Origin of the sequence: Streptomyces sp. NPDC012637 (assembly GCF_042954805.1) — a bacterium.
In the GTDB taxonomy this organism is placed as follows: Bacteria; Actinomycetota; Actinomycetes; order Streptomycetales; family Streptomycetaceae; genus Streptomyces.
The window spans coordinates 111,458-167,347 of the sequence record NZ_JBIBDS010000002.1; the positions used below are offsets into that span (position 1 = coordinate 111,458).

Below are 55,890 nucleotides of genomic sequence, written 5' to 3' on the forward strand. Positions count from 1 at the left end.
GCCTCCCGTACGAGGTCATCGGCACCCTCGGCGACGCGGGGCTGATCGGCCCCGCCGAACTGCGCTACGTCGCCGGCACGGACATCCTCGCGACCGGCGACCGCGACGGGCGCGGGGAGCGCTACGGCTGGTCGGTGCCCGGGGAGCCGATGAACGCGTTCCTCCTCCTGCTCGTCGTCATCGCCTGCGTCGTCCTGCTGCTGCCGGTCCTGGTCTTCGTCGCGACCGCCGTCCGCTTCGGCGGCGAGCAGCGTGACCGGCGGCTCGCCGCGCTCCGGCTCGTCGGCGCCGACACCGCCATGACACGGCGGATCGCGGCCGGCGAGTCCCTGGCCGGCGCGCTGCTCGGACTCGCCGTCGGCGCCGGGTTCTTCGCCGCGGCCCGGCAGTTGGCCGGCACCGTGCAGATCTGGGACGTCAACGCGTTCCCGTCCGACGTGTCCCCGGTGCCCTGGCTCGCCGCCGTGATCGTCGCGGCCGTGCCGGTCTCGGCCGTCCTGGTCAGCCTCTTCGCGCTGCGCGGGGTGGCCATCGAACCGCTCGGCGTGGTCCGCACCGCCACCCCGGGGCCACGCCGGCTGATCTGGCGGCTGCTCCTCGTGACCGCCGGTGCCGCCGTGCTCGTCCCGGCCGTCGGCGGCGTCGAGGTCAGTGGCACCGAGATCGACACCGTGGGCATCGCCTCCGGTGCCACGCTCGCCCTGATCGGACTCACCACCCTGCTGCCCTGGCTGGTGGAGGCCCTGGTGAAGCCGCTGCGCGGCGGCCCGGTGGCCTGGCAGCTCGCCACCCGCAGGCTCCAGCTGAGCAGCGGCACCGCCGCCCGTACCGTCAGCGGCATCGTCGTCGCCGCGGCGGGCGCGATCGCCCTGCAGATGCTGTTCCAGGCGATGCAGAACGACTTCATGCGGCCCACGAACATGGACACCGCCCGCGCCCAGCTGGAGACCAGGGTCGGCGCCAGGAGCGCCGACGACGCCCGCCGGGCCATCGACGCGCTGTCGCGGACGAAGGGCGTCACGTCGGTGGTCGGCACCATCGAGTCGAACGTGTGGCGCCCCGGCCCGCCGGAGAAGGGCGAGGACTTCGCCCCGATCACCTCGATCGCCGTCGGCGACTGCTCCTCCCTGAAGGAGTTCGCCCGGCTGCCCTCGTGCACGGACGGCGACGTCTTCGTCGTCCTCGCCCACGGCGAGGACGCCGCCCCGGACGACGCCTGGGTGGCCCGGACCGCCAAGCCCGGCGCGCGGGTGGCCCTGCGCGACCCGCAGACCCACCAGGGCGGGGCGCTGCCGACCTGGCGCATCCCGGAGTCGGCCCGCACGGTCGACGCGCGCCTCGACCCCATGGGCCAGGTCCGGTTCGGCGTCATGGCCACCCCGAAGGCCATCGACGCAGCCCGGCTCGACTCTCCCGAGGCCGGGGCCATGATCCGCGTCGACCCGGCGGTGCCCGACGCCGCCGAGCACGTACGGAACACGGTCGCCGCCCTCGACCCGCTGACCCGGGTACAGACCCTGCAGGACTTCGAGCGCGACGCCCAGTTCTCCAGCGTCCGCACCGGGATCATGGTCGGCGCCACCCTCACCATGCTGCTCGTGTCGGTGTCGCTGCTGGTCACGACCCTGGAACAACTGCGGGAGCGCAAGCGCCTGCTGTCCTCGCTGGTCGCCTTCGGCACCCGCCGCTCCACCCTCGGCTGGTCGGTGCTCTGGCAGACGGCCGTGCCGATCGTCCTGGGCCTGGCCCTGGCGGTGGCCGGCGGACTCGCCCTGGGGCTGGTCCTGCTGCGGATGATCGGCAAGCGGGTCGAGGACTGGTGGGTCTTCCTGCCGGTCGCCGGGGTCGGCGCGGCGCTGATCGCCCTGGTGACCCTTCTGAGCCTGCCGCTGCTGTGGCGGCTCATGCGGGCCGACGGACTCAGGACGGAATAGCGCCCGCCGGGACGATCCGTACCGGAAGACGCCTCATCGCTTCCCGGAGGGAGCCCGCCAGTTCCTCGAACTCGGACTGGCGGGCCGCTCCCGTCCGCATCGCGAGCGCGATCCGCCGGGTCGGCGCCGGATCGGCGAAGTCCCCGGTGAACAGGGCGGAGTCGCGGGCGGTCTCGACCTTCACCGCGGTGCGCGGCAGCAGGGTCACGCCGAGGCCTCCGGCGACCAGCTGCACCAGCGTCGACAGGCCCGCCGCGGTGGTGGTGACCGGCGCGCCCTCGGTGCGCCCGGCCTCCCGGCAGATGTCGAGGGCCTGGTCGCGCAGGCAGTGGCCCTCGTCGAGCAGCAGCAGCTTGAGCTCCCTGAGCGCCTCGCGCGGGATGTCGGCCCGCCCCGCCAGCGCATGCCCCTCGGGCGCGACGAGGACGAAGTCCTCGTCGAACAGGGGAAGTTCGGTGACACCCGGGACGCCGAGCGGCACCGCGAGCAGCAGCAGGTCGAGCCGGCCCGCCGCCAGCCCCTCCAGCAGCGAGGAGGTCTGCTCCTCGTGCACCTGGAGGTCGAGCTCCGGATAGCGGGTGTGCACGAGGCGCAGCACCGTCGGCAGCAGATAGGGCGCGACCGTGGGGATCACCCCGAGCCGCAGCACTCCCGTGAACGGCGCCTGCGCCGCCTCCGCCTCCTCCATCAGCTCGCCCACGGCGTCGAGCACGGCGTGCGCGCGCACCGCGAGCCGCTCCCCCGCGGGCGAGAGCAGTACCTTGCGCGTCGTACGCTCGAGGAGCTGGACACCGAGTGCCTCTTCGAGAGCCGAAACCGCGCCCGAGAGCGCGGGCTGGCTCATCCCGATGGCCGCCGCCGCGTCACGGAAGTGCAGATGCTCCGCGACCGCCGCAAATGCTCTGAGCTGGGAAAGGCTGGGCTGCTTCACCCGCCGCACTGGAACCACTGATAACCACCTTCGATCAACCCGACCGAGTCTAGCTATTTCACTGATCAATGCACCCCGTGCCAGGATGTGAGACGTCCAACCCCTCACGGAAGACCCCAAAAGGGATCCTTCCGACCCTGCAAGGAGAGCGCGTGCTCACTGTCGGTGACCAGTTCCCCACCTACGACCTGACCGCCTGCGTGTCGCTGGAGAGCGGCAAGGAGTTCGAGCAGATCAACCACAAGTCCTACGAGGGCAAGTGGCGCGTGGTGTTCTTCTGGCCGAAGGACTTCACCTTCGTCTGCCCGACCGAGATCGCGGCGTTCGGCAAGCTGAACGACGATTTCGCCGACCGCGACGCCCAGATCCTCGGTGTCTCGGGTGACTCCGAGTTCGTCCACCACGCCTGGCGCAAGGACCACGCCGACCTGCGTGACCTGCCCTTCCCGATGCTCGCCGACTCGAAGCACGAGCTCATGCGCGACTGCGGCGTCGAGGGCGAGGACGGTTTCGCCCAGCGTGCCGTGTTCGTGGTCGACCCGAACAACGAGATCCAGTTCGTCATGGTGACCGCCGGCTCCGTCGGCCGTAACCCCAAGGAGGTCCTGCGGGTCCTCGACGCCCTGCAGACCGACGAGCTGTGCCCCTGCAACTGGAACAAGGGCGAGGACACCCTCGACGCCGCCGCGCTCCTGGCCGGTGAGTGAGCATGGCTCTCGATGAGCTGAAGGCCGCCGTACCGGACTTCGCCAAGGACCTGAAGCTGAACCTCGGTTCGGTGATCGGCAACAGCGAGCTCCCGCAGCAGCAGCTGTGGGGCACGGTGCTCGCCTGCGCCATCGCCTCCCGTTCGCCCAAGGTCCTCAGGGAGCTGGAGCCCGAGGCCCAGGCGAACCTGAAGCCGGAGGCGTACCAGGCCGCCAAGTCGGCCGCCGCGATCATGGCGATGAACAACGTCTTCTACCGGACCCGGCACCTGCTGTCGGACCCGGAGTACGGGACGATGCGCGCCGGTCTGCGGATGAACGTCATCGGCAACCCGGGTGTCGAGAAGGTCGACTTCGAGCTGTGGTCGCTGGCCGTGTCCGCGATCAACGGCTGCGGCCAGTGCCTGGACTCGCACGAGCAGGTCCTGCGCAAGGCCGGTGTCGACCGCGAGACGATCCAGGAGGCCGTGAAGATCGCCGCGGTCATCCAGGCCGTCGCCGTGACGCTGGACGCCGAGGCGGTCCTGGCCGAGTAGTTCCGGCCCGTACCGCGACACGTACGACGAAGGGCCCCGGGGTTCACGGAACCCCGGGGCCCTTCGGCACGCGCGGGCGGCGGCTCAGCCCTTGAGCGCCGTCATCAGCTGCCGCATGTCCTCGACGAGATACGTCCGCATGGCGGCCGGGTCCAGCTGCGGCGGCTCGACGGGACTGTTCGTGTCCTCGTCGAAGTCGTCCGTCGGCCGGAGGGACATGGACAGGACGGCCTGCCCGTCCAGGACGGTCAGCGAGTTCTCCTCGTACGCGCCGCCGAAGTAGGCGACCTCCCCGACGCCGGAGATCCGCTCACCGCCGCCCAGCAGCTGCGGGTCCTCCCGGACGGCCTCGAACTCCGGTCCCGGGTCGGTCACCCGGTGCAGGTCGTAGGAGATGTGCAGCGTGTACATGATCGGCTTGGACGCCAGGGTGACGCTGCAGCTCCACTCGAACAGGGCGGGGTGGTCCACCTTCAGCGGCTCGTCCGCCGACACTCCCTTGGGCCCGAACGCCGCGGCCAGACCGTCGAGACGCGCCGCCTGGCAGGGGTCACGGTCGGTGCGGTAGCCGCCGAGGTCGGGAGCGCCGTCCGGCCCGTACGCGTAGAGCCCGCCCGCCCACACCGCCGAGGCGACCACCGCGCCGCCCAGCGCCCACGGCCAGGGACGCCGGGCGCGGGGAGCGCCCGGGCCCTCCCCCGCGGCGGGCGGTGGCGGGTGCGGGAGCGGCGGGCCGACGGGGTCGGGGAAGCCTCCGCCGCCGACGAGTTCGGGCTCGGAGATCACGCCTCTCCTCCCGGGAGCCGCCCGAGCGCGCCGGGCGCCGGGGTGGGCGCCACCTCGTACGCGGTCGCGCCGCGCGGCTCGGGTGCGGCGCGCAGGGCCTGTTCGCCGCTGTAGGCGCGGAGGTAGCCGACGACCGTGTTGGCGACGGCGACGAGCGGGACGGCGACGACGGCGCCGCCGATGCCGGCGGTCAGTCCGCCGGCCGCGACCGCGAGGACGACGGCGAGCGGGTGGACCCGCACGGCCCGGCCGAGGATGAACGGCTGGAGGACGTGGCCCTCGATCTGCTGCACGGCGAGCACGACCACGAGCACCATCAGGGCGGTGAACACGCCGTTGGTGACGAGAGCGACGACGCACGCGAGGGCGCCGGAGACGACGGCGCCGACGAGCGGGATGAACGCGAAGAGGAAGATGAACACGGCGAGCGGCACGGCCATCGGCACGTCGAGGAACCACAGGCCGAGGCCGATGAACACGGCGTCGATCAGGGCGACGAGCACCGTGCCGCGGACGTACGCGGTGAGGGTGCGCCAGGCGCGCGGGCCGGCGCCGGCGACGCCGGGCCTGGCTTGGGCGGGCACCAGCTTGAGGGTCCACTCCCAGACCTTCTTCCCGTCGTAGAGCAGGAAGAGGGTGGAGAACATGGCGAGCAGGATGCCGGTGAGCGCCTCGACGACCACGGTCACGCCCTGGAGCCCGGCGGAGGTGATCTGCTCGGCGTTGGCGCCGATGGTGTCGCTGAGGTTCTTGGCGATGTCGTTGATCTGCTGCTCGGTGACGTGGAAGGGGCTGTCGAGGAGCCAGCGCTTGAGCTCCTCGATGCCGTCCTTGACGCGGTCGGACAGGCTGTCGATGTTGTCCATCACCTGCCAGACCACGAACCAGCCGACCAGACCCATGATCACGAAGCCGGAGACGGCGGTGACGGCGGTGGCGAGCCCGCGCGGCAGGCCCTTGCGGCGCAGCAGGGCGACGGTGGGCTGGAGCAGCGCGGTGATGAGCAGGGCGGCGACGAAGGCGAGGACGACCAGCTGGACGGAGCTGATCACCTTCATCAGCACCCAGACGGTGCCGGCGAGGACGAGCAGCCGCCAGCCGGCCTCGGCGGCGACCCGCATGCCCCACGGGATCGCGGCGACGGGGTCGGGCCGGGCGGCGACGGCCGGCGCGTAGGCGGGCGGCGCGGGTACGGACGCGGGCTCGACCGACGCCGGTTCGACGAACGTCGGCTCGACGGACGCCGTCGCGGAGGCCGGAGCGGGCGCGGGTTCCGGGGCCGGCGCGGGTGCCGGGGCGGGCGCGGGGGTGGTCTTCGGCGCGGTGTGCGCCTCCGGTTCGGGGGCCGCGGACGGCGGTCCGAGGAGCACGGAGTCGCGCTCGGCCTCCGCCCGGCGTTCGTCAAGGCGTTCGCCCATACGGCTCAGACCGTCACCGAGCCGGTGCAGCCATCCTGGCAGTCTCGACATGCTCTTCCCTCTCCCCCCTCGGGCCCTCGAACCTACACCCCGCGCACGCGTGAGCCCCCCACCGAAGGACGGCGAGGGGCTTCACGGGGTTGAGCGGGGCCGGTACGGATACCGGGCGCGGCTCCTAGTACCAGCGGTTGGCCTGCCAGAACGACCAGGCGCCACAGGGGCTGCCGTAGCGGCCGTCCATGTAGCTGAGGCCCCACTTGATCTGGGTGGCCGGGTTGGTCTGCCAGTCGGCGCCGGCGGACGACATCTTCGAGCCGGGCAGGGCCTGGACGAGACCGTACGCACCCGAGGAGGGGTTGGTCGCGCGGTAGTTCCAGCCGGACTCGTGGTCCACGATGTTGCTGAAGCACTGGAACTGGTCCGCCGGGATCATCTGCCGGGCGATGGCCTTGACCTCGGCGATGGTGTACGAACCCTGGGCGGAGAAGGTCGAGGCGTCACGCAGGGCGGACCGGTTGGCGCGCTCCTCGGCCTCCTTGCGCTCCTTCTCGGCCTTGTCGGCCGCTTCCTTCTTGGCCTCGGCGTCCTTGGCGGCCTGGATGCGGGCGGCTTCCTCGGCGGACTTGCGCGCGAGGGAGTCGGCGGCGGCGGCCTGGACGTCGGCCTGCTCCGCGAGGGAGGAGACCTGTACCTGGGCCTGCTCGCCCGCGGGAATGTCCGCGAGCAGCGTCGTGTCGGCCGCGGTGGCCTCGAAGTTGTCGTCCGAGGCCTGCGCCGCGTTGCCCGAGGCAACACCGACGACGGCGCCGACAGTGGTGACCGCAGTGGCCGAAGCCACCGCGAATCCCCGGACCGAGATCCGGCTCACACGGTTTCCTTCCAGCATCGCCCGCACAGGTGACCACGCGGGCGAAATCTTGCCCCTGGCGCTGGTCTCCGAACTGCTGGGTCACAGAAGACACGGGCCCGTGGTGCTGTGGGCGGCATACGGCGAACGGCTGTTGAGTTGTGTGGTGCAGCACCTCTGGAGGTGCACGTGTGCCGTATGCGGGGCCTGACGGAAGCAAGACTTTGCCGGACGGCAACGCCGCAAGGCAATTCCGCGTTGCGTGTGAAAGCTCACACCTGGGTGGGCGCACGGGATTTGGCCGATACAGCGGACAGCGCGGCGCCGCCCGGCTAAGCTCTCGCGCTTTGCCGGGCGGCGCCAACTCCTTTGCCCCACAAGGGGGCAGATCAGGTCAGATGTGACCATCCTCCAGCATTTCGGTCACGAGCGCGGCGATCTGCGAACGCTCGGAACGGGTCAGCGTGACGTGGGCGAACAGCGGATGACCCTTCAGCTTCTCCACCACGGCGACTACCCCGTCGTACCGGCCGACCCTCAGGTTGTCGCGCTGGGCGACGTCATGGGTCAGCACCACCCGGGAATTCGCCCCGATCCGGGACAGAACGGTCAACAGCACGTTCCGCTCGAGGGACTGGGCCTCGTCGACGATGACGAACGCGTCGTGCAGCGAGCGGCCCCGGATGTGGGTGAGCGGCAGCACCTCCAGCATCCCGCGGCTCAGCACCTCCTCGATCACCTCACGGCCCGCCACGGCCGAGAGGGTGTCGAACACCGCCTGCGCCCACGGGCTCATCTTCTCGGCCTCGGTGCCCGGCAGATAGCCGAGCTCCTGCCCGCCCACCGCGTACAGCGGACGGAAGACCATCACCTTCTGGTGCTGACGGCGCTCCAGGACCGCCTCCAGGCCCGCGCACAGCGCGAGCGCCGACTTTCCGGTGCCGGCCCTGCCGCCCATCGACACGATGCCGATGTCCGGGTCGAGCAGCAGGTCGAGCGCGATCCGCTGCTCGGCGCTGCGGCCGCGGATGCCGAAGGCCTCCCGGTCGCCGCGGACCAGCCGCACCGAGCCGTCGGAGGCGACCCGGCCGAGCGCCTTGCCGCGCTCGGACTGCAGCACGAGACCGGTGTGCACGGGCAGCTCGGCCGCCTCCGGCACGTACAGCGTCTCCTGGTCGTAGAGGAGGTCGATCTGGTCGGCGGACAGGCCGACTTCGGACATTCCGGTCCAGCCGGAGTCCGTGATCGCGAGCTCCGCCCGGTACTCCTCGGCGAGCAGGCCGACCGAGGACGCCTTGATCCGCAGCGGCAGGTCCTTGGAGACGACCGTGACGTCGTACCCCTCGGCCTGGAGGTTGCGCGCGACCGCGAGGATCCGCGAGTCGTTGTCCCCGAGCCGGTATCCGGCCGGAAGGACACCGGGGTCCGAGTGGTTGAGCTCGACGCGCAGGGTGCCGCCCAGGTCCCCGATGGGGAGCGGGGCGTCCAGCCGCCCGTAGCGCACCCGGAAGTCGTCGAGGAGGCGCAGCGCCTGCCGCGCGAAGTAGCCGAGCTCGGGGTGGTGGCGCTTGGCCTCCAGCTCGGTCACGACGACGATCGGGAGCACCACTTCGTGCTCCTCGAACCGGGACATCGCCTTGGGGTCGGCCAGCAGGACGCTGGTGTCGAGAACATAGGTGCGCCTGTCGGACAAGCGGCGCTTAGTGCTGGTCACCACGGAAGGACAGACCCCCTTCGAGGACCCCTGAGAGGTCGGGGTTGCGACAGGTCCGCCCCGGCGGAAGAGCGATGGGCGGAACCGCTGTCACGGCGGAATGGGACCGGGCTCTGGCCACGATGCGCGGGCCGAGCACCGGCCCTCCGCTTCGTCCGTGCATGTCCTGCACGGTCGTCCTGGTGCAAAGGGCCTCCCGGGTGGCGGTCTCCGTGCCGCTCACTTCACCTGGGATATGCCCTCGAACACGTGCCGTCATGCCATGGCATATGACGGCGGGTTCGTGAACGGAGGGTGACGTACGTTCCGGAGGGGGCGTCAGGCCCCGTCAGTTGCCGAAACGGCGGTGCCGGGCCGCGTAGTCGCGCAGCGCACGCAGGAAGTCGACCTTGCGGAAGGCCGGCCAGTGCACCTCGCAGAAGTAGTACTCGGAGTGCGCGCTCTGCCACAGCATGAACCCGGAGAGGCGCTGCTCGCCGCTGGTGCGGATCACCAGGTCCGGGTCGGGCTGGCCGCGCGTGTAGAGGTGCTCGGAGATGTGCTCGACGTCGACGATCTCCGCCAGCTCCTCGAAGCTGGTGCCGCGCTCGGCGTGCTCCAGGAGCAGCGAGCGGACCGCGTCCGCGATCTCCTGGCGGCCGCCGTAGCCCACGGCGACGTTCACGAGTATCCCGGTGTTGTCCAGGGTGGCCTGCTCGGCCTCCTTCAGGACGGACTGGGTGCGGGCGGGCAGCAGGTCGAGGGTGCCGACGTGGTGCACCCGCCAGCGGCCGTCGGCGGCGAGCGCCCGGACCGCGTCCTCGATGATGGCGAGCAGCGGGACCAGCTGCTCCTCGGGGCGGTTCAGGTTGTCGGTGGAGAGCATCCAGAGCGTCACGACCTCGACGTCGGTCTCGGCGCACCAGCCGAGCAGCTCCTGGATCTTGTCCGCGCCGGCCTTGTGACCCTGCTCGGGGGTACCGCCGGAGGCCTTGGCCCAGCGCCGGTTGCCGTCGAGGATGACGCCGATGTGCTTGGGCACCTGGGCGTGGTCGAGGCGGCCTTCCACCCGGCGTGCGTAGAGCCCGTACACCAGGTCGCGCAGGTTCACTGTTCTTTACCCCTCCATGCAGTGTCGGCCCCCGAAGCCGCCACATTACTGCGGAGGGGTGACCGGCTCCCAGCCCGGGACTGTCACAAGTCCGTGATAAGCAGAGATACGTGACTGATTCCCCCCTCTACCACGCCGCCGCGGAGCGGTACGACGCCATGGAGTACCGGCGTACGGGCCGCAGCGGGCTCAAGCTCCCCGCGATCTCGCTGGGCCTCTGGCACAACTTCGGCGACGACCGCACCCTCGACTCGCAGCGCGCGATCCTGCGCCGCGCCTTCGACCTGGGCGTCACCCACTTCGACCTGGCCAACAACTACGGACCGCCGCCCGGCTCGGCCGAGCTGAACTTCGGCAAGATCTTCGCGCAGGACTTCGCGCCGTACCGGGACGAGCTGATCGTCTCGACGAAGGCCGGCTACCTGATGCACCCCGGGCCGTACGGCGAGTGGGGCTCCCGCAAGTACCTGATGTCGTCGCTCGACGCCTCCCTGAAGCGGATGGGCCTCGACTACGTCGACATCTTCTACTCGCACCGCTTCGACCCGGAGACCCCGCTCGAGGAGACGATGGGCGCCCTGGCCTCCGCGGTGCAGCAGGGCAAGGCGCTCTACGTGGGCGTCTCCTCGTACACCAGCGAGCAGACCGCCGAGGCCGCGCGGATCCTCAAGGAGATGGGCGTCCCGGCCCTGATCCACCAGCCGTCCTACTCGATGATCAACCGGTGGACGGAGGAGGACGGCCTCCTCGACACGCTGGAGGCGGCCGGCATGGGCTGCATCTCCTTCGTGCCGCTCGCGCAGGGGCTGCTCACCGACAAGTACCTGACGGGCATCCCGGAGGGCTCCCGGGCCACCCAGGGCAAGTCCCTCGACCCGAACCTGCTGTCCGACGAGGTGCTGCGGCGGCTGCACGGCCTCGCCGACATCGCGCAGCGGCGCGGGCAGTCGCTGGCCCAGCTGGCACTGTCGTGGGTGCTGCGCGACCCGCGGATGACCTCGGCGCTCATCGGCGCGTCCAGCGTGGCGCAGCTGGAGGAGAACGTGGCCGCGCTGGCCGGGGCGCCGCTGTCGGAGGAGGAGCTGAAGGAGATCGACTCCTTCGCCGTCGACACCGCGGGCACCAACATCTGGGCCGGCCGGGGCTGAGTCCCCCGCCCGCCCGTCGGCGGGCAAGAAAACGGGCCGGTCCGTGGGGGGGATACGGACCGGCCCGAGGGGGGGTTTCCACCATAACCCTTCATTAGTCGTGCTGTGTGCCCGCTGCGCCGACCGATCGCCGCCGGATTCGCCGGAGGCCAAGCGGCACAAGGGCTGTGAGGGCCCGTGGCGGGTTTGCGCCCGGGCGTGGCGGCGGAATCGGTACCTCCCACGGGGGACCCCTCCGCCGGGTCGCCCGGTTGACGCCTCGCGACGGACGGCCGGCCGCGGCGCCGCAGGTCAGAGAGGGCCGCCGGTCGGAGAAACGGGGCGGCGAGGCGGAGACACGGGGCGCGGGGCGAAGAGACGGGGCGGCGAGGCGGGCGGGGCGGCGAGGCGGACAGTCCCTGACCTAGATGGCTCCTACGGTCGGGGCATGACGACCTCCACACCGCCGTACGTCACCTGGGCGCGGGCCGACGCACGCCGGATCCGCCGCCAGTTCCTCGACCGGCCCGCGGACGCCCCGCCGGCGGCGGTGGCCGCCGCGATGCTCGGCGCGCACGCCCAGGTCCTGTCGGCTGCCGAGCTGTCGGTGGCGCTGCGCAGGGCCGAGGGGACGCGGGCGGACGTGCGGGCCGCGCTGTGGCAGGACCGCACGCTGGTCAAGACGTACGGGCCGCGCGGCACCGTGCACCTGCTGCCGGCCGACGACCTGCCGATGTGGACGGGCGCGCTGTCCGCGCTGCCGGCCGGGAAGAGCGGGCAGCCGCCGCACGTACGGATGACGGCGGCGCAGACGGACGAGGTCGTGGCGGCGGTCGCGGACGCGCTGACGGACGCGGAGCTCACCGTGGACGAGCTGACCGACGCGATCGTCGCGCGCACCGGCCCCTGGGCGGGCGAGCGGGTGATGGACGCCTTCCAGGACAAGTGGCCCCGCTGGCGGCAGGTGACCCACCTGGCCGCGCACCGCGGGGTGCTGTGCTTCGGCCGCGACCGGGGCCGGAAGGCCACGTACACCAATCCGGGCGTCCGCCCCGCGACGGGCGGCCGGGCGACGGGCGAGCTCGTGGAGCGCTACCTGCGCGCGTACGGCCCGGCGACGCCGGGGAACCTCGCGAAGTGGCTGGCGGCGCCGGCCGGCTGGGCGACGGAGCTGTTCGGCTCGCTGGCGGCCGCCGGGCGGATCGAGGAGGTGTCCTTCGACGGGGCGACGGCGTGGGTCGCCGCCGGTGACACGGACTTCCCGGACGAGCGGCCGCCGGCCGGGGTGCGGCTGCTGCCCTACTTCGACGCCTTCGCCGTGGCCTCCCAGCCGCGCGAGCGCCTCTTCCCGGGCAAGGCCCACGACCGGGCGCTGGCGGGCGGCCAGGCCGGAAACCATCCGGTGCTCCTCGTCGACGGCACGGTGGCGGGCGTGTGGCACCAGCGCCGCTCGGGCAAGCGGATCGCCGTGACGGTCGAGCCGCTGCGGAAGCTCCCAACGGCCCGGCTGCGGGACCTGGAGGCGGAGGCGGAGCGCGTTGCGGAGCTCCTAGAGGGCCGGGCCGAACTGACGGTGGGGCCGGTGACGGTGGGCCCGCACGCCTGACGGGTCCCTCACGGCCTGACGGATCCCTCACGGCCAGACGGATCGCCTCCCGGCCTGACGGGCCCCTCACGGCCTGACGGATCCCTCACGGGCAGACGGATCGCCTCCCGGCCTAACGGATCCCTCCCGGCCAGACGGATCCCTCCCGGCCAGACGGTTCGCCTCACGGTCTGACGGGCTGCCTCAGCGGGCGCTCCGGTGCAGGAGGGTGATCCCGTCGCGTACCGCCACCACCTCGTACCCGTACTTCTGGCGGGCGGCCGCCAGCTCCGTCCGCTGCTGCTCCAGCGGATAGGGCCAGTGGCCCTCCTTGTACGGCCAGGCCTCCGGGGTCTGCGGGTCGTGGACGATCCATTCGGCGGTGGGCCGCGGCAGGTTCTCGCGCCGGTACTCGTAGAGCCGCCCGTCGACCGGGAAGGTGGGGAAGAGGACCACCGTGCAGCGCGAAGTGAGCTGCGGGGCGAGCCGGTTGGAGGCGGCGACGGTCGCGCCGTCGGGAATCCGCGCGAGCAGCGCGCGGGCGGCCTCCAGGTGCGGGGTGGTGTGCCAGGTGGCCCGCTGGGCGAGCTGCGCCAGCGGGAAGGAGGGGATGAGGACGGCGGTCACGGCGAGGACGGTGGCGAGGGCGGCGCGGACGTTGCGGCGGGCGGTCTCGCGATCTCCGGCGCCGCCGGTCACGCGACCGGTCACGCCGACGGTCTCGCGCCCGGTCTCGCGGCCGAGGACGTCGAGGAGGCCGGCGAACACGACCGGCATGAGGACCGCGCTGTAGTGGAAGGCCGTGCCCCAGTGGAAACCGTTCTCGGAGGCCATGCGCCAGCCCAGGGTGGGCAGCGCGACCAGCGCGAGCGGTGAACGCAGCGCGAGCAGCGCGGACGGAGCGAAGACCAGGATCAGGGTGGTCGCCTTGACGTCGGGGCGCAGCAGGTCGAGCGGGCCGTGGGCGAGCGCGGAGAGGAGCGAGCCGTGGGCGGCGGCGAGCTGGCCGCCGTGGGCGTAGCCGCCGGTGGGCCCGAGGGCGGGCAGCAGGACCTTGATCTCCAGGAGCGAGCCGGCGAGCCCTGCGGCGACGGTGGCGAGGCCGAGCTTCCTCGCGCGCCCGTCCGTACGGCCCTTGAGGGCGATGCACGCGCCGACGGCGGCGAGCGTGAGCCCCAGGTCCTCCTTGACGAGGAGCAGCGGCGCGGCCCAGGCGACGGCGGCCCGCCACCGCCGCCGGCCGAGCGCCTCCAGGCTGAACGCGAGCAGCGGTACGGCCAGGGCGACCTCGTGGAAGTCGAAGGCGGCGGCGGAGGCGACGCCCCAGCTCAGTCCGTAGCCGGCGGCGACGGCGTGGGCGCCGCGCGGGCCGACCGCGCGCACGGCCCAGCGGACCAGCGGGACGGCGGCGAGCGCGAGAAGGGCGGACTGGGCGACGAGGAGGGTGAGCGGTGAGGGGAACAGCCGGTAGAGCGGGGCGAGGACGGCGAGCAGCGGGTGGAAGTGGTCGCCGAGGAGGTTGAAGTCCTCGCCGCGCAGCGGGACGACGGGCGCGCGGAACTCCGCGTAGGCGCGGACGGCCTGTTCGAAGATGCCCAGGTCGTAGCCGGTGGTGCGCATGAGGAGGTGGCGGCGCACGGCGACGGTCGCGTACAGCAGGCACAGTGCCGCGGCCCAGGCCCAGGGCAGCAGGGCGGTCCGCCGGTACCAGGGCGGGGGCGGGCCTGACGGGTCGACTTGGCGGGCCGGGTCGGCCGGACCTGGAGGGTCGGCCTGGTCGGCCTGGTCGGCCTGGTCGGCCGGCGCGGGCTCCGGCCGTTCCAGGGGCACGTTCTCGTCGGCGGTCCTCGCGTGCGACATATGGGGCATATGGGGTGATGTTAGGGAGTGCCCTCAGGGGAGGGCGGTGAACGCGCCGAGCAGCAGCCCCAGGAGAGCGCCCACGATCATGAACGGGCCGAACGGGATCGCCGCGCCACGCCCCGCCCGGCCGGCCAGGACGAGCCCCAGCCCGTACAGCGCGCCCAGCAGGAAACCGGCGAACGCCCCCACGAACAGCACGCCCCAGCCGTACCAGCCGAGGGCCGCGCCCAGCGGCACCGCCAGCTTCACGTCACCGAAGCCCATCCCGTCGGGGTGCACGAGGAACAGGACGAGGTAGCCGCCGCCGAGCACCAGCGCCCCCAGCAGGGCGTTGGGCCAGGAGCCCGCCGCGTACGGCGAGAGCGCCGCGAGCGCGAGCAGCAGGGGCAGCACCACGGCGAGCGGCAGCGTCAGCCGGTCGGGCAGCCGGTGCACCCGTACGTCCACGAACGCGAGCAGCGTGCCGAAGGGCGCCACCAGGAGCCACACCACGAGCTCCGGCCGGGGCACGCCGCTCGCCGCGGCGAGCGCGGCGCAGGCCGCCGCCGTCAGGAGCGGCGCGGTGAGCGGCGCCGGTGTGGTCGCGCAGCCGGCTCGCCCCGGACCGCCCAGCCAGCCCGCCGCCGGCCCCGCGAACGGGTGGCCCGCCGGACACGCGTGCCGCCAGGGCTCCTCCGGCGCGACCGCCAGGCGGTACGCGGCACGCGGCACGAGCAGCCCGGCCGCCCCGCCCCACAGGGCGGCGGCCACGACGAGGGCGAGCGACAGGGCGTCCACGGGCCGACCCTAGGGCTAGGGTCGGCCCCATGGGGAGGACTTGGCGGGACGGACGGGGAACGCTGCACACACCGGCCGGGGCGGTGCCGCTGGAGATCGCGGCCTCCTACCGGGCCCGGCGGCGCGGCCTGCTGGGCCGCGACGGCATCGAGGGCGCCCTGCTGATCACGCCCACCAACAGCATCCACACCTTCGGGATGCGCCTCACGATCGACGTGGCCTACCTGGACCGCTCGTGGACCGTTCTCGACGTCGTCACCATGCGCCCGGGCCGGCTCGGCATGATCCGCCCGCGCGGCCGGCACGTACTGGAGGCGGAGGGCGGCGCGATGGCGAAGTGGGGGCTACGGCGCGGCGTGACCGTCACGGCGCAGGCGGGAGCGGAGCCAGGAGGCGACGGGTGACCGTCATGGAGGAGCTACGAGGAGACGCGTGACCGTCAAGGCGGAGCCGGGAAGCGGAGCTACGAGGAGACGGGTGACGTCACGGCGGAGCCACCAGGAGACGCGGGACGGTCATGGCGGGCCGGGAACGGATCGGCCGGCAGGCGCGTGACCGTCACGGCGGGCCGGAGCCGAGCAAGGTGAAGGCTCCGTAGACCGCGGAGGCGAGCGCCAGGGCGCCGAGCACCGGGCCCGCCGTACGCGTACGGAGCCGGGCCAGTGCCACGGCGGGCGGCAGCAGCAGCCCGAAGGCGGGCATCATGAGCCGCGGCCGGGAGCCGAAGTACGCGGCGCCGACCAGCGAGATCACCACGACGGCGACCGTGTACACCAGCAGCGGCAGCGGCTGCCGCTGCCGCACGCACAGCACGACCAGCCAGCCGAGCAGCCCGAGCGCGGCACACAGGCCGAGCGCCGCGGGCCACGGCAGCCCCGCGATGAAGCGGGCGAGCGCGACGCCGCCGTCGATGGAGTTGCCCCACGCCGCCTGGACGTCGAAGTAGGCGGTGGCGCTGCCCTGGCGGACACCGACGTACACGATGTACGCGAGCCAGCCCAGCGGTGCCAGCAGCGCCCCGGCCACCACCGGCGCCCGCAACCGCCGCTCGCGCACGACGGTGACGAGCGCGGTGACACCGATCGCCGCGATCAGCGCGGCCGCGGTCGGACGGGTCAGCCCCGCGAACACCGACAGGGCCCCGGCCAGGATCCAGCGCCCCCGCAGCACCGCCAGGACCGACCAGGCGGCGAGGGCCGTGAACAGCGTCTCCGTGTACGCCATCGACTGCACGAACGCCGTCGGGTACGCACCCCACAGGACCGCGAGCACCACGCCGGCCCGCCGCCCCGCCACCTGGGCGCCCACCGCGTAGATGCCCCAGGCCGCGGCGAGCGAGGCGGCCCAGGACACGAGCAGTCCGGCGGTGGCCACGTCGACCGGGAGGACGGCGGAGACGGCCCGCTCCAGGGCCGGGAAGAGCGGGAAGAAGGCCAGGTCGGAGTGGACGTCGCCGTTCGGCAGGGTCACCTCGTGGCCGTAGCCGTGCTCGGCGATCCGGGAGTACCAGACCGCGTCCCAGCGCCCCTTGAGCCGGTGCAGCCCGTCCTTGTCCATGACCGCCGCGGCGACCGCGAGCGCGACGAGCCCGAGGAGACGGGTGGCCGCGTAGCCGCCCAGGGCGGCCCAGGGCGGGCCTGGGCGCGTACGGGTCGGAGCGGAAGCCGGAGTGGGAGCCGGTGCGGAGGTCGGGCCGAGGGTGGTGCGGGGCATGCGGTCGATTATGCGGGCGCCCGTCAGCCGCCCGGTCGGAGCCGCAGGAACCTGGCCGCCATGACCGGTCCCAGCTGCCGCACGATCGCGTACCCCGGCTCGTGGGGGTGAGGCAGATCACCGAGGAAGGACGTCACGATCACCTCGTCGACACCCACCTCGCCGCGGTTGCACTGCTCCTCGAGGAAGTCGAGCGTCCGCCGCCAGTCCACGGCGCAGCCCTCCTCCCCGAGGAACGCGCGCACCGTGCCCTGCACGACGTCCCAGAAGAAGACGTGCGGCAGGACGTCGCCCTGCCGGAAGACGTGTGCGTCGAACGCCGGCCGGAACTCGGGGACCCGGGCGACGAGGTCACTGACCAGCTGCACGCTGGGAGTGGGGCGGGTCGAGACGGGGGTGGCCGAGAGGGGTCCGGTCGAGAGGGGAGCGCTGGGGAGAGAGGTGCTGGGGAGGGGAGTGCCGGAGAGGGGGGTGCTGGGGAGGGATGTGCTGGGGAGGGAGGTGCTGGGGAGGGAGGTGCTGGGGAGGGGAGTAGGGGTCGTCATCGGCTGCCCATTCCGGAAAACGGTGCGGAGCCGGCCAAGGGAACCGGCGAAGGAGAGCTCCACGCACCAGGATGCTCCCGGCGAAGTGTCCTGGCGCGGCGCTTTTGCGCTTTCCTGACGCGGTCTTTCGACGGGTTTTCCACAGGGGGTGCGAAGTGTCGCTCTTCCGTGGATCGTTGCTCGTATGTACGAGTTGATGAACCTCGCCAGGGGCGGGGTGCTGCTCACGGTGTGGGCGCTCGCCGCGGGCTGGCCGCGGGGGCGACTCGACCGAAGGCTGCGCGGGGAGGGTTGGCAGCGGATCTGGCGGGGCGCGTGGGCGCTCCCGGGAAAGGAGGTGGACTGGCGGACGCGGGCCCGGGCGGCCCAACTGCTCAGGCCCGAGCTGGTGTGCAGCCACCGCACGGCCGCGGCGGCGCACCGGATCGAACTCCTCACGGGCGCGCGGGCGGGTGCCGACGACGCCGACGTCCTCGAGTTCAGCGCCCGTCATGGCAGAGTCGCTCATGGCCGGATACGTGTGCACGGCACGTCCCGGCTCACCGAACAGGACTGCGCGGTCCGACGCGGGTTGCGGGTGACGACCGCGGCGCGCACGGTCGGCGACCTGATACGGGCGGCCGGCAGCCGGGAGGCGGCCGTGGTCGTCGCGGACTCGGCGCTGTCCCACCGCTTCGTCGCCGGGCTCCACCGCGCGCCCCTCGTCCGCGCCGAGGAGCTGGCCGTCGAACTCGCCGCGCCCCACTGCGCGGGCGGCCCCTCGGCCCGCCGTTGGCTGCCGCTCGCGGTGGCCGGCTCCGGCTCGCCCGCGGAGACGGTCGCCCGGCTCCGGATGCGCGACGCGGGGCTGAGCCCCGAGACCCAGCCGACCCTGCACACCGTCACCGGCCGTCCCCTGCATCCCGACTTCTACTTCCGCGCCGCCGGGCTCGTCGTCGAGATCGAGGGCTTCGCGTACCACGGCACCCGCGAGGCCCACGAACGCGATGTCCGCCGCTTCAACGAGCTGCAGAACTGTCCGGGCGTCCGCCGCGTCCTGCGCTTCACGGCCCGCGAGGTCTTCGGCCACCCGGAACGCATGACGGCCACGATCCGGGCGGCGCTGGCGGCTTTGGGCGAACAGGGCGACGGCGAGGGCGGATTGATCGTTTCTTCCTGCACCGCCCGGGTTGACTCCCGTGTCCGTGACGTCCCCTATGGGTAGAGGGCGTCGTGACGACAACGGGTCTCGGAAGAAGGGCTCCACACGATGGCGACCGTCGAGAACAAGACCTCTGGTGAATCGGCCTTTCACGGCGTGTCCGAGGGGGACAGCATCGCCGTGCTCGGTCAGGGCGGCTCCGTGGGCGTCCGCGGGGACGGCGGCACCTGGCACGGCGTCGCCGGTCTGAGTTCGAGCACGACCGGCGGGGCCGGAATCTACGGGAGCAACACCAACGGCGGCCCCGGCGTCATCGGGGAGAGCCGCAACTGGATGGGGGTCTACGGCAAGACGGACAGCACCACCGGCGGGGCCGGCGTGATGGGCGAGGGCGTCGAGGGCGGTCCCGGTGTGATCGGCAAGAGCCGGCACTGGCACGGCGTGTACGGGGAGACCGGTTCCCCGGCCGCGACGGGCGCCGCCGGGGTCTGGGGCGAGAACAAGGCCGACGGGTCGGGAGTCGTCGGGCAGAGCGTCAACGGCGCGGGCGTGTTCGGCACGAGCAAGCACGGTCCCGCGGGAGTGTTCCAGGGCAAGGTCGTGGTCAACGGCGACGTCGAGGTCACCGGGGACATCCGGCTCGTCGGCGGCGACCTCGCCGAACTCTTCGAGACTCGGCCCGCCGCGCCGGCGTGCGCGCCGGGGACCCTCATGAGTCTCGACGACGACGGCCGGATCGCCCCGGCCGACCGCGCGTACGACAAGAGGGTCGTCGGGATCGTCGCCGGTGCCGGCAGCTACCGGCCGGGACTGATCCTCGACTCCGGGCGCGCGGACGACGGCAGTGCCCAGCCCATCGCCATGGTCGGCAAGGCCTACTGCCACGTCGACGCCTCCTACGGAGCGATCGAGGTGGGCGACCTCCTCACCTCGTCGCCCACTCCCGGCCACGCGATGAAGGCCACGGACGCGTCCCGGACGCTCGGTGCCGTCGTCGGAAAGGCACTGGCCCCGATGGCGGACGGCACCGGGCTGCTGCCCGTCGTCGTCACCCTCCAGTAGCCCGGGAAGGACACAGGACATGGCGTCGCGCAAACCCCCGGTGGTCACCGTCGTCCAACTCACGGACGAAGGGGCGCTGCACCTGGAATGGGACCTCGACCGGTTCTTCCCCGACCCCGAGGAACCGGACGAGGTCTGGGTCGAGCTGCCCCACGGCCTCGCCACGGAGCCCATGGACGGTGCCGTCCGGGAGACCGACGTACCCGCGGCCCAGATCCAGCCGTACGCGGGACGGGTGCTCGCCGGTTCCGTCGTCTTCAAGTGGGCCGGCCCGCCGGACGACGTGCAGGGCAGTGCCTTCCCTCCCGTCCAGGTGCCGGGCGGCGGGACACCGGGGCACACCGGTCAGGTGCCGTCCGTGCCCGTCCTGGCGATCGTGGCCCGTGAGCCCAAGACGCTCCAGCACGAGAACCGGATCACGATCAGCTGGTCCTCGTACTCCTACAACAGCGGGGACATCTTCTGGGGCCCGCACGACCAGCCCCGGCTCCACACCCACAACATCAACCCGCACGGCGCCCACTACAGCGGCACGTTCACGACGGACCACCCGCTGCGGCCCCGCACGGCGTACCGCTTCACCGTGCGGGTCACCAACGGCTTCGAGCACAGGACCGTCGAGTCCGAGATCACGGTGACCAGCGCGGCGAACCACTCGTCGGTGCGCCGGTTCCTCGCCGAGAGCGGGGTCCGCACCCCGACCGGCCTGCGCGGGCCCCTCCACGGCGTGCCCAGCCTGCGCGCCGCGATGAACTGACCGAGCCGGCCGGACGGCGGACCGGGCGTCACGCCCCGCGGGCGTGACGCCCGCGGGGACGGGAGCGGGGCCGGGGGCGACGGGAGGGGAGGAGGGGCCAGGCGGCGAGGGAGGCGACGAGGGCGGTGCCGGTGGAGACGCCGGCGATGCCCACGGCGCGCAGGACCGGATCCGAGCCGGGGTCGGGACCGGATGCGGAGGCCCGGCCGGAGTTCGGGCCGGAAGCCAGACCGGAATCCGCGTCGGAGGCGGGGCCGGCGGCCCGGCCCGGTGCCGGGGCGGCGTGTGCCGCGGACGGGGTCGCGAGTGCCAGGTCGAGGGCCAGGGGGACGGGCGCGGGGACCCGGCGGTCCAGGGTGACCTGGAGGTAGTAGTCGCCGGCGAAACGCATCGCGCCGACGGCCTCGGTGGCGCCCTCGGTTCGGTTGGCGTAGGCGGCGGGCGCGCTGCCGAGGAGGAGGGTGGCGGGCTCGCCGGTGTACAGGCCCTTGCGCTCGTCCACGGCTCCGCGCGCCGGGTTGTACAGCGCGAGCCGCAGTCCGTCCGGCAGGGCCGAGCCACCGGGCGGCGGCTCGGCGTTGCCGAACCGTGCCCGCGCGAAGAGCTGCTGCCGCCAGCGGACCGGCACCCGGTAGAACCGGCTCTCCCCCGGCCTCAGTTCGTCCCGCCAGCTCCCGGACCCGGCGAGCGGCGCGGCGTCGTTGAACCCGGTGCCGCCGCGCACCCGGCGCGTCCCCCCGTCGCGGAGCGCTCCGGCGGGCGGCTCGGTGGACCACGCCGTGGGCGGGAACGGGGGCGGCACCTCGCTCCCGGGCGCCGCCTCCTCGACGTAGCCGATCTCCATCGGCCAGCGCCACGGCTTCTCCTGGGACCCGGTGTCCCTCCCGACGCCCTCCACGTCGAGGACGTACTCCCCCGGCTCCTGGCAGTCCCGTCCCGGTTCGACGCGACGGCTGACGTAGTCGGCCACGGGGCGCGCGGTGTCGCCGTAGAAGCGGACGTCGGTGCGGAGGCCGCAGGCGGGCCCCGAAGCGGCGCGCAGGGACAACGAGATGCCGTCCACGACGTCGACGGCTGTGCCGGGACCGGGCGCGAGGACGACGGAGAGGTAGACGTTCGTGGTGCCGTCGAGCCGGACGCGGTACGAGCGGGTCTCGCCCTTGGCGATGTCGTCGGCGTACGTGCCGGGCCCGGGAAGCAGCGCGCCCGTACGGGTGCGCTGGGTGTCGGAGGCGGCCTGGTACCCGGACGGAGGAGAGGAGGAGAGAGAAGAAGAAGGAGAAGGGGAGGGAGGAGAGGAGGAAGGAGCGGGAGTGGCGAGCACCCCCAGGACGAGCGCGGCGGCCGCGACCCTGCGCATCGCCCCGCTACCCGCCGGAGGTGCGCGGGAAGGACACCTCGACCCGTCGGTTCTTCTTCCGCCCTTCCTCGGTGGAGTTGTCGGCGATGGGATAGTCCTCGCTGTATCCGCGGATGTCGAAGGTCGTGCCCGGGTCGAGGTTCTTGGCGAGCTCCTGCTGGACGGCGTCGGCGCGTTCCTTGGAGAGCTTCAGTCCGTGCTCGTACGTGCCGAGGTCGTCGGTGAACCCGAAGACCCGCACGCGCCGCGAGGTCTGCTTGTTGATCTCCGCGGCGATGGCGGCGATGCGGGCGGTGGCGGCGGAGCTGAGCTTGGCGCTGTCCTTGGGGAAGAGGACCTCGGCCTGGAGGGCGAAGGTCACGTCGACGTTGGTGTCCTCGCGCCGCTGCTCGCCGCCTTCCTCCTCGACGATCTGCTTGATGTCCAGGACCTTCGCGGGCGCGAGGGTGGCGCCGTCGGGCAGCATCAGCGCGGGCGAGTGCGCGTCGATGACGGGCGGCGGCCCCCCGTTGGACGTGGACCCGGGCGGATCGTCGGCGCGGGCGGTACCGCCGACGCCGCCGGCGAGGAGGAGCACGGTGACGGAGAGGGCGGCGAGGCGGCGCGGTGTGGTCGTCGTCATGACTGCGCCTCAGGAGAGTTTGATGGTGGCGGGGGTGAAGGTGGGAAGCTGGAGCGAGACTTCGGTGGTGGTGGCGGGCGGGGCGGGGAACTGCATGAAGACGTTCGTCGTCGCTCCCGGCTCGAGGCTGGAGAGCCTCGTGGTCGTGAGCGGTCGCCCTTCGGTGTCGCGGAGGACGTAATAGCGCTTCTTGCCGACGGAGTCGAGGAGGGTGGCGCCACCGAGCGAGTTGCCGTGCTTGATGATCTCCGTCTCGTCACCGCTGAGGTGAGAGGAGATCAGGGCGGCGGCGTCCGAGGTGTTCTTGAGCTGGCCGCTGACCGTGAGGAAGCCTCCGGCATCGCGCGCGGCCGCGTTCACCGTGAGTTCCAGGCCCTCCTGGCCCTTCAGCACGGCGAGGACTTCGGTGAGGTCGGCCGGGGGGGACGGCTTGGCATCCTTGCCGGCCGCGCCCGGAGCCGCGGAGGTCGCCGCCACCGGCCCCTTCTTCGGCTCCTCCTCGCTTCCGCACCCGGTCACGACGAGCGCCAGTCCAGCCGCCAGGGCTACGGCCGCCCCCCTGCGGGCCTTCCTCGCGTGCTGAACATTCATGGTCCAAGGTCCTTCGCTCGTCGTTCAGTCAGTCAGTCGAACGGTGAAGAGATCCGCCGCGTCGGGCAGTCGCGGGTCTTCGGGATCGATCGTCCACTCCTCGCCGCCGCAGACGAGACCGGTGATCGGCTCCGGTTCGGGGCTCGGCGTGGGAGTCGGTTCCGGTGTGGGCGAGCCCGTCGGCGTCGGTTCGGTCGGCGTGGGCGGGGGCGGTGTCGGCTCGGGCGCCTCGAAGTGGCAGCGGGGCTCCAGGACGGCTGTCGCCGTCGCCTCGGCGTGCTGGTCCTCCGTGCCGGGTACGAGTGAGCTGCCCACGGTTCCGAGGGTGCTGACCCGGACCCGGAATTCCACGCCCCCGCCCGACGGCCGGTCCGTGCAGTCGCCTTCGGCCAGCGCGGCTCCGTTGTCCCGCGCGAACCCCGCGGCCCGATCGCATGCGGAATCGAGGACGTACAGCCGACCTCGCAGGTAGTCGTCCCACGCTTCCGGGTCGAGGATCACCTGGCGCCAGCCGTCGCGCAGCTGGTCGCGTGCGTCCTGTGCCGCGGCGAGTGCGGCGGCGTCGGCCGCCGTCTGCCCTCCGCTGCGGGTGACGGCTGCCTGGGCGACCGCGAAGTAGACGAACGCGAGGAAGAGCAGCCCTGCCATCACCGTGATGTAGACGGGAAGCGCCTGTCCTGCGTCGGTGCGCCGTCGGCACGTCAGTGCGCCGAGCCGCCGCCCCCACCGCCGGTCAGGCTGGTGATCTTGCGCGAGATGGCGTCCTTGATGTCCTGGCCGATGCTCGTCCCCGAGATCGCGACCACGATCGCCACCACCACCACGATGATTCCCAGGTACTCGACCGCCGTCTGGCCCCGGTCGCCGCGCCGTGCGGCGCGGGCCCGGGCGCGGGCGGCGCCCTTGGCGGACCAAGTACTCGCGTGCGCCTGGGCCTTGGTCAGGGCCTTCAGCATCGCGTCGTTCATGGTGTTCCCCTCCGTGTCCGGCGACGGGGGCAGAGTACGCCGTATGGGTGGGGTGTTCACAGTGCCCGTAGAACCAATCACCGTGCGTAGTCAGATCCATGAGACGGTCTCGCCTCCCCCACGCTCGGTCCGGGCCGACACCAATCCGATTGCACTCGCGAAGCAGAATTCCCGAAGGGCAGTATATTCGCCACAGTTGGCGTAGCGCCAGCATGTGCAGTCGCACGCGTCCGGTGCCGCGGGCCCGTGGCTCCACTGCCGACCACCTCCTCACTCACCCGTGACCGAGCCGAGGTCCGTGCCCGTGCCCAGGAAGAGGCCGGCGCCGAGCAGGATCATCGTGGCGGGGACCATGAGGGTGGTGATGACCATCGTGGCCTTGGGGACGGCCTTCGCGGCCTTGCGGCGGGCGTTCTGGGCGTCGGTGCGGCGCATGTCGTTGGCGATCTGGATGAGGGTGTCCACGATGGGGGCGCCGAGCTCCTCGCCCTGCTGGAGGGCGGTGACGAACTGGGCCACCTGCTCCGAGTCGTTGCGGCGGCGGAGTTCGTCGAAGGCCTCACGCCGGCTGACGCCCATGTCCATCTGGCGCAGGGTGATGCGCAGTTCGTCCGCCCACGGACCCTCGTACTTGTCGGCGACGCGCTCCAGGGCCTGGCGGAAGCCGAGGCCGGCGGAGACGACGACGGCGAGGACGTCGAGGAAGTCGGGCAGGGTGCGTTCGATCTGGTCCTTGCGGATGCGGACGGCGGACCAGATGCCGACCTCCGTCCAGAAGGCGCCGAAGGCGAACAGGAGCAGCGCGACCAGGACGGAGCCCCTGCCGAGCATCAGCAGTCCGCCGAGGCCCCCCAGGAAGCCGTAGACGGCCCGCCGGGCGCCGTAGCGGTCGATGGTGAGGCCGCCGGGGTTGCCGGCGAGGTCGATGCGGCGGCGCACCGAGTTGACGCGCTTGGCGCCCATGAGCCGGAGCACGGCCGGGGACCAGCGCATGCCGAGCCGGTCGACGACGGAGTCGACGGCGCCGGTGCGGGTGGCGCCGACCTCAAGGGCGAGCTGGAGGTCGGTGGGGAGCTTGGCGTCGGCGCGGTAGAGCCGGACGCCGTAGGCGACGCCGGCGACGGAGAGGCCGGCGAGCAGTGCGAGGAGGAGGTCCATGGTCGTCGTCGCCCCTTAGACGTCGATCTTCGCGAGGCGGCGGATGACGACGAAGCCGACGACATACAGCGCGAAGGCGGCGACGACGGCGAACTGTCCGAGCCCCGACCCCGTCATCCGGTCGAGCGCTCCCGGCTGCATGTTGTCGATGAGCAGCAGCGAGCCGACGCCGATGACCGGGACGGCGTACGCCGTCATGCTCACCTGCGACAGCTGTGTGCGGACCTCGCGCCTCGTCTCCTTGCGTTCCTCCAGGGTCTCGGTGAGGTTGCGCAGGGAGGAGACGACGGTGCCGCCGGCCCGGTTGGCGAGGACCAGGGTCGTGACGAGGACGACGAGTTCGCGGGACGGGAGGCGTTCGGCGAGTTCGCCGAGGGCGTCGTCGACGGAGGTGCCGACGGCGAGCTGCTGGGCGACCTTCTCCAGCTCGTCCCCGGCGGGCGCCTCCAGCTCGTCGGCGGCGAGCGAGAGCGCCATGCGCAGGGCGAGCCCGGCCTGGGTGGCGTTGGCGAGGATCCGGGAGAGTTCGGGGAGCTGGTTGATGAACTTCTCGATGCGCTTCTGCCGCTGCCAGTTGAGGAAGCCCATCGCGACCCACACGCCGAGGAAGCCGCTGATCGGCCCGAAGAAGGGCGACAGGAAGGCCTGTCCCGCGGCCCACAGGACGGCGACGGTGATCGTCATGTAGACGACGAACTCGCCTGGCGTGACGTCGAGTCCCGTGGCGGAGATGCGGAGTTCCAGCTTGCGGCCGAGGCCGGTGCGCCGTACCCGCCGGTCGACGCCGCGGAAGGGCCGGCGGCGCCGGCCGGTGCCCTCGCCGGCCTCGCCCGCGGTCTGCGACAGGCGGGCGATCAGCGCGGACCGCTGGGCGGCCCCGCTCGCGTACAGCTGGGTGCCGGCCACCGCGAGGACGCAGCAGACGAGTGCGGCCCCCAGGGTCAGCAGGGTCGGGTTCACGGTCGGTCTCCCCCTATTTCGCTTCCCGCGTGGCGAGTTGTGCGTCGGACGCGGCCACGCCGAAGGCCTGTGGGATGGGCTGGCCCGCCATGTAGAGCCGTTCGGCGACGCGGCGCGGCAGCGGGTGGTACGAGAACTCCCCGTGCACGCGCCCGTCGGCGGAGACGGGCCGCGCGTCGAAGCGGCAGACGGTGGCGAGGAGGTAGCTCTCGCGGCCGTTGGAGGCGAGGATCGCGATCTCGGTGACGCGGCGGGTGCCGTCGGGATGGCGGGTGAGCTGGACGAGGACGTCGACGGCGCTGTTGATCTGGTCGCGCAGCGCCTCGAAGGGGACCTTGACCTCCGACATGGAGGCGAGGGTCTGGAGGCGCATGAGGGCGTCCTCGGCCGAGTTGGCGTGGACGGTGGCGAGCGAGCCGTCGTGTCCGGTGGACATGGCCTGGAGCATGTCGAGGGTCTCGCCGCCGCGGACCTCGCCGACGACGATGCGGTCGGGCCGCATGCGCAGCGAGTTGCGGACGAGGTCGCGGATGGTGACCTGGCCGCGGCCCTCGATGTTCGGCGGGCGGGCTTCGAGGCGGATGACGTGGGACTGCTGGAGCTGGAGCTCGGCGGAGTCCTCGATGGTGATGACCCGCTCGCCGTCGGGGATGAGCCCGGACAGGGCGTTGAGCAGGGTGGTCTTCCCGGTGCCGGTGGCGCCGGACACGATGACGTTGAACTTGGCCTGGACGAGTCCGGACAGCAGGAGCAGCATCTGCTCGTCGAGGGAGCCGAGGCCGGTCATCTCGTGCAGCGTGTAGGCGCGGGGGAAGCGTCGGATGGTGAGCGTGGCGCCGGTGAGGGAGAGCGGCGGGATGATGACGTTGACGCGCTCGCCGGACGGCAGGCGGGCGTCGACCATCGGGTTCGACTCGTCCACGCGGCGGTTGACGGTCGACACGATCCGCTCGATGGTCTGCATGAGCTGCTCGTGGGAGGCGAAGCGCAGCGGCAGCAGTTCCACGCGCCCGGCCCGCTCGACGTAGATCTGGTCGGGGCCGTTGACCATGATCTCGGTGATGGAGGCGTCTTCGAGGAGGGGTTCGAGGACGCCGAGTCCGAGTGCCTCGTCGACGACGCGGCGGATCAGCTGGGCGCGTTCGGCGGTGGAGAGGACGGGGCCCTCGCGGCTGATGATGTGGCCGAGGACGCGTTCGAGGCGGGCCCGGCGCTCGGCGGCGGCGAGCGCGGACATCTCGGTGAGGTCGATCTCCTCCAGGAGCTTGGCGCGGAACGCGGCGACGAGGTGACCGTCCTCCCGTCCGCCGCCGCCCGCCCGGTTCTCCTCGGGGGTGTGGATGCGGGCCCGCAGGCTCATGGCTGGTCCTCCTCGGGCACGGGCATGGTGGCGGTCCTGGTCACGTCGTCGACGGTCAGGAAGGGGATGAGGGAGGGGATCTGGACGCGGACGGTCGCGACCCCGCCGTCCACCCGGACGTCGCTGCGCCTGGCGATCCAGTCGCTCATCGACGCCTTCCCGGCGGCCCTCGGGCTCGGTACGGAGTCCTCGTCGTCCACGCTCGCCGCCCGCGCCGCCGCCCGCGCCGCCGTGCCGGCCTGCTGGGCCGCGTACGCGACGATGCCGAGCTGGATGCCGACGAGGCCGATCAGCAGGAGCAGCGGCAGGAACCCCAGGTACTCGACGGCCACCTGGCCCCGGTCGCGCGTGCGGAGACGTCTCATCGCCCGTCTCCCTCCCATACGGCCGCGGCCTCGCCCCGCACGTTCCACGGGAAGCTGATCGCGCCCGGGAAGAGCACCGGAACCTTCAGGTCCACCGTCGCGTACACCATCCCGCCCCTCTCGCCGCATCCCGCGGCGGCGTTGGACGCCCATGCCCCCTCCAGATGCCGCAGCCCCGCCTCGCGGCAGTCGTCCCCCACCGCCCCGGCCCGCGCCGCCTGGTCCGCCGCGTTCCCCGCCAGGGTGTACGTGTAGCCGATCAGGACGCACTGCCACAGCAGCACCAGCGTGAGCAGGATCAGCGGCAGCATGCCGACGAACTCGACGGCCACCTGGCCGCTGTCGTCCGGCCGCCGCCCGTTCCGCCGCCGCCCCCGCTCGTGCCGCCACGGTGCCCGCACGGCTATCGCCCTCCCCCGCGTCGCCGCAGCCCGAGCGCGCCCCGGTCCCCGCCGCGCACGAGTTCCCTGCCGGAGGCCGGCGTGCCGGACGGCGCCTTGACCAGGCCCAGTTCTCCCGCCAGGGACCACAGCGCCTGCTTGACGCTGGACCGGGTGTCCAGGTCGTGCAGCCGGCCCGCGTCGACGACCGCGGCCAGTTCCTTGAAGGCGGCCGGGACCGCGACGCCCGCCATCCGCGTGCCGGTGATCTTCTGGATGAGGGCGGGCTGGATCTCGGTGGCGCGCTGGTGGCGGTTGACGAGGACGGTGCTCTCCTCGGGCTTGCGGATCTGGAGCCGGTCCCACATCCGTACGACGCGCTTGGCGGCCCGTACCGCGACCACGTCCGGAGTGGTGACGAGCAGGGCCGTGTCGGCGGTCTCCACGGCCGCCGCGCCGGCCGCGTCGAGGTGGGTGCCGCAGTCGACGACGACGACCTCGTGGCGGCTGCGCAGGGCGCTGATGATCTGGCGGGCTGAGCGGTCGGTGACGTCCTCGCCGCGCTCGCCCTCGCCGGGGGCGAGGAGCAGCGACAGGCCGGTCTCGTGGACGTAGACGGCGTCCTGCAGCACGCGGGGCGTGATGTCGTTGATGGTGGCGAGGTCGGCGAGCGAGCGCCGGAACTGCACGTCGAGGTACGAGGCGATGTCGCCGCCCTGGAGGTCCATGTCGACGAGGGCGACGGTGTGTCCGGAGGCGCGGGCGGCGAGGGCGAGGTGGACGGCGGTGACGGTGGTGCCGACACCGCCCTTGGCGCCGCTGACGGTGACGACGGTGCCGCCGGGTCCGGTGGGCGTGTCGGCTCCGGCGCCGAGGTGGCGGCGGACGCCGGCGGACCACTGGGCGGCGGCCTGGACGCGGCTGGCGAGCTCCTCGTAGCCCAGCGGGAGGGTGACGAGGCCGCGGGCGCCGGAGTCCATGGCGGCGGAGAACAGGACGGGGCTGGCGTCGGCGGTGATGAGGACGACGCCGACGGCGGGGAAGCGGAGGGCGACCTCGCGGACGAGTTCGAGCGCCGGGACGGGGCCGATGCGTTCGTGGACGAGGACGACCTCGGGGAGCTCGTCGAGGGACTCGGCGGCGAGCCGGGCGAGGGTGTCGAGGAGCTGGGTGGAGTCGGCGACGGGCCCGGCGGGTTCGGCGTCGGGGAGCTGGCCGATGAGGGTGGTGACGGCGCGGGCCGCGTCCGGGTCGCCGACCGCGGGCAGGATCCTCGTGGTCATACGGCCTCACTTGTCCTTGTCGAGCGTGTAGGTGCGGTCGCGCGGGTCGGGCGTGGTGGTGGTGCCGGGGGCGACGAGGGCGAGGCGGACGTGCTCGGCGAAGGACTCGGCGTAGGCGACGCGCTGGGTGTCGGCGGTCGAGAGGGCGAAGGTGACGGGGACGGCGGCGGTGGCGCGGCCGCCGCGGTCGTCGGTGTCCTCGACGGGCGTGAGCTTGCCGATGGCGAGGACCCGGGCGCCGGCGACGATCAGCTTCGACTGGTCGGCGCGGCCGCCGCGTTCGCCGGCGAAGGTGGCGTAGATGTTGACGGCGGCGCCCGGTGTGATCTTGCCGGCGACGCCGGTGGCGGCGTCGATCATGATGGCCATCTCCTGCTGGCCGGGTTCGAGCGCGGGCCGGTCGACGATCATGTCGCTCTGCAGCAGGGAGCCGGCCTTGAGGGTGGTGACGGCGATCTTGCCGCGGGTGCGGGCGAGGTCGGTGACGGCGGTGGCGGGGAGCCAGCGCTCGGGCATGCTCACCTTCTCGAAGTCGTCGGCTCCGAGCGGGGTGTAGGGCGCGATGTCGTCCTTGATCCGGTACGCGGTCGCCTCGGGTCCGACCTTGGAGTTCACGTCGCTGATCACCGAGAGGACGCCGGCGAAGGCGCCGAGCGCGCACAGGACGGAGAGCAGCAGCAGGATCACGCCGCGGCGCTGGCGGGAGTTCATGGGCCGTACTACCTCGATCGTGGACGGGTGGGGCGGCGGACAGGGCGGGACGGTCGGGGCGGGTGTGCTCCGCGGCGGGGCCCGGGGCGGGAGCGGGGCCGGGGTCAGCCGGGCGCCGACGCGGCCGGTCGGGCGGGCGCGGCGCCGGCCAGGGGCGCCCCGCAGAAGCCGCAGCGGTCGCCGATGAGCTCCATGCGGCACCAGTGGCAGGTCTCGCGCCGTACGGAGGCGACGAGTTGGTAGAGGACGGGCAGGTCGGGCAGGTACGCGGCGAACTCGACGAGCTTGCCCGTGCCCCACCAGCCGGGCGAGGACTCGGGCAGGGTGGCCTCCTGGACGGCGCGGACCCGCCAGCGGGGGGCGAGGACGGTCGTCGGCCACTCGGTCTGGAGCTGGCCGCGGGCCAGGACGAGGTCGGTGGTGAACTCGGGCCCGGCCAGCTCGTCGGAATCGCCCGCCCCGAGCCGTACGAGCTGCGGCGCGGGTCCCGCGAGCACGGCGAACTGGGCGCCGGGGAGCCAGCCCTTGACGTGGGAGGTGAGTCCGACGGGTACGTGGTCGAGGCGGGCCACGGAGCCGAGGACGGCGCCGGCGTACACGTAGTGGGCGAGCAGCCGGGCGGCGGAGGCGAGGACGCCGGGGCTGAAGTCGCAGGCGGACAGCTGGCGCAGCTGGCGGACGAGGACGGCGGCGCCGAGCGGCGGCAGCGCGGTCCTGACGATCGCGATCCGGTCGGATTCGAGCAGGGACCGTACCGAGTGGAGCCGTCGGGCGGTCGCGGGCGGTACGTGTCCGGGGCAGACGACGATCAGGTGGCCGTAGCGGTCGAGCAGGAGCTGGACGTCGGCGAGGGAGGCGTCGAGCGGCCGGACCCCGGGGTCGGGCAGGACGGCGGCGGGAGGTGTCTGCGGGTCGGTCGGGGGCAGCACCAGGTCGGCGCTGGTGACCGCAATCGCTGTCGGCACGTCGGGCTCCCCCGATCCCTCACTGACCACTCGTTGATCACTTGCTGCGTTCGCAGCGTTACCGCCGCCCTGCACTTTATCCACGTCGGCCGGGGTGGTGAACAGACAATCCTTCAAGCTCCGTCACTTTCTCGGTCGTTGCGGACGGCTCTGAACTGCGCTTCCTTCCAGAGGTCTTGACAACCGAATTGGTCTGGACCAACTTGTCTGGCGACGGTGGCCACCGCTCAGCACCTCCCTCCCCGCCCCTCCCCCCTTCCCCCACCCCCGGAGGCAGCAAGTGGACCGCACCACCAGAGCCGCGCTCGGCCTGGCCCTGAGCGCCGGCCTCGTCCTCGTCGGCGGCGCCGGCACCGCCCAGGCCGCGGACGTCAACGTCGCCAGGAACGCGGGCTTCGAGAACGGTCTCGCCAACTGGTCCTGTTCCGCGGGCAGCGGCGCCGCCGTCTCCTCGCCGGTACGCACCGGAGCGGGCGCCCTGCGCGCCACCCCGGCCGGCCTCGACAACGCCAGGTGCACCCAGACGGTGACCGTGAAGCCCGGCTCCACGTACACGCTCAGCGCCTGGGTCCAGGGCGGATACGCGTACCTCGGCGCGAGCGGCACCGGCACCACCGACGTCTCCACCTGGACGCCGGACTCCACGAGCTGGAAGCAGCTGACGACCACCTTCACCACCGGCGCCAACACCACCTCGGTGCAGATCTACACCCACGGCTGGTACGGAACGGCCGCGTACTCGGTCGACGACGTGAACGTCTTCGGCCCCGACGGAGGCGGCGGCACGGACCCGGAGCCGACGGTCCCGGCCACCCCGGCCGGTCTCGCCGCCGGAACCGTCACCACCAGCTCCGTCTCCCTCGGCTGGGGCGCGGTCTCCGGAGCGACGGGCTACAAGGTCTACAAGGACGGCGCCCTCGCGACGACCGTGAGCGGCACCTCGGCGACCGTCACCGGCCTGGCCGCCGACACCGCGTACCAGTTCCAGGTCTCGGCCACCAACGCGGCGGGCGAGTCGGCCAAGTCCGCGGCCGTCACCGCGCGCACCGCGAAGGTCACCGACCCGGGCCCCGGCCCCGCCGTGCCCAAGCACGCGCTGACCGGCTACTGGCAGAACTTCGACAACGGCGCCACGGTGCAGAAGCTGCGGGACGTCCAGTCGCAGTACGACATCATCGCCGTCTCCTTCGCGGACTCGACGGCCACGCCCGGCCAGATCACGTTCAACCTCGACCCGGCCGTCGGCTACGCCTCCGTCGCCGACTTCAAGGCCGACGTCGCCGCCAAGAAGGCGGCCGGGAAGTCCGTGATCATCTCGGTCGGCGGCGAGAAGGGCAACGTCACCATCAACAGCGACGCCTCCGCGACCGCCTTCGCCGACAGCGCGTACGCCCTCATGCGGGAGTACGGCTTCACCGGCGTCGACATCGACCTGGAGCACGGCATCAACTCCACGTACCTGACCAAGGCGCTGCGACAGCTGTCCGCCAAGGCCGGTTCGTCGCTGGTCCTGACGATGGCGCCGCAGACCATCGACATGCAGAACACCGGCACCGAGTACTTCAAGACCGCGCTCGCCGTGAAGGACATCCTCACGGTGGTCAACATGCAGTACTACAACAGCGGTTCGATGCTCGGCTGTGACGGCAAGGTCTACAGCCAGGGCTCGGTGGACTTCCTGACCGCCCTCGCCTGCATCCAGCTGCAGGGCGGCCTCGACGCCTCGCAGGTCGGCCTCGGCGTGCCCGCCTCGACGCGGGGCGCGGGCAGCGGCTACGTCGACCCGCAGATCGTGAGGAACGCGCTCGACTGCCTCGCCAAGGGCACCGGCTGCGGCACGTTCAAGCCGTCGCGGACGTACCCGGCCATCCGCGGCGCGATGACCTGGTCGACCAACTGGGACGCCACCGCGGGCAACGCCTGGTCGAACGCGGTCGGCCCGCACGTCCACGGCCTGCCGTAGCCCCCCCGGCCTCGGAGGGAGCAGTCGGGGACCGCTCCCCGGCTGCTCCCTCCAGGGGAATCCGTACGCAGCGCCGCCGCTCACCCGGCGGCGCCGCGCCGTTTCCGGGGGCCGGGGGCGGGAGAATGTGGCCGAACTTGACTGCTTGACCCGTTCATGTCACACCCCCACCATGTCAGCACCGTACGACGCCCGACGTCCGATTTCCGACGAACGACCGTCTGTCGCACTCCCCACACTCCCCACCCAGGAGACAGCATGCGACTTCGTACCCGCGGACGGAGGTCCGCCGCCCTGGCGGCCCTCCTGGCGCTCGCCCTCGCGGCGCCCGTCTCCGCGCTCACGACTCCCGCCGGGGCCGACCCGGCGCCGACCGCCGCCGCCAAGGACGGCGAGGAGGTGATCCGGCAGTACGAGATCGCCGGACCCGCCACCGCCGCCGAACGCTCCGCCCTCACCGCCACCGGCGTCTCCATCGACGAGGTCGACGCCCGCTCGGTCGTCGTCAGCGCCGACGCCCGCCAGCTGGCCCACCTCAAGAGCCTCGGCTACGAGCCGGTCGCCCTGCCCGCCCCTCCCGAGCGGGGCAAGTCCGCCACCACGGCCGCCGGTCCGCTCGACTTCCCCTCCGCCGACTCCAAGTACCACAACTACGCGGAGATGAACGCCGAGATCAACACGCGGCTCGCCGCCTACCCGTCCATCATGAGCAAGCGGGTGATCGGCAAGAGCTACCAGGGCCGCGACATCGTCGCCATCAAGATCAGCGACAACGTCGCCACCGACGAGGCCGAGCCCGAGATCCTCTTCACCCACCACCAGCACGCCCGCGAGCACCTCACCGTCGAGATGGCGCTCTACCTGCTGCGCGAGCTCGGTGCCGGGTACGGCACGGACAGCCGCGTCACCAACATGGTGAACAACCGCGAGATCTGGATCGTGCCCGACCTCAACCCGGACGGCGGCGAGTACGACATCGCCAGCGGCTCCTACCGCAGCTGGCGCAAGAACCGCCAGCCCAACTCCGGTTCCTCGTACGTCGGTACGGACATGAACCGCAACTGGGACTACAAGTGGGGCTGCTGCGGCGGCTCCTCCGGCTCCAAGAGCTCCGAGACCTACCGGGGCACGGCCCCCGAGTCCGCGCCCGAGGTGAAGGTCGTCTCCGACTTCGTCCGCTCGCGCGTGATCGGCGGCAAGCAGCAGATCACGGCCGGCATCGACTTCCACACCTACAGCGAACTCGTCCTGTGGCCCTTCGGCTACACCAACGCCGACACCACCACCGGCATGACGCAGGACGACCGTGACGCCTTCGCCACGGTCGGCCAGAAGATGGCGTCGAGCAACGGCTACACCCCCGAGCAGTCCAGCGACCTGTACATCACCGACGGGTCGATCGACGACTACCTCTGGGGCGCCCACAAGATCTTCGCGTACACCTTCGAGATGTACCCGACCTCGTCCTGGAACGGCGGCTTCTACCCGCCCGACGAGGTGATCGAGCGCGAGACCTCCCGCAACCGGGACGCCGTCCTGCAGCTCCTGGAGAACGCCGACTGCATGTACCGCTCGATCGGCAAGGCCGCGCAGTACTGCCAGTAGACGGCAACCGCGGGACGACGGCCGGGCGTTCGGACCGGGCGCCCTGACCGGGCGTTAGGACCGGGCGCCCTGGCCGGGCGTTCGGACCGGACGTCCTGGCCGGGCGTTCGGACCGGACGTCCTGGCCGGGCGTTCCCGCTAGGCGTTCTCGTCGAAGTAGGCGTCGAGCACCGCGTCGAGCTCGGCCTCCCACTCGTCGATGCGGCCCCTGGCCGGCGCCCCGATCTCGATCGGGTACCAGCGCCGGTCAGGGGTGTGCACGGTGACCGTGAACCGCTTGCCGAAGCGGGACCGCGCGGTCTCGACCGCGCCGATCTCGTCCCAGCGGAACTCGCAGCTCTCCTCGTCGAGGCTGAGCCGCACGCCGGCGGCGTCGGCGACGATCCGGGCGCGCCGGTCGGCGGCCTCGAAGACGGGCCCGTCGGGATCGGCCTCGGCCTCGGGCGCCTCCCCGGACTCGGCCGCTTCCGCCGCCGCTTCCGCCGGGACGGCGTCCTGGGGCTCGACAGCCGCTGGCTCCTCCGGCTCCTCCGGCTCCACCGGGGTCACGGGCCCGAGGCCCGGGACGCCCGTGATGCCCGGGACGAACGCCGGGTCCGCCGCGGCGCCTTGCACCGTCTGAATGCTGGGTCCTGTCCGCTGCTCCACGGCGGAAGTATGGCCGATGTTCCTGTGGGCGTTCGAGCCGCCCCGGTCAGCCGAGTACCGCCAGGGCGTCGATCTCGATCAGAAGCCCCGCCGGCAGGCCGACGTACACCGTGGTCCGGGCGGCAGGAGCCTCCCGGAGATCCGCGAAGTAGTCGTTGTAGATCTCGTTCATCTCGGCGAAGTGGTCGACGTCCGTCAGATAGACGCGGATCATCATGACGTCGTCCCAGGTCGCGCCGCCCTCCTCCAGGATCGCCTTGACGTTGGCGAGGGTCTGGAGGGTCTGCTCGCGCAGGGTGGGGCCGGCCGGGGTCGGGGCCTGGCCCTCGACGGCGGGCAGGAAGCCGACCTGACCGGCGACCTGGAGGATGTTGCCCTTCCTGACGCCGTGGGAGAACCGGGCGGGCGGGGCGGTGTGCGTCGACGGCGTGAGGGCGGTCTTCTCGGTCATGCGCGGTCCTTGTCCTTGGGGTCGTGCCCGGTCGTTCCGGAGTATTCACGGCTGATGGCGTCGGCGGTGCGGCGCACCAGCGGGAGCAGGGCGAGGAGTTCGTCGGCGGTGACGACGACGTTGGGCGCGGAGACCGACATGGCGGCGACGACCCGGCCGTCCGCGCCGCGGATGGGCGCGCCGACGCAGTTGATGGACTCCTCGTGGCCGCCGAGGTCGGTGGCCCAGCCCTGTTCGCGCACGGTCGCCAGCTCCTTGAGGAAGGCGGCGGCGTTCGGGGTCGAACGGGGCGTGTACATGGGGTAGTCGAGCCTGGCGGCGAGGGCGCGGCGCTCGGCCTCGGGCAGGTCGGCGAGGAGCAGCTTGGCGACGGCGGCGACGGTGATGGCGACGGGCTTGCCGATCCGGGAGTACATGCGGACCGGGTAGCGGCTCTCGACCTTGTCGATGTAGAGGACCTCGCCCTCCTCGTGGACGGCGAGGTGGACGGTGTGGCCGGTCTGCTCGTTGAGGGCGGCGAGATGGGGGTGGGCGATCTCGCGGACGTCGAGGTTCTCCACGGCTTCCTGGGCGAGGGCGAAGAGGCGGGCGCCGAGTCGGTAGCGCTGGTCCTGCTGGCGGTAGACGAGGCCGTGCTCGTGGAGGGTGCGCAGCAGACGCAGGGCGGTGGACTTGTGCACGCCGAGCCGCTCGGCGACCTGGCCGAGGTCGGCGGGGCCCTGCGCGAGCAACGGCAGGATGCTGAGCGCGCGGTCGACGGTCTGGCTCATGGCGTACGTACCTCCTGGTCGTCCCCGGTCCAGCCGGGGCCGAGGTGAAGTGTCCCCCAGGCGGTGTCGTCGAGGGCGGCGAGCCGGTCGGCGTGTGCCCGGGCCGGCGGACGGCCGAGGTCGCCGGGGGCGGTGAGGGCGGCGGCGGCCATGAGGTGGCCGTGCCGGAGCCGGGCCGGCATGTCGAGGCCGCGGAGGGTCGCGGAGAGGAAGCCTGCGGCGAAGGCGTCGCCGGCGCCGACGGTGGAGACGACGTCGACGCGGGGCGGGCGTACCAGATGACCCACGCCGTCGGCGTCCGCGATGTCCGCGAAGGACTCGGGGCGGCGGTCGACGACGGCGGCGCCGCCCTTGCCGAGTTTGACGACGAGCGTCTCGGGCCGGTCGACGAGGCCGGTGACGGCCCGGATGCCCGTCACGCCCCACAGCGCCTTCGCCTCGTCGGCGCCGACGAAGACGAGGTCGGCGCGGTTCGCGAGGTCGAGGAGGACCTCGGGTGCGGTGCCGTCGCGCCAGAGGCCGGGCCGGTGGTTGACGTCGAAGGAGACCAGGGGGCGGCCGGGGCGGGGCGCGGTCAGTTCGTACAGGAGTGCCCGGCAGTCGGCGGAGAGCGCCGCGGTGATGCCGGTGAGGTGGAGGATCCGGCCGTCGGCGACGGTCCCGTAGGGGACGGTGGCCGGGGACATGGCGGAGGCGGCGGAGCCGGCCCGGTAGTAGGCGACCTCGTGGGCGTCGGTGGCCCGGTCGGCGTCGGTGCGGAAGTAGACGCCGGTGGGCCGGTGCGGGTCGCGGCGGACGGCGCCGGTGTCGACTCCGTACGCTGCGATGGCGGCGAGCAGGTGGTCGCCGAAGCCGTCGGTGCCGACGCGTCCGACCCAGCGGGCGCGGTGCCCGGCGGCGGCGAGGGTGCAGGCGACGTTGGACTCGGCGCCGCCGACGGCACGGGCGAAGGCGGGGACGTCGGCGAGGCGGCCGCGCCGGGAGGGCAGGAAGGTCACCATGGACTCGCCCACGCAGACCACCTCGGGGGGCGGCGCGGCCACGGTCGCGGTCTCGGCCACGGTCAGGCTCCTGCGGGTCCTCGGGCGCCGGGTCCGTTGACCCGGCCTCGGCCCGGATGTTAGACAGCGACGAGCGATATACGCAATGGCCGTTGCGCATCCTGCAACGGCCTGGAGGAGGGATCCATGCCGACCGAGCCGCGGACCGAGCTGTCGGACGAGCGCGTCGACCACCGCTTCAAGGGCCTGCCGCCGGACGCCGAGGGCCTGACCGTCGGCGAGCTGGCCGCGCAGCGCCGCAACCTCTTCACCGGTGGCTTCACCACCCCCGTCCTCGCCCTCTCGGCCGAGTCCGTCGAGCACAACCTCCGCCTCCTGGAGACCTACGCCGAGCGCCACGGCCTCGCCTTCGCGCCGCACGGCAAGACCTCGATGGCCCCGCAGCTCTTCGACCGCCAGATCGAGCACGGCGCCTGGGGCATCACGGCCGCCGTGCCGCACCAGGTCCGGGTCTACCGCGCCCACGGCATCGACACGATCTTCCTGGCCAACGAGCTCGTCGACGCCGTCGCCCTGCGCTGGCTCGCCGCCGAACTCGACGCCCACCCCGACTTCCGCCTCATCTGCTACGTCGACTCCGTGCGCGGCGTCGAGCTGATGGACGAGGCCCTGCGCGCGGCGGACGCCCGGCGGCCGGTGGACGTGGTCGTCGAGCTCGGCGCGGGCGAGGCCGGGCGCACCGGCGTGCGGACCGAGGCCGAGTGCGAGGCCGTCGCCGACGCGGTCGCGGCCACCGACCGGCTGCGGCTCGTGGGCGTGGCGGGGTACGAGGCCACGATGCCGCAGGCGGACGCCGCCCGGGTGCGCGAGTGGCTGCACCGGCTCGTGGGCCTCGCGGCCGCCTTCGACAAGTCCGGCAGGTTCGCGCCCGACCTGCCGGAGATCGTCGTCAGCGCCGGCGGCAGCGAGTGGTTCGACACGGTCGCCGAGGTGTTCGCGGAGATCCCCGGGTTCTCCCGGCCCGTCCTGAAGCTGCTGCGCTCGGGCGCGTACGTGTCCCACGACGACGGCCAGTACCGCGAGCGGACCCCCTTCAACCGGATCCCCGAGGAGGGCGCGCTGCAGCCCGCGTTCCGGCTCTGGTCCCAGGTCGTCTCCCGCCCCACCCCCGCGCAGGCCTTCACCAACGCGGGCAAGCGCGACGCCGCCCACGACCTCCACCTGCCGGAGGCCCAGGTCGTCCGCGACGGGCGCACCGGCGGGATCCGCCCGGCCGAAGGCGTGACCGTCACCGCCCTGTCCGACCAGCACACCTGGCTGGCCACGGAGCCCGGCGCGGACCTGGAGGTCGGCGACTGGGTCGGCATGGGCCTGTCCCACCCGTGCACGTCCTTCGACAAGTGGCAGCTGATCCCGCTCGTGGAGGCGGACGGCACGGTCGTCGACTACGTCCGCACCTTCTTCTGACGAGGAGGCGGTGATGGATCTCGTCTTCCGTGACGCCGAGGTCGTCGACGGCACCGGCGAACCCTCCTACCGCGCCGACGTCGCCGTCGCCGCCGGACGGATCGCCGCGATCGTGAAGGAGGGCGCGGCGGCCGGCTGCCAGCGACCGACCGCCCGCCGGATCGTCGACGCCGAGGGCCTCGCCCTGTCCCCCGGCTTCATCGACATGCACGCCCACAGCGACCTCGCGCTGCTCCGGGACCCGGACCACAGCGCGAAGGCCGCGCAGGGCGTGACGCTCGAGGTGCTCGGGCAGGACGGCCTGTCGTACGCCCCGGCCGACGACCGCACGCTCGACGCGGTACGGAAGGCGATCACCGGCTGGAACGGCGACGGGGCGGACGTCGACTTCGACTGGCGCACGGTCGGCGAGTACCTGGACCGCCTGGACCGGGGCATCGCGGTCAACGCCGCGTACCTCGTCCCGCAGGGCACGGTCCGGATGTACGCGATGGGCTGGGAGGACCGCCCGGCGACGGAGGCCGAGCTGGACCGCATGCGGCGGCTCGTCGCCGAGGGCCTGGAGCAGGGCGCGGTCGGCATGTCCTCCGGCCTCACCTACACGCCCGGCATGTACGCGCCCGACGCCGAGCTCACCGAGCTGTGCCGGGTGGTGGCGCGCCACGGCGGCTACTACTGCCCGCACCACCGCTCGTACGGAGCAGGGGCCCTGGAGGCGTACGAGGAGATGGTGCGGCTCACGCGCGACGCGGGCTGCGCCCTCCACCTCGCCCACGCGACCATGAACTTCGGCGTGAACGAGGGCCGCGCGCCGGAGCTCCTGGCGCTCCTGGACGAAGCCCTGGCCGCGGGCTCCGACATCACCCTGGACACCTACCCGTACACGCCGGGCTGCACCACCCTCGCCGCCGTCCTGCCCAGCTGGGCGCACGAGGGCGGTCCCGAGGCGCTGCTCGCCCGCCTGCGGGACGGGGAGACGGCGGAACGGATCCGGCAACACCTGGAGGAGACCGGCTCGGACGGCTGCCACGGCGTACCGGTCGAATGGCACACGATCGAGATCTCGGGCGTGACGGCTCCGGAGCTCGCGTCCTGGGTGGGCCGCAGGCTCCCCGACTGGCCGGCGGCCCGCCGCCTCCTGATCGAGGACCGTCTCGGCCCGACGATCCTCCAGCACGTGGGCCACGAGGCGAACGTCCGCGCGATCATGCGCCACCGGGTCCACACGGGCGGCTCGGACGGCATCCTCCAGGGCGCGAAGCCGCACCCGCGGGCGTACGGCACGTTCCCCGAGTACCTCGGGCGGTACGTCCGCGAGGAGTCCGTCCTCACCCTGGAGGACTGCGTCGCCCACCTCACCTCCCGGCCCGCCGCCCGGCTCCGGCTCCCCGACCGCGGCCTGGTGAAGGAGGGCTACGTGGCCGACCTCGTCCTCTTCGACCCCGCCACGGTCGCCGCCGGCTCGACCTTCGCCTCCCCGAGGACCCTCCCCACCGGCATCCCCCACGTCCTGGTCGACGGCCACTTCGTGATCGAGGACGGCAGACGCACGAACGCCCTGGCAGGCCGGGCGATCCGCCGAACACCGACGAGCTGACGCAGCCGGCGCCGGTCACCTCCCGGTGGCCCTCGCCCTCCCCGTCGCGGCCCGTGCCCGGCGGGGAGGCTCCCCCGCCCCGCGCCCGTGCCGGCATCCGTCCCGCGGGGCGGGACGGGGCACACGGGACGGCGTCCTGGGCGGGCGCGTTCCGCCCCTGCGCCTGCCCGCCGCCCCTACGGCGGCGCCGTCCGCGGGAGCCGCCACCTCGTGCGGCCTGCCTCAGCCGCGTCCCCTGGCGCCCGCCTCGCTCGGGAGCGTCCGCGGTCCGGAGACCGGGAGCGCGCCCGGCTCGCCCCACGGTTCGCGCCGCGCCCACCACAGGCCCAGCCCCAGGGCCACGCCCGCCAGGGCGAAGCCGTACGCCGGCGTGTGTCCCGACGGCGCCGTCTCGTACGTCAGGGCCGCGCACAGGACCGCCAGGAGCTGCCCGCCGCGTTCCTCCCACGCGCCCGCCGCCGCGACCGCGACCGTGCCCCACAGGGCGTACCACGGCTGGACCATCGGCGAGAGCGCCACCAGCGCCAGCAGGGAGAGGCCCAGGCCGAGGACCGGGTCGACGCGGCCCTTCCCCACGCGCCAGGCGATCGTCGCGATGACGGCTCCGGCGGCCAGCAGGCCGAGCTTCTGCACCACGCCCTTGACCGGCTCGGGGTCGTCGGCGACCAGCAGCCCGAGGCCGAGCCCGAGGTCGCTGGTGACGGACAGGGCCGTGTGGATGCCGGCGGCCACGCTCTGGGTGCGGAGCCAGCCGAAACCGGTGCCGGCCGCCATGCTCGCCCCCGCCGCGACCGCCACGGCCACGGCACCCGGCAGCAGCCCCTTCGCGAGGCCCGCCGCGCCGCCCCGGCGCCGTGCGACCACGATCCCGACGAACAGCAGCCCCAGCGCCGCCGGCGACTTGATCATCATCGCGAGCCCGATGACCGCGCCGCCCGCCGCCCACCGCCCGTGCCGCACGGCGAGCAGGACGCCGGCGAGCAGCAGTCCGGCCATCAGGCCGTCGTTGTGCATGCCCCCGACGACATGGACGAGCAGCAGCGGGTTGAGCGCCGCGAGCCACACGGCCCCGTCCCCTCGCCCCTCGGGCGCGAGCCCGCGCACCGCCCACACGATCAGCGCGAGCGCGAGCAGCGCGACGAGTCGCATGCCGAGGACGGCGGGGACGACGGCGCCGCCGGTGATCTTGACGACCGCCTGGGCGAGGAGGAGGAAGACCGGCCCGTACGGCGCGGGTGTGTGGGTCCAGTGGCCGCCGACGCTCGCCGCCGCGTCGTACCCGAGTTCGCCGGGGCCGAGGACGGCGGGCCCGGCCCCGTACACGTCGTGCCCTTCGAGGACCATCGCGCCCTGGGCGATGTAGCTGTAGACGTCGGCGCTGTACAGGGGCGGGGCGAGCAGGAGCGGTGCGGCCCACCAGCCGAGGGTGACGAGCGGACGACGGCCCGCGCCGGAATCCCCGACATCCCGGGCATCCCGGGCGTCCCCGGCGCGCCCGCCGCGTCCGCCACTTCCGTCGCGCCCGGCGCGGAGCACCCGCCCGTACTGCCACCACGCCGCGATCAGCAGGGTCAGCCCGAGGTACGCGAGGACGGAGCCCGCCACGGTCGCTCCGGTGCCGTGCGGCTCCCACAGTCCCGCACCGCCGCGTACGGGAAGCGTTCCGGCGGCCCAGCCGCCGACGGCGACGGCGAGCGATCCGGCCGCCCCGAGCCACCGGCAGCCGGCGGTGCTGAAAACCCACATGGGGGGCAAACCTACCGTGCCCGCCGAGCGCCCTACCGGGGCTTCTTCTGGATGCCGGGGGCCTGGTCCGAGTAGCCGGGGCGGCCGGACGGGGAAGCCGTCCCGCTCCCGGAGGGCGCGGGCCCGGGGCTCGTCGCACCGCCGGACGGCGTCGGGCCGGCGGACGGGCCGGCGGTGCCGGCGGTGGCGGAGGGGGACGCGGAGCCGCCCGAGGCGCTCGGGTCGGCGGTCGGGCCCCCGTCGCCGTCCCCGCCCGAGCTCCCGGCGTCCCGCTGGATCAGCGCGGGCATGCCGGGGCGGCCCTCGTCCGGGCCCGGGCCGCCGCCCCCGGACACGGGCCCGCCGTCGAGCGCGGCGAAGGCGGCCAGGACGCCGCACGCGACCACGGCGCCGCTCCCGGCGATCCACAGCGGGCCGGGGCCACGGCGCTTCGACGCGTGGCGGCGTCGTCTCGAGGGCTCTGCGCCCCCCGTCTCGTTCGGACTCACGAGCCGTGATTGTAGGGAGCACGACACGGCCGGAGCGACGTGGGTCACAACGCGGAGTCCGCGCGCCGCCGGCGGACCGCACGTACGTCCCCGAGCGCGCCGTACGCCCGACGTGTCCCAAAACACGAGGCGTCTTGCGGCGGCCCGCCGTAAGCTCTCGTCATGCAGGTGATCCAGTCCACGAAGCTCGCCAACGTCTGTTACGAAATCCGGGGCCCGGTGCTCGAAGAGGCGATGCGGCTGGAGGCTGCGGGTCATCGCATCCTCAAGCTCAACACCGGGAACCCGGCCGCGTTCGGCTTCGAGTGTCCGCCGGCCATCCTCGAGGACATGCTGCGCAACCTCGCCGACGCGCACGGCTACGGCGACGCGAAGGGCCTGCTGTCGGCCCGGCGGGCGGTGATGAGCCACTACGAGACCAAGGGCATCGCCCTGTCGGTTGAGGACATCTATCTGGGCAACGGCGTCTCCGAGCTGATCCAGATGGCCATGCAGGCGCTGCTCGACGACGGCGACGAGGTCCTGGTCCCGGCGCCCGACTACCCGCTGTGGACGGCCGCGGTCTCGCTGGCGGGCGGCACGGCCGTGCACTACCGCTGCGACGAGCAGGCCGACTGGATGCCGGACCTGGCCGACATCGAGCGGAAGATCACCGATCGGACCAAGGCGATCGTGATCATCAACCCGAACAACCCGACGGGCGCCGTCTACGACGACGAGATGCTGCGGGGTCTGACCGAGATCGCCCGTCGGCACAGCCTGGTGGTCTGCTCGGACGAGATCTACGACAAGATCCTCTACGACGGCGCCACGCACACGCCGACCGCCGCCATCGCCCCCGACCTGCTCGTCCTCACCTTCAACGGGATGAGCAAGAACTACCGGGTGGCCGGTTTCCGCTCCGGCTGGCTCGCGGTCTGCGGCCCGAAGTCGCACGCCTCCTCGTACATCGAGGGCCTGACGATCCTCGCCAACATGCGTCTGTGCGCCAACATGCCCGCGCAGCACGCGGTGGCCGCGGCCCTGCAGGGCCGGCAGTCGATCGAGGATCTGGTGCTGCCGGGCGGGCGGCTCCTGGAACAGCGGGACACGGCGTACGAGCTGCTGACCCGGATCCCGGGCGTCACGTGCGTGAAGCCGAAGGGCGCGCTGTACCTCTTCCCGCGCCTCGACCCGGCGGTCTACAAGATCAAGGACGACCGGCAGATGGTCCTCGACCTGCTGCGGGCCGAGAAGATCATGGTGGTGCACGGGACGGGCTTCAACTGGCACGAGCCGGACCACTTCCGGATCGTGACGCTGCCGGCCGCCGCGGACCTCGCGGACGCGGTGACGAGGATCGGCAACTTCCTGGACGGCTACAGCCAGTACTAGGCCCTGTCGTCACACTCCCGCCTGCCCTGCGGGCGATGACGGGAAGCTGACGACAGGACCTGGCCCACCTCGCCGTCCCGACTTCCGGACACCACTCAACTTTAGACCGATTCCAAGCTAGGATGTCTCCAGAGCTACAACAGGAGGCCATCCCCATGTACGAACCGATCCGCACGAAGTCGGTCCACCGGATGGCCGACGACGACCAGAACGGCTACCCGCACCGCTCCCGCGAGGAGGAGCTGGACATCCAGCTCGCCGGACACCTCGCCGCCCTGCTCGCCGTCACCGACGAGCTCGGCGACACCGAGGCGGGCGAGCTCATCGCCCGCCAGGTGGCCCGGCTGCGCGGCGCGCCGCCGGCCAGGCACGCGGGCCTGAGCGGGGCTCCCGCCGCGGCGCTGCACCGGAAGGCGCACGCCCTCGCGGGCCGCGCCCTGGTCGTCGCCGCCTCCCGGGCCGACACGGCCGCCGCGATCCTCGCCGCCGAGCGCATGGACGCGCACACCGCGGCGCTCGCCGGGGAATCCCTGGTCGGCGCCCCCTGACGGCCCCGGTCCGCGCGGCACGAACCCGCGCGGACCGGGCGCCACCCACGCCCACGGACCGGACCCACCCGCTGCCCGCGGACCGGGCGCCGCCCCCTCAGGACGTGGCCGCGCGCCATTCCCCACCCCCTTGCGAACGGCCGCCCCCGGTACACCCCGCTCCGGTTCGTTAACGGGATCGCCGCTTCACCCTCCGTACACCCGACTCCCCCTGGAATGTGGGTTTCCGCGAGCACCCTGCACGCGTGAGACGCATTCTGGGAATCGTCCTCGCCGCCCTGCTCCTCGGCGGCGTGGCCGCCGCCCTCGTGGTGGGCGGCGACAAGGACGACAGCGGCACGGCAACGAAGACCGTGCGAGGGTTGACTGCTCCCCGCCCTGGAAGTCCTCCCAGGGCTGTGCCGGGATTCCTGGCTCAGGCAGCCTCTCGGGGCAGCGCCCCAATCGGTCTTACGCCCTCGGCACCAGCAGGGCACAGACCAGCCCTGACAAGCATCACGTGAGCGGAGTTCTTGTCCCGTGGAGAGACCGCTCCGCACACGATGCAGGTGTAGATGCGCTCACCCAGCGGCAGTGCGTGCTTGGCTCTCGCTCCGCAGTGCGCGCAGTCCATCGTGGTGTGCGCGGGGTGTACCAAGTGCACGGCACGGCCGTGCTTCCGACCCATCTCGATCAGGGCCCGTTTGGTGGCGCCGATGGCGGCGTCAGCGGCCTTCCTGGCCATGGTCGTCTTGGCGAGGAATTTCGGCCGGAAGTCCTCCACAGCGATCGCGTCATGTTCGCGGACCACACGCTTGGCCCACTTACGTGCGGTGTCCTCACGCTGCCGCGCGATCTTCTTACACAGCTTGGCCCGCAGCTTCTTCGCCCTGCGGTATCCCTTCGATCCGGCCTGCCCCTTCGCCGGACGACGGCGGGCCATCATCCGGTCGTACCGACCCAACTTCGCGGCGGCCCTCCTGCCGTACTCGGCGTGGGGGAGGTCATAGGCATCGGAAGTGGTGGTCGCCGTCTCCTTGACGCCCCAGTCGATACCGATCACGTGCCCGGTCGAAGGCAGCCGTTCTGCCTGCCCGGGGACAACGAATGAGGCGTACCAGTGGCCGATGCCGTCGCGGTACACCCGCACACTCGACGGGAAGGCCGGAAGCGCACGCGACCACACCACCGTGAGCACGATCCCTCCCGCCAGGTGCAGGCGGCCGTCCTTCAACCGGAAGCCGTAACGGGTGTAGTTCAGGCTCGGGTCGGCCTCGCGCTTCCGCTTGTACCTCGGCATTCCGGCTCGCCGGTGCATCGGCAACCGGCCTTTCATGTCATTCTGCGCCTTGGCGCGAGATTTACCGAAGTCCCGGATGAGTTGCTGCTGGGGCACCGATGCCCCCTCGCGTAGCCAGGGGTTACGGGAGCGCGCCTCGGTCAGCATCTTGCCGAGCTGCGCCGGGCCGCAGATGCGCTTCTCGCCAGTGGTCCTGTTATGCGCGGACACCTGCTTGGACTTGGCAACGCACTCGTTCCAGAGCCAGCGGCACCGACCCCACTCCGCCAGCAACGCCGCAAGCGCCGTGGACGACGCGCGAAGTCGGTACGTGTACCGGGCATACCCGGAATCCCCGGCCACTCCCACTTGCGCCACGCCCCGTCCCTCAACGGCCCCCAGTCAGGGCGCCTTCCCATCCGGCCTCCCAAGGGAACGTACACACGGTCACAGCACGGGAACACGAAATCACCCAGTCATCACCCCATCCAGCGGTCGCGGGCACGCGCGTTCGACTCACGCGTGCGGAGCGCTCTGGTGGCTCTCCACCCCGCCCCGGGTCGGCGGACACGATCAGCCGGATCCTCGACGCACTGCGCGGCGGGCAGGACGAACTGCGCCGCGACAACGCCGCCCTGCAGACCGAGCGGGCCCGGCTGTGGGAGAGCACGGGCAGGCTCCAGGAGTACGCCGTGCTCACCGAGGCCCTCGACGCGGCCGTCGAGGAGCGGCTCGCCGCGACCGCCGACCCGGCGCAGGCCGACGCGCTGCGCGCCGACGTGCTCTTCCCCGTCCGGCAGAAGCACCAGGACCTGCTCACCCAGCTCGCCGTGTGCGCCCAGGGCTATCTGGCGATGGACGTGGTGCGCCGCAACAACGACGAACTGATCAAGGGCGTCGACCGGGCCGCGACGACGACCCTGACCGCCCTGCGGATCGCGGTGATGCTGGCGTCCGCGCTCGACCACCAGAAGAAGGTCGTCGAGCAGGTGAACGCGCTGCGCGGCACCACGGAGACCCTGATCCAGGGCAACGCCGCCGCGCTCGCCGGCCAGTCCGGGGAGATCCAGCGGCTCGCCGCGGAGCCCGCGGTCGGCCTGGAGACGGTGCGCACCGCGTTCCAGCAGATCTACCGGACGCTCGACGCCATCGACGCGTACAAGGTCCGCGCGACCGAGTCGATGGCGCAGACCGTCGACGCGCTGAGCGCCGAGCTGCGCACCGCGAGCGCGTACGTGGAGCGGACCCGCGACGACGACCGCGAGCGGGGCGACCGGGGCGGCACGGCCGGCCGGGGCATCCTCGAAGGAGGCCGCGGATGAGCGCCGTCCACCGCTCCGTACGGGTGTGGCGCCCCGTGCGCCGCCGGTTCGCGGCGGTCGCCGTCGCCGCGCTCCTCGCCCTCGGCGCCGTCGCCTGCGACTCCGGCGGGAGCGGCGGAGGCGAGGGCAGGGACTCGGGCCAGGACGGCCTGGAGTACCGGCCGGGCACCCTGCGGGTCCTCGCCTCCTCCGAACTCGCCGACCTGGCCCCCGTCCTGGAGGAGGCCCGCAAGGCCACCGGCGTCACCGTGCGCCCCACCTACGCCGGCACGCTCGACGCCGTCGAGCGGATCGCTTCCGGCGAGGCCGACAGGCAGTACGACGCGATCTGGCTGTCGTCGAACGACTACCTGCGGCTGCGCCCCGACGTGGCCCGCCGCATCACCGGTGAGACGCCGGTGATGACCTCCCCGGTCGCCTTCGGCGTGCGGCCCGCCACCGTCGCACGCCTCGGCTGGGACCCGGAGAAGGTGACCTGGGCGCAGATCCACCGGGCGGTCGCCGAGAAGAAGCTCACGTACGGCATGACCGACCCGCTGCGCTCCAACTCCGGTTTCTCCGCGCTCGTCTCGGTGGCCTCCGGTCTCTCGGGCGCCCAGGCGGCGCTCACCGACGGGGACGTGAAGGCGACGGGCCCGAAGCTGAAGGAGTTCTTCGCCGGGCAGAAGCTGACCTCCGGCTCCTCCGGCTGGCTCGCCACCGCCTACGCCCGGCGCACCGACGTCGACGCGCTGGTCAACTACGAGTCGGTGCTGCTCTCGATGCCGGAGGGGCTGACCGTGATCCGGCCGGCCGACGGCGTGGTCACCGCCGACTATCCGCTGACCTCGCTCACCGCCGCCCGTCCCGAGGCGAAGGACGCGGCCCGCCGGCTCGCCGCCCATCTGCGCACCCCGGCCGCGCAGAAGCTGATCACCGACCGGACGCTGCGGCGCCCGGTGGTACCCGGGGTCGCGCCGGGGCCCCGGCTCGCCGCCGACCCGCGCCGTGAACTGCCCTTCCCCGGCAGCCGGTCGGTGGCGGACGGGCTGCTCGACGCGTACGACAACACGCTGCGCCGCCCCTCCCGAACGGTCTACGTCCTCGACACCTCCGGTTCGATGGAGGGGCAGCGCCTGGAGCGGCTGAAGGCGGCGCTCGTGGAGCTGACCGGCGACTTCCGGGACCGGGAGGAGGTCACGCTGATGCCGTTCGGTTCGTCGGTGAAGAGCGGCGAGGTCACGACCCACACCGTGGACCCGGCGTCGCCGAGGGCCGCGCTCGACGCGATCCGCGCCGACGCGAACCGGCTCTCGGCCTCCGGCGGCACGGCGATCTACTCCAGCCTGAAGGCGGCCTACGGGAAGCTGGGCACCGCGCCGGACGACACCTTCACCTCGATCGTGCTGATGACGGACGGCGCCAACACCGACGGCGACCCGGCCGCGGCCTTCGACGACTTCCACGGGGACGAGCTCAGCCCGGACCAGCAGCGGATCCCGGTGTTCCCGATCCTGTTCGGCGACTCCGACCGGGCCGCGCTCGACCACATCGCGCAGCTCACCGGCGGCAGGCTGTTCGACGCGAACCAGGGTTCGCTCGACGGGGCCTTCGAGGAGATCCGTGGCTACCAGTGACCTGTTGCGGGCGGCCCTGCGCTACGCCGAGTCCCGCAAGAACCTCGTGGGCTGCGTGTGCGGCCTGGCCGGTGTGGGCCTGACGCTCGCGGGCGCCGGCGGCCCCCTGTGGCCGGTGGTGGTCGCGGGCCTGTACGGCGCGGGCGCGCTGATCGCCCCGCCCGAGCGCCCGCCCGCCCCGGCCTTCCCGGACCCGGCCGAGCAGCTCGACGCGCTGCGCGGGGACCTGGCGACGCTGCGCGGCTATCTCGCCGGGGTGGAGCTGCCGCCGGCCGCGCGGACCCGGCTCGGGGAGTTCGACGCCCTGGTGGGCGCGCTGCTCGAACCGGGCTGGGTGAGCGATCCGGAGCAGGTGCGGGTCCTGGCCCGCGCGGTGCGCCAGGACGTCCCCGAGGCGGTCGACGCCTTCGTGCGCACCCGCTGGTGGAACCGGGTGGTGCCGGGCGCGGAGCCGCCGGAACGCCATCTGGAGCGGCAGTTGGGCGCGCTGCACGAGGAGGCCGCGGCGATCGCGGACGCGCTGCGCGAGACGGAGGAGCGGCGGCAGGAGACGCACACGCGCTACCTGGAGATTCCTCCGCCGGAAGTGCGCCGGCCCCCGGAGCCGTGAGGGGGCTCCGGGGGCCGGTTGCGTCGTGGCGGGCCGTCGTGACCCCAGCTGGTCAGGGCGGAAATCGGGGCAACCCGCCACGAGTTCGTGGTGCTGTCAGGGGATCAGCCCAGGCGCTCGACCAGCGCGCGGTACTCGTCCCACAGCTCCTTCGGGGTGTGCTCGCCGAAGGTCTCCAGGTGCGCGGGAACCAGGGCGGCCTCCTCGCGCCAGACCTCCTTGTCGACGGTGAGCAGGAAGTCCAGGTCCTCCTCGGCCAGGTCCAGGCCGTCGGTGTCCAGGGCATCGCGGGTCGGCAGGACGCCGATGGGGGTCTCGACGCCCTCGGCCTTGCCGTCGAGGCGCTCGACGATCCACTTCAGGACGCGGCTGTTCTCGCCGAAGCCGGGCCAGACGAACTTGCCGGCGTCGTTCTTGCGGAACCAGTTCACGTAGTAGATCTTCGGGAGCTTCGCGGCGTCCGCGGAGGCGCCGACCTTGACCCAGTGGGCCATGTAGTCGCCCATGTTGTAGCCGCAGAACGGCAGCATGGCGAACGGGTCGCGGCGCAGCTCGCCGACCTTGCCCTCGGCGGCGGCGGTCTTCTCGGAGGCCACGTTGGCACCGAGGAAGACGCCGTGGTTCCAGTCGAAGGACTCGGTGACCAGCGGCACGGCGGAGGCGCGGCGGCCGCCGAAGAGGATCGCGGAGATCGGGACGCCCTTGGGGTCCTCCCACTCCGGGGCGATCGTCGGGCACTGCGCGGCCGGCACGGTGAAGCGGGCGTTGGGGTGGGCGGCCGGGGTCTCGGACTCCGGCGTCCAGTCGTTGCCCTTCCAGTCGGTGAGGTGCTTGGGCGCCTCCTCGGTCATGCCCTCCCACCACACGTCGCCGTCGTCGGTGAGGGCGACGTTGGTGAAGACCGAGTTGCCCCAGAGGGTCTTCATGGCGTTGGCGTTGGTGTGCTCGCCGGTGCCGGGCGCGACGCCGAAGAAGCCGGCCTCGGGGTTGATCGCGTAGAGGCGGCCGTCCTCGCCGAAGCGCATCCAGGCGATGTCGTCGCCGATGGTCTCGACCGTCCAGCCGGGGATCGTGGGCTCCAGCATGGCGAGGTTGGTCTTGCCGCAGGCGGACGGGAAGGCGGCGGCCACGTACTTGGCCTCGCCCTGCGGCGGGGTGAGCTTGAGGATGAGCATGTGCTCGGCGAGCCAGCCCTCGTCACGCGCCATGACGGACGCGATCCGCAGCGCGTAGCACTTCTTGCCGAGCAGGGCGTTGCCGCCGTAGCCGGAGCCGAAGGACCAGATTTCCCGGGTCTCGGGGAAGTGCGAGATGTACTTGGTGGAGTTGCACGGCCACGGCACGTCCTCCTGGCCCTGCTCCAGCGGGGCGCCGAGGGTGTGGACGGCCTTGACGAAGAAGCCGTCGGTGCCGAGCTCGTCGAGGACGGCCTGTCCCATGCGGGTCATGGTGCGCATGGAGACGGCGACGTACGCGGAGTCGGTGATCTCGACGCCGATGGCGGAGAGCGGGGAGCCGACCGGGCCCATGCAGAAGGGCACGACGTACATGGTGCGGCCCTTCATGGAGCCGCGGAAGATGCCCTTCTCGCCGGCGAAGATCTCCTTCATCTCCGCGGGAGCCTTCCAGTGGTTCGTCGGGCCCGCGTCCTCCTCCTTCTCGGAGCAGATGAAGGTGCGGTCCTCGACGCGCGCGACGTCGGTCGGGTCGGACGCGGCGTAGTACGAGTTCGGGCGCTTCACCGGGTCGAGCTTCGTGAAGGTCCCCTTGGCGACGAGCTCCTCGCAGAGGCGCTCGTACTCGGCCTCGGACCCGTCGCACCACACGACGCGGTCGGGCTGGGTGATCTCGGCGATCGAGTCGACCCAGGAGACGAGCTCCTGGTGCTGGGTGGGGACGTTGGAGGGAGCCGCGTTGTCGCGCGCCACGATTGCTCCTTGAAGAGGGGTTTTCAGATGTATGCCCCTTGGGGGCTGCGACCCGGATGCGTCGTAGGCGCTCATCCGGTGCCGACCGCACTCATTTGATCATCCGATGGTTCCGCGCATATGTCCAGAGGGCCGCACACGTGAGCATCGCCACTCATATCCACTACTTACGATCGCGTAGGTACGATGCGGATCCATGACTGCAGTCTCGCCGGACCTCGCCACCACGGAGCAGCGCCCGGCGCTGCCGCTCCCGATCAAGCCCAGACTCAGGGGCTGGCTGCACGCCGGAATGTTCCCCGCCGTGGTCGTCGCGGGCCTCGTCCTGGTCGCCCTCGCCGACTCCCCGCGGGCCCGGATCGCCTGCGGGATCTACGTGCTCACCGCCTGTCTGCTGTTCGGCATCAGCGCGCTGTACCACCGGGGGAACTGGGGGCCGCGCGGCGAGGCCGTGCTGCGGCGCCTCGACCACGCCAACATCTTCCTGATCATCGCGGGCACGTATACCCCGCTGACGCTGCTGCTCCTCCCGGACTCCACCGGACGGCCCCTCATGTGGGCGGTCTGGGCCGCGGCCGCCGCCGGCATCGCCTTCCGGGTCTTCTGGGTCGGCGCCCCCCGCTGGCTGTACACGCCCTGCTACATCGCGATGGGCTGGGCCGCCGTCTTCTTCCTGCCCGACTTCATGCGGGCCGGCGGCATCGCGGTCCTCGTCCTGGTGATCGTCGGCGGCGTGCTCTACAGCGCGGGCGGCGTGATCTACGGCATGAAGCGCCCGAACCCCTCACCCCGCTGGTTCGGCTTCCACGAGGTCTTCCACTCCTTCACCCTCGCCGCCTTCACCGTCCACTACGTGGGCATCTCGCTGGTCGCCTACAGCCACGCCTGACCAGGCACAATGGCGGGCATGGCCGGCACACCCGCGCGCCCCGCCCTGCGGGAGCGCAAGAAGCTCAAGACCCGCACCGCGATCCGGAGGGCCACCTACCGGCTCGCGGCCGAGCGGGGCTGGGAGGCGGCCACCATCGAGCAGATCGCCGCGGCCGCCGAGGTCTCGCCCTCCACCGTCATCCGCTACTTCCCGGCCAAGGAGGACATCCTCCTCACCGACGACCAGGACGAACTCCTCCTCGCCCGGCTGCGCGCCCGCCCCGCCGACGAGGACCCGCTCGACTCGCTGCGCGCCGTCGTCCTCGACGCCGTCACCGCAGCCCTGGCCACGGAGCCCGAGGAGACCCGGCTGCGGACCCGGCTCATCGTGGAGATCCCCGCCGTCCGCGCCCGGCTCACGGAGACCACCGCCCGGACCGGCCGGCTCCTCTGCTCCGCCGTCGCCGAGCGCTCCGGGCACTCCCCCGACGACCTGGAGGTACGGGTCTTCACCGCCGCCGTCCTCGGCGCCCTGCGCGAGGCCACGGTCCACTGGGCCGAGCGCGGCCAGGGCGACGACCTCGTCCCGCTGCTCGACCGGACCGTCGACACCCTCAAGGCCGGCCTGACCCTCCGCTCCCCCGGCCCAGCGCGCCCCTGACCACCTCGCCCGACAGCGGGTTCGCGGCACACGACCACACCCCGTGCGGGCAGTAGTCGGTGAAGGTCTGGTACACCGGCCGGTGCCGCGCGAACCAGTCCAGCATCCCCCGCACGTACGCCGGGTTGTCGCCGTTGCGGAAGAGCCCCCACTCGGGGAACGAGACCGGCTTGCCGTGCGCCGCCGCGAACCGCGCGTGGAAGTCCAGCCCGTACGGCTCCGTGACCTGCTCCTCGAAGGACAGCCCGGCCGGCTGGTCGTAGGCGTCCATCCCGACGATGTCGACCACGTCGTCGCCCGGGTAGCAGCGGGGCCAGGCGATCGCGTCCAGGCCCCGGCTCGGCGTGAAGTCGAACCGGAAGCGCTGCCCCGGCACCTCCCGCAGCACCCCGGCCACCCGCCTCCAGTACGCCTTCCAGCTCTCCGGGTCGGGACCGCAGCGATGCCCGTACGTCGTGCCGTTCATCTCCCAGCCGAGCACCAGGACCGCGTCCGCGAGCCGGTGCTCCACCAAGCGCTCCCCCAGCACGCGGAAGTGCCGGTCGAACTCGCCGGCCGCCCCGCGCCGCAGCCCCGCCCGCACCTCCGCGTCGCTCAGCCCCGCCTCGTTGCGGTCGAGCAGCGGCACGTTGAGCACGAACAGCCGGTCGGACCGCTCCTCCTTCCACCGCGCCCACGGCTCGAACAGGGCCGGATGGCCCTCGATGTTCGACCAGCGGTCGCCCGGCAGATAGGTGTGCCCGACGGTCAGCGGCTCACCACCCAGCCACCTCTCCACCTCGCCGATCCGCCGCACCCCGGCCGCGTCCGAACCGGTGAAGAAGCCCGACGGCACACCCGGCAGCGGCACCGGCTGCGGTTCCGGCGCGGTCCGCGCCCCGGAGTGCCGGCCGTCCGGGGCCAGCCGGTCGTACGGCAGCAGGAACACCGCAGCGGCCGCGAGCAGCACGGTCAGTGCCACCCGCGGCCATGTCGTCCAGGAGCGGAGGAGGCGCACGTCAGCTGGTCCAGAACTCCCACCAGCGGGTCAGGATCAGCATCCCGATGATCCCGATGTGCAGCACCGGCAGCGCGAAGGTGAAGTCCGAGAGGAAGCCCTTCACCGCGGCGGGCGCGGGCAGCAGCCCGTGCCGCACGTTGTGCGCGGTGGTGTACCAGAACATGGTGATCGTCGCGCACCAGGCCAGACAGCACCACAGGCACAGCGAGTTGATCTCGTACAGCGACTGCTGCATCAGCCAGGTGCAGAAGCCCACGCCGAACAGCATCCCGGCGTTCAGCCCGAGCCAGAACCAGCCCCGGTAGCGGGCGCCGGCCAGGACGCCGGCACCCACGGCGACGACGACGGCGTACGTGACGAGACCGAGCATCGGGTTCGGGAAGCCGAACACCCCGGCCTGCTCGCTCTTCATGATGTTGCCGCAGGAGACCACCGGGTTGAGGCTGCACCCCGGCTGGAACCCGGGGTCCTCCAGGAGCTTGAACTTGTCGATGGTGATGACCCAGCCGGCCAGCACACCGGCCGCGCCCGTCACCATGAGCAGCCAGGCGAAGGCCCGGCTCGCGCCGATCCCCGCTCCGCCCGCCCGCTCCTGCTCCCGCTCCTGCTGGACCGGCGCCCCGCCCCGTACGTTCACCGTCGCCATCAGGCCGCCCCCTGTCCGCTCAGCCCTGGATCCGGCTCACCGGCACCGCGATGTGGGCGGCGGTGCGCACCACGTTCTCGTCGGTGACGAAGGCCTTCAGCTCGGCCTCCGTGACCGGGTTCCCCGGCTGCGCGGCCGGCCACGGGAGGAGCGGGATCATCAGGATGACGTGACCGTTCTCGTACGCCGCCTCCTGCCAGTCCGTGGTCACCGGGCACTGCGCGTTCATGAACGGCAGGGTGAGCACGGCCCGCTGCGCCTCGACGAGGAGATGGGCGCCGATCCCGCGGTCCTGGCCGGCGTCGACGACGTCGCCGCCGATCGGCACGCCCATGCCCTCCAGGGTCGACCGGAGCTCCGCCGCGCCGGCCTCGGGGCCGTGCTCGCCGTCCCCCGTCGAATACACCATCAGGAAGGGCGTGGCGGGCATGTCGTCGGTGGGCCCGAGGGCCCAGGAGATGACGGTGAGCGTTCCCATCGAATGGGCGCTGTGCGCCGCCGAGGACACGACATTGGAAGTGGTCATGGATCCGGATGCTAGGGGACGAACACCCGTCACCCTCCGCCGAATTCACTCATTCGGCCGACATTCCCTCCGTCACCATTTCCCGCGCAACGAACCGGGGCTTTCCTCGTTGTGCCCATAGGGCATCAAGCCGACCTCAGGAGATCATTCATGATCGTCCCGCGCCGCGTGGCCTTGCGGTCCCTTTACGCACTGGCGGTGGCCGCTTTCACGGGCGGCGCACTGGCCCGGATCGGCACCGCGCCGCCGTCCTCCGGGGACCCGCTCGCCGGGGACGCACCGTCCCCGGACGGGCTGTCGCCGTTCGACGAGAGGTACGGCGGCCGGCACATCCGGGGCCTGCGGGGGCCGTCGGGCGAACCCGTGGTCCTCGTCGACGGACGGCCGCTGCACCTGATGCGCTGCGCCGACGGCGGCTGGGTGACCCCGGTCGACCACTACGAGTCCTGCCCCACGCCGCTGGCGGCCGCCCGCGCGGCCGTGGACGAGCTGGGGTCCGCCCCGCTCAGCCGCTACGCCGCCGGCCACGGCGGCCATCC

At 72.7% G+C, this 55,890-nt stretch carries 54 protein-coding genes and 1 pseudogene (2 of these 55 only partly in view); 21 read left to right on the plus strand and 34 right to left on the minus strand.

The features are described from left to right. Window positions 1–1,934: the 3' portion of an FtsX-like permease family protein gene (locus ACFY8W_RS08575; protein WP_391102054.1), read on the plus strand. It extends 418 nt beyond the left edge of the window; only the last 1,934 of its 2,352 coding nucleotides appear in the window; its start codon lies beyond the left edge, outside the window; its stop codon occupies window positions 1,932–1,934. On the opposite strand, the gene ACFY8W_RS08580 is transcribed toward ACFY8W_RS08575, so the two are convergent. Beyond that, a complete protein-coding gene (locus ACFY8W_RS08580) occupies window positions 1,921–2,865 on the minus strand; it encodes a LysR substrate-binding domain-containing protein (RefSeq protein ID WP_391102056.1) in 945 nt (314 codons plus the stop codon). The genes ACFY8W_RS08575 and ACFY8W_RS08580 overlap by 14 nt on opposite strands. 152 nt (window positions 2,866–3,017) lie before the next feature. Here ACFY8W_RS08580 and ACFY8W_RS08585 point away from each other — a divergent pair, with 152 nt between their 5' ends. Then, on the plus strand, window positions 3,018–3,572 hold the full coding sequence (locus tag ACFY8W_RS08585; RefSeq protein WP_391102059.1) for a redoxin domain-containing protein: 555 nt from the start codon (window positions 3,018–3,020) through the stop codon (window positions 3,570–3,572). 2 nt (window positions 3,573–3,574) lie between these two features. Further along, window positions 3,575–4,108, plus strand: a complete 534-nt coding sequence (locus tag ACFY8W_RS08590; protein WP_391102062.1) for a carboxymuconolactone decarboxylase family protein — start codon at window positions 3,575–3,577, stop codon at window positions 4,106–4,108. 84 nt (window positions 4,109–4,192) lie between these two features. Here the strand turns inward: ACFY8W_RS08590 and ACFY8W_RS08595 are convergent, their stop codons facing one another. From ACFY8W_RS08595 to ACFY8W_RS08615, 5 genes are all read right to left on the minus strand, one after another. Then, window positions 4,193–4,894 carry a hypothetical protein gene (locus ACFY8W_RS08595; protein WP_391102065.1) on the minus strand — a complete coding sequence of 234 codons (702 nt, stop codon included), beginning with the start codon at window positions 4,892–4,894 and terminating at the stop codon, window positions 4,193–4,195. Next, window positions 4,891–6,363 carry an AI-2E family transporter gene (locus ACFY8W_RS08600; protein WP_391102066.1) on the minus strand — a complete coding sequence of 491 codons (1,473 nt, stop codon included), beginning with the start codon at window positions 6,361–6,363 and terminating at the stop codon, window positions 4,891–4,893. The genes ACFY8W_RS08595 and ACFY8W_RS08600 overlap by 4 nt, the downstream gene beginning before the upstream one ends. Window positions 6,364–6,487: 124 nt before the next feature. Then, entirely contained in the window at window positions 6,488–7,180 is a 693-nt protein-coding gene (locus ACFY8W_RS08605; protein WP_391102069.1) for a transglycosylase SLT domain-containing protein, read from the minus strand. 373 nt (window positions 7,181–7,553) lie between these two features. Then, a complete protein-coding gene (locus tag ACFY8W_RS08610; protein ID WP_391102071.1) occupies window positions 7,554–8,876 on the minus strand; it encodes a PhoH family protein in 1,323 nt (440 codons plus the stop codon). A 325-nt stretch (window positions 8,877–9,201) separates the two neighbouring features. Continuing rightward, a complete protein-coding gene (locus ACFY8W_RS08615; RefSeq protein ID WP_384418715.1) occupies window positions 9,202–9,963 on the minus strand; it encodes an isoprenyl transferase in 762 nt (253 codons plus the stop codon). A 110-nt stretch (window positions 9,964–10,073) separates the two neighbouring features. On the opposite strand from ACFY8W_RS08615, the gene mgrA reads away from it, so the two are divergent. Both mgrA and ACFY8W_RS08625 read left to right on the plus strand, forming a co-directional pair. Continuing rightward, window positions 10,074–11,111 carry an L-glyceraldehyde 3-phosphate reductase gene (mgrA, locus tag ACFY8W_RS08620; protein ID WP_391102073.1) on the plus strand — a complete coding sequence of 346 codons (1,038 nt, stop codon included), beginning with the start codon at window positions 10,074–10,076 and terminating at the stop codon, window positions 11,109–11,111. A gap of 427 nt (window positions 11,112–11,538) precedes the next feature. Next, entirely contained in the window at window positions 11,539–12,696 is a 1,158-nt protein-coding gene (locus ACFY8W_RS08625) for a DNA glycosylase AlkZ-like family protein (protein ID WP_391102076.1), read from the plus strand. A 183-nt stretch (window positions 12,697–12,879) separates the two neighbouring features. Here ACFY8W_RS08625 and ACFY8W_RS08630 read toward each other — a convergent pair whose 3' ends face one another. Next, on the minus strand, window positions 12,880–14,544 hold the full coding sequence (locus ACFY8W_RS08630) for a DUF2079 domain-containing protein (protein WP_391102079.1): 1,665 nt from the start codon (window positions 14,542–14,544) through the stop codon (window positions 12,880–12,882). Window positions 14,545–14,568: 24 nt separating this feature from the next. Then, window positions 14,569–15,315 carry a prepilin peptidase gene (locus tag ACFY8W_RS08635; RefSeq protein ID WP_391102081.1) on the minus strand — a complete coding sequence of 249 codons (747 nt, stop codon included), beginning with the start codon at window positions 15,313–15,315 and terminating at the stop codon, window positions 14,569–14,571. A gap of 29 nt (window positions 15,316–15,344) precedes the next feature. Between ACFY8W_RS08635 and ACFY8W_RS08640 the strand changes: the two genes are divergently transcribed. Continuing rightward, window positions 15,345–15,719 carry a DUF192 domain-containing protein gene (locus tag ACFY8W_RS08640; protein WP_391102083.1) on the plus strand — a complete coding sequence of 125 codons (375 nt, stop codon included), beginning with the start codon at window positions 15,345–15,347 and terminating at the stop codon, window positions 15,717–15,719. 154 nt (window positions 15,720–15,873) lie between these two features. On the opposite strand, the gene ACFY8W_RS08645 is transcribed toward ACFY8W_RS08640, so the two are convergent. Beyond that, a complete protein-coding gene (locus tag ACFY8W_RS08645) occupies window positions 15,874–17,028 on the minus strand; it encodes a hypothetical protein (RefSeq protein ID WP_391102085.1) in 1,155 nt (384 codons plus the stop codon). A gap of 23 nt (window positions 17,029–17,051) precedes the next feature. Next, on the minus strand, window positions 17,052–17,396 hold the full coding sequence (locus ACFY8W_RS08650; RefSeq protein ID WP_391102087.1) for a hypothetical protein: 345 nt from the start codon (window positions 17,394–17,396) through the stop codon (window positions 17,052–17,054). 361 nt (window positions 17,397–17,757) lie between these two features. Between ACFY8W_RS08650 and ACFY8W_RS08655 the strand changes: the two genes are divergently transcribed. From ACFY8W_RS08655 to ACFY8W_RS08665, 3 genes are read left to right on the plus strand one after another with little or no spacing between them, the layout of a single operon-like run. Continuing rightward, window positions 17,758–18,777, plus strand: a complete 1,020-nt coding sequence (locus tag ACFY8W_RS08655; protein ID WP_391102089.1) for an endonuclease domain-containing protein — start codon at window positions 17,758–17,760, stop codon at window positions 18,775–18,777. Between the two features lie 45 nt (window positions 18,778–18,822). Continuing rightward, window positions 18,823–19,776 carry a hypothetical protein gene (locus tag ACFY8W_RS08660; RefSeq protein ID WP_391102092.1) on the plus strand — a complete coding sequence of 318 codons (954 nt, stop codon included), beginning with the start codon at window positions 18,823–18,825 and terminating at the stop codon, window positions 19,774–19,776. 19 nt (window positions 19,777–19,795) lie between these two features. Beyond that, entirely contained in the window at window positions 19,796–20,533 is a 738-nt protein-coding gene (locus ACFY8W_RS08665; RefSeq protein ID WP_391102095.1) for a hypothetical protein, read from the plus strand. A gap of 28 nt (window positions 20,534–20,561) precedes the next feature. Here ACFY8W_RS08665 and ACFY8W_RS08670 read toward each other — a convergent pair whose 3' ends face one another. The 13 genes from ACFY8W_RS08670 to ACFY8W_RS08730 form a co-directional block, all read right to left on the minus strand. Continuing rightward, window positions 20,562–21,893 (minus strand): hypothetical protein, encoded by a 1,332-nt coding sequence (locus ACFY8W_RS08670; protein WP_391102097.1) that lies wholly within the window; start codon window positions 21,891–21,893, stop codon window positions 20,562–20,564. A 7-nt stretch (window positions 21,894–21,900) separates the two neighbouring features. Further along, complete coding sequence (locus tag ACFY8W_RS08675) at window positions 21,901–22,515, minus strand: OmpA family protein (RefSeq protein ID WP_391102099.1); 615 nt, start codon at window positions 22,513–22,515, stop codon at window positions 21,901–21,903. A 9-nt stretch (window positions 22,516–22,524) separates the two neighbouring features. After that, window positions 22,525–23,106 (minus strand): hypothetical protein, encoded by a 582-nt coding sequence (locus ACFY8W_RS08680; protein ID WP_391102101.1) that lies wholly within the window; start codon window positions 23,104–23,106, stop codon window positions 22,525–22,527. A 24-nt stretch (window positions 23,107–23,130) separates the two neighbouring features. Continuing rightward, on the minus strand, window positions 23,131–23,754 hold the full coding sequence (locus tag ACFY8W_RS08685; RefSeq protein WP_391102103.1) for a hypothetical protein: 624 nt from the start codon (window positions 23,752–23,754) through the stop codon (window positions 23,131–23,133). Between the two features lie 53 nt (window positions 23,755–23,807). Then, window positions 23,808–24,074 carry a Flp family type IVb pilin gene (locus ACFY8W_RS08690; RefSeq protein WP_391102105.1) on the minus strand — a complete coding sequence of 89 codons (267 nt, stop codon included), beginning with the start codon at window positions 24,072–24,074 and terminating at the stop codon, window positions 23,808–23,810. Window positions 24,075–24,344: 270 nt separating this feature from the next. Beyond that, window positions 24,345–25,232 carry a DUF5936 domain-containing protein gene (locus tag ACFY8W_RS08695; RefSeq protein WP_391102107.1) on the minus strand — a complete coding sequence of 296 codons (888 nt, stop codon included), beginning with the start codon at window positions 25,230–25,232 and terminating at the stop codon, window positions 24,345–24,347. Between the two features lie 15 nt (window positions 25,233–25,247). After that, window positions 25,248–26,192 (minus strand): type II secretion system F family protein, encoded by a 945-nt coding sequence (locus ACFY8W_RS08700; RefSeq protein WP_391102109.1) that lies wholly within the window; start codon window positions 26,190–26,192, stop codon window positions 25,248–25,250. Window positions 26,193–26,205: 13 nt separating this feature from the next. Further along, entirely contained in the window at window positions 26,206–27,552 is a 1,347-nt protein-coding gene (locus ACFY8W_RS08705) for an ATPase, T2SS/T4P/T4SS family (protein WP_391102112.1), read from the minus strand. Next, entirely contained in the window at window positions 27,549–27,917 is a 369-nt protein-coding gene (locus tag ACFY8W_RS08710) for a TadE/TadG family type IV pilus assembly protein (protein WP_391102114.1), read from the minus strand. Before ACFY8W_RS08710 ends, ACFY8W_RS08705 begins: the two co-directional genes overlap by 4 nt. Beyond that, a complete protein-coding gene (locus ACFY8W_RS08715; RefSeq protein WP_391102116.1) occupies window positions 27,914–28,318 on the minus strand; it encodes a TadE/TadG family type IV pilus assembly protein in 405 nt (134 codons plus the stop codon). The genes ACFY8W_RS08710 and ACFY8W_RS08715 overlap by 4 nt, the downstream gene beginning before the upstream one ends. 2 nt (window positions 28,319–28,320) lie before the next feature. Then, a complete protein-coding gene (locus tag ACFY8W_RS08720) occupies window positions 28,321–29,580 on the minus strand; it encodes a P-loop NTPase (RefSeq protein ID WP_391102118.1) in 1,260 nt (419 codons plus the stop codon). A 6-nt stretch (window positions 29,581–29,586) separates the two neighbouring features. Further along, complete coding sequence (gene cpaB, locus ACFY8W_RS08725; protein WP_391102120.1) at window positions 29,587–30,291, minus strand: Flp pilus assembly protein CpaB; 705 nt, start codon at window positions 30,289–30,291, stop codon at window positions 29,587–29,589. A 104-nt stretch (window positions 30,292–30,395) separates the two neighbouring features. After that, a complete protein-coding gene (locus ACFY8W_RS08730) occupies window positions 30,396–31,256 on the minus strand; it encodes a hypothetical protein (RefSeq protein ID WP_391102122.1) in 861 nt (286 codons plus the stop codon). Between the two features lie 310 nt (window positions 31,257–31,566). On the opposite strand from ACFY8W_RS08730, the gene ACFY8W_RS08735 reads away from it, so the two are divergent. Together ACFY8W_RS08735 and ACFY8W_RS08740 are read left to right on the plus strand one after the other, a co-directional pair. After that, on the plus strand, window positions 31,567–33,219 hold the full coding sequence (locus tag ACFY8W_RS08735) for a carbohydrate binding domain-containing protein (protein ID WP_391103818.1): 1,653 nt from the start codon (window positions 31,567–31,569) through the stop codon (window positions 33,217–33,219). A 258-nt stretch (window positions 33,220–33,477) separates the two neighbouring features. Continuing rightward, window positions 33,478–34,824, plus strand: coding sequence for a M14 family zinc carboxypeptidase (locus ACFY8W_RS08740; RefSeq protein ID WP_391102124.1), 1,347 nt, complete (start codon window positions 33,478–33,480; stop codon window positions 34,822–34,824). Window positions 34,825–34,962: 138 nt separating this feature from the next. Here ACFY8W_RS08740 and ACFY8W_RS08745 read toward each other — a convergent pair whose 3' ends face one another. The 4 genes from ACFY8W_RS08745 to ACFY8W_RS08760 all read right to left on the minus strand — a co-directional run bounded on the left by ACFY8W_RS08745 (window position 34,963) and on the right by ACFY8W_RS08760 (window position 37,694). Next, on the minus strand, window positions 34,963–35,439 hold the full coding sequence (locus ACFY8W_RS08745) for a hypothetical protein (protein ID WP_391102126.1): 477 nt from the start codon (window positions 35,437–35,439) through the stop codon (window positions 34,963–34,965). A gap of 79 nt (window positions 35,440–35,518) precedes the next feature. Next, window positions 35,519–35,923: a Rid family hydrolase gene (locus ACFY8W_RS08750; RefSeq protein ID WP_391102129.1), complete on the minus strand. Its 405-nt coding sequence runs from the start codon at window positions 35,921–35,923 to the stop codon at window positions 35,519–35,521. After that, a complete protein-coding gene (locus ACFY8W_RS08755; RefSeq protein ID WP_391102131.1) occupies window positions 35,920–36,693 on the minus strand; it encodes an IclR family transcriptional regulator C-terminal domain-containing protein in 774 nt (257 codons plus the stop codon). The genes ACFY8W_RS08750 and ACFY8W_RS08755 overlap by 4 nt, the downstream gene beginning before the upstream one ends. Then, window positions 36,690–37,694: a PfkB family carbohydrate kinase gene (locus ACFY8W_RS08760; RefSeq protein WP_391103821.1), complete on the minus strand. Its 1,005-nt coding sequence runs from the start codon at window positions 37,692–37,694 to the stop codon at window positions 36,690–36,692. The genes ACFY8W_RS08755 and ACFY8W_RS08760 overlap by 4 nt, the downstream gene beginning before the upstream one ends. A gap of 186 nt (window positions 37,695–37,880) precedes the next feature. Between ACFY8W_RS08760 and ACFY8W_RS08765 the strand changes: the two genes are divergently transcribed. Both ACFY8W_RS08765 and ACFY8W_RS08770 read left to right on the plus strand, forming a co-directional pair. After that, window positions 37,881–39,161 (plus strand): alanine racemase, encoded by a 1,281-nt coding sequence (locus ACFY8W_RS08765; RefSeq protein ID WP_391102134.1) that lies wholly within the window; start codon window positions 37,881–37,883, stop codon window positions 39,159–39,161. Window positions 39,162–39,171: 10 nt separating this feature from the next. Beyond that, entirely contained in the window at window positions 39,172–40,758 is a 1,587-nt protein-coding gene (locus ACFY8W_RS08770; protein ID WP_391102136.1) for an amidohydrolase family protein, read from the plus strand. 222 nt (window positions 40,759–40,980) lie between these two features. On the opposite strand, the gene mptB is transcribed toward ACFY8W_RS08770, so the two are convergent. After that, window positions 40,981–42,504 (minus strand): polyprenol phosphomannose-dependent alpha 1,6 mannosyltransferase MptB, encoded by a 1,524-nt coding sequence (gene mptB, locus ACFY8W_RS08775; protein WP_391102138.1) that lies wholly within the window; start codon window positions 42,502–42,504, stop codon window positions 40,981–40,983. 32 nt (window positions 42,505–42,536) lie between these two features. After that, entirely contained in the window at window positions 42,537–42,992 is a 456-nt protein-coding gene (locus tag ACFY8W_RS08780) for a hypothetical protein (RefSeq protein WP_391102140.1), read from the minus strand. 162 nt (window positions 42,993–43,154) lie between these two features. Here ACFY8W_RS08780 and ACFY8W_RS08785 point away from each other — a divergent pair, with 162 nt between their 5' ends. Next, a complete protein-coding gene (locus ACFY8W_RS08785; RefSeq protein WP_391102142.1) occupies window positions 43,155–44,366 on the plus strand; it encodes an aminotransferase class I/II-fold pyridoxal phosphate-dependent enzyme in 1,212 nt (403 codons plus the stop codon). A gap of 155 nt (window positions 44,367–44,521) precedes the next feature. Beyond that, the gene (locus ACFY8W_RS08790) at window positions 44,522–44,914 is read left to right on the plus strand and encodes a hypothetical protein (RefSeq protein WP_391102144.1); all 393 of its coding nucleotides are present in this window, start codon (window positions 44,522–44,524) and stop codon (window positions 44,912–44,914) included. Between the two features lie 415 nt (window positions 44,915–45,329). Here the strand turns inward: ACFY8W_RS08790 and ACFY8W_RS08795 are convergent, their stop codons facing one another. Continuing rightward, window positions 45,330–46,550, minus strand: coding sequence for an RNA-guided endonuclease TnpB family protein (locus ACFY8W_RS08795; protein WP_391102147.1), 1,221 nt, complete (start codon window positions 46,548–46,550; stop codon window positions 45,330–45,332). A 191-nt stretch (window positions 46,551–46,741) separates the two neighbouring features. Here ACFY8W_RS08795 and ACFY8W_RS08800 point away from each other — a divergent pair. From ACFY8W_RS08800 to ACFY8W_RS08810, 3 genes and pseudogenes are all read left to right on the plus strand, one after another. Further along, window positions 46,742–47,494: pseudogene (locus ACFY8W_RS08800) on the plus strand (toxic anion resistance protein); the annotation flags it as partial. Next, complete coding sequence (locus tag ACFY8W_RS08805; RefSeq protein WP_391102150.1) at window positions 47,491–49,110, plus strand: substrate-binding domain-containing protein; 1,620 nt, start codon at window positions 47,491–47,493, stop codon at window positions 49,108–49,110. The pseudogene ACFY8W_RS08800 and the gene ACFY8W_RS08805, both read left to right, overlap by 4 nt. Further along, window positions 49,097–49,720, plus strand: a complete 624-nt coding sequence (locus ACFY8W_RS08810; RefSeq protein WP_391102152.1) for a hypothetical protein — start codon at window positions 49,097–49,099, stop codon at window positions 49,718–49,720. Before ACFY8W_RS08805 ends, ACFY8W_RS08810 begins: the two co-directional genes overlap by 14 nt. Window positions 49,721–49,824: 104 nt before the next feature. On the opposite strand, the gene ACFY8W_RS08815 is transcribed toward ACFY8W_RS08810, so the two are convergent. After that, complete coding sequence (locus tag ACFY8W_RS08815) at window positions 49,825–51,648, minus strand: phosphoenolpyruvate carboxykinase (GTP) (protein ID WP_391102154.1); 1,824 nt, start codon at window positions 51,646–51,648, stop codon at window positions 49,825–49,827. Between the two features lie 196 nt (window positions 51,649–51,844). Between ACFY8W_RS08815 and ACFY8W_RS08820 the strand changes: the two genes are divergently transcribed. Both ACFY8W_RS08820 and ACFY8W_RS08825 read left to right on the plus strand, forming a co-directional pair. Further along, entirely contained in the window at window positions 51,845–52,537 is a 693-nt protein-coding gene (locus ACFY8W_RS08820) for a hemolysin III family protein (RefSeq protein ID WP_391102156.1), read from the plus strand. Between the two features lie 18 nt (window positions 52,538–52,555). After that, window positions 52,556–53,179, plus strand: coding sequence for a TetR family transcriptional regulator (locus ACFY8W_RS08825; protein ID WP_391102159.1), 624 nt, complete (start codon window positions 52,556–52,558; stop codon window positions 53,177–53,179). Here ACFY8W_RS08825 and ACFY8W_RS08830 read toward each other — a convergent pair. The 3 genes from ACFY8W_RS08830 to ACFY8W_RS08840 are packed head-to-tail and all read right to left on the minus strand — an operon-like array spanning window position 53,133 to window position 55,351. Beyond that, window positions 53,133–54,140, minus strand: coding sequence for a glycosyl hydrolase (locus ACFY8W_RS08830; RefSeq protein WP_391102161.1), 1,008 nt, complete (start codon window positions 54,138–54,140; stop codon window positions 53,133–53,135). The genes ACFY8W_RS08825 and ACFY8W_RS08830 overlap by 47 nt on opposite strands. Window positions 54,141–54,177: 37 nt before the next feature. Then, window positions 54,178–54,825, minus strand: a complete 648-nt coding sequence (locus ACFY8W_RS08835; protein ID WP_391102164.1) for a vitamin K epoxide reductase family protein — start codon at window positions 54,823–54,825, stop codon at window positions 54,178–54,180. A 19-nt stretch (window positions 54,826–54,844) separates the two neighbouring features. Then, window positions 54,845–55,351, minus strand: coding sequence for a DUF5949 family protein (locus ACFY8W_RS08840; RefSeq protein WP_391102167.1), 507 nt, complete (start codon window positions 55,349–55,351; stop codon window positions 54,845–54,847). Window positions 55,352–55,549: 198 nt separating this feature from the next. On the opposite strand from ACFY8W_RS08840, the gene ACFY8W_RS08845 reads away from it, so the two are divergent. Further along, window positions 55,550–55,890: the 5' portion of a tyrosinase family oxidase copper chaperone gene (locus ACFY8W_RS08845; protein WP_391102169.1), read on the plus strand. 31 nt of this gene lie beyond the right edge of the window; the window shows 341 of its 372 coding nt (coding positions 1–341); its start codon is at window positions 55,550–55,552; the stop codon falls past the right edge of the window.

Bases quoted from the DNA above. Each gene is read 5' to 3' on its own strand.
- ACFY8W_RS08765 (WP_391102134.1), top strand. From the start codon at position 37,881: ATGCCGACCGAGCCGCGGACCGAGCTGTCGGACGAGCGCGTCGACCAC.
- ACFY8W_RS08820 (WP_391102156.1), top strand. From the start codon at position 51,845: ATGACTGCAGTCTCGCCGGACCTCGCCACCACGGAGCAGCGCCCGGCG.
- ACFY8W_RS08785 (WP_391102142.1), top strand. From the start codon at position 43,155: ATGCAGGTGATCCAGTCCACGAAGCTCGCCAACGTCTGTTACGAAATC.
- ACFY8W_RS08790 (WP_391102144.1), top strand. From the start codon at position 44,522: ATGTACGAACCGATCCGCACGAAGTCGGTCCACCGGATGGCCGACGAC.
- mptB (WP_391102138.1), bottom strand. From the start codon at position 42,504: ATGTGGGTTTTCAGCACCGCCGGCTGCCGGTGGCTCGGGGCGGCCGGA.
- ACFY8W_RS08750 (WP_391102129.1), bottom strand. From the start codon at position 35,923: ATGACCGAGAAGACCGCCCTCACGCCGTCGACGCACACCGCCCCGCCC.
- cpaB (WP_391102120.1), bottom strand. From the start codon at position 30,291: ATGAACTCCCGCCAGCGCCGCGGCGTGATCCTGCTGCTGCTCTCCGTC.
- ACFY8W_RS08695 (WP_391102107.1), bottom strand. From the start codon at position 25,232: ATGGACCTCCTCCTCGCACTGCTCGCCGGCCTCTCCGTCGCCGGCGTC.
- ACFY8W_RS08590 (WP_391102062.1), top strand. From the start codon at position 3,575: ATGGCTCTCGATGAGCTGAAGGCCGCCGTACCGGACTTCGCCAAGGAC.
- ACFY8W_RS08740 (WP_391102124.1), top strand. From the start codon at position 33,478: ATGCGACTTCGTACCCGCGGACGGAGGTCCGCCGCCCTGGCGGCCCTC.
- ACFY8W_RS08640 (WP_391102083.1), top strand. From the start codon at position 15,345: ATGGGGAGGACTTGGCGGGACGGACGGGGAACGCTGCACACACCGGCC.
- ACFY8W_RS08690 (WP_391102105.1), bottom strand. From the start codon at position 24,074: ATGAACGACGCGATGCTGAAGGCCCTGACCAAGGCCCAGGCGCACGCG.
- ACFY8W_RS08680 (WP_391102101.1), bottom strand. From the start codon at position 23,106: ATGAATGTTCAGCACGCGAGGAAGGCCCGCAGGGGGGCGGCCGTAGCC.
- ACFY8W_RS08600 (WP_391102066.1), bottom strand. From the start codon at position 6,363: ATGTCGAGACTGCCAGGATGGCTGCACCGGCTCGGTGACGGTCTGAGC.
- ACFY8W_RS08675 (WP_391102099.1), bottom strand. From the start codon at position 22,515: ATGACGACGACCACACCGCGCCGCCTCGCCGCCCTCTCCGTCACCGTG.
- ACFY8W_RS08760 (WP_391103821.1), bottom strand. From the start codon at position 37,694: ATGGTGACCTTCCTGCCCTCCCGGCGCGGCCGCCTCGCCGACGTCCCC.
- ACFY8W_RS08720 (WP_391102118.1), bottom strand. From the start codon at position 29,580: ATGACCACGAGGATCCTGCCCGCGGTCGGCGACCCGGACGCGGCCCGC.
- ACFY8W_RS08685 (WP_391102103.1), bottom strand. From the start codon at position 23,754: ATGGCAGGGCTGCTCTTCCTCGCGTTCGTCTACTTCGCGGTCGCCCAG.
- ACFY8W_RS08670 (WP_391102097.1), bottom strand. From the start codon at position 21,893: ATGCGCAGGGTCGCGGCCGCCGCGCTCGTCCTGGGGGTGCTCGCCACT.
- ACFY8W_RS08705 (WP_391102112.1), bottom strand. From the start codon at position 27,552: ATGAGCCTGCGGGCCCGCATCCACACCCCCGAGGAGAACCGGGCGGGC.
- ACFY8W_RS08840 (WP_391102167.1), bottom strand. From the start codon at position 55,351: ATGACCACTTCCAATGTCGTGTCCTCGGCGGCGCACAGCGCCCATTCG.
- ACFY8W_RS08755 (WP_391102131.1), bottom strand. From the start codon at position 36,693: ATGAGCCAGACCGTCGACCGCGCGCTCAGCATCCTGCCGTTGCTCGCG.
- ACFY8W_RS08660 (WP_391102092.1), top strand. From the start codon at position 18,823: ATGGCGACCGTCGAGAACAAGACCTCTGGTGAATCGGCCTTTCACGGC.
- ACFY8W_RS08825 (WP_391102159.1), top strand. From the start codon at position 52,556: ATGGCCGGCACACCCGCGCGCCCCGCCCTGCGGGAGCGCAAGAAGCTC.
- ACFY8W_RS08655 (WP_391102089.1), top strand. From the start codon at position 17,758: ATGTACGAGTTGATGAACCTCGCCAGGGGCGGGGTGCTGCTCACGGTG.
- ACFY8W_RS08630 (WP_391102079.1), bottom strand. From the start codon at position 14,544: ATGCCCCATATGTCGCACGCGAGGACCGCCGACGAGAACGTGCCCCTG.
- ACFY8W_RS08835 (WP_391102164.1), bottom strand. From the start codon at position 54,825: ATGGCGACGGTGAACGTACGGGGCGGGGCGCCGGTCCAGCAGGAGCGG.
- ACFY8W_RS08665 (WP_391102095.1), top strand. From the start codon at position 19,796: ATGGCGTCGCGCAAACCCCCGGTGGTCACCGTCGTCCAACTCACGGAC.
- ACFY8W_RS08710 (WP_391102114.1), bottom strand. From the start codon at position 27,917: ATGAGACGTCTCCGCACGCGCGACCGGGGCCAGGTGGCCGTCGAGTAC.
- ACFY8W_RS08625 (WP_391102076.1), top strand. From the start codon at position 11,539: ATGACGACCTCCACACCGCCGTACGTCACCTGGGCGCGGGCCGACGCA.
- ACFY8W_RS08645 (WP_391102085.1), bottom strand. From the start codon at position 17,028: ATGCCCCGCACCACCCTCGGCCCGACCTCCGCACCGGCTCCCACTCCG.
- ACFY8W_RS08805 (WP_391102150.1), top strand. From the start codon at position 47,491: ATGAGCGCCGTCCACCGCTCCGTACGGGTGTGGCGCCCCGTGCGCCGC.